The organism is Streptomyces tauricus (assembly GCF_014650955.1).
In the GTDB taxonomy this organism is placed as follows: domain Bacteria; phylum Actinomycetota; class Actinomycetes; order Streptomycetales; family Streptomycetaceae; genus Streptomyces; species Streptomyces tauricus.
Genome location: NZ_BMVY01000028.1, coordinates 1 through 56,906, shown reverse-complemented (window position 1 = coordinate 56,906; position 56,906 = coordinate 1). Strand labels below are relative to the sequence as shown.

Annotated in this window: 52 protein-coding genes (1 of these 52 running past the window's edge); 19 read left to right on the top strand and 33 right to left on the bottom strand. The window is 69.0% G+C overall.

What is annotated here, in order from left to right; translation table 11 throughout:
• The 4 genes from IE278_RS31440 to IE278_RS31425 form a co-directional block, all read right to left on the bottom strand.
• A protein-coding gene (locus tag IE278_RS31440) for a demethylmenaquinone methyltransferase (RefSeq protein ID WP_189776981.1) crosses the window boundary here: on the bottom strand, positions 1 to 130 show its 5' portion. Its footprint begins 566 nt before the window's first position; only the first 130 of its 696 coding nucleotides appear in the window; its start codon is at positions 128 to 130; its stop codon lies off the left edge, out of view.
• Between the two features lie 107 nt (positions 131 to 237).
• Positions 238 to 1,476, bottom strand: coding sequence for an acyltransferase family protein (locus tag IE278_RS31435; protein ID WP_246570925.1), 1,239 nt, complete (start codon positions 1,474 to 1,476; stop codon positions 238 to 240).
• Positions 1,476 to 3,785, bottom strand: a complete 2,310-nt coding sequence (locus tag IE278_RS31430; RefSeq protein WP_189776979.1) for a bifunctional polysaccharide deacetylase/glycosyltransferase family 2 protein — start codon at positions 3,783 to 3,785, stop codon at positions 1,476 to 1,478. The genes IE278_RS31435 and IE278_RS31430 overlap by 1 nt, the downstream gene beginning before the upstream one ends.
• 19 nt (positions 3,786 to 3,804) lie before the next feature.
• Positions 3,805 to 4,233, bottom strand: coding sequence for a hypothetical protein (locus IE278_RS31425; protein ID WP_189776977.1), 429 nt, complete (start codon positions 4,231 to 4,233; stop codon positions 3,805 to 3,807).
• A 318-nt stretch (positions 4,234 to 4,551) separates the two neighbouring features.
• On the opposite strand from IE278_RS31425, the gene IE278_RS31420 reads away from it, so the two are divergent.
• Positions 4,552 to 5,601, top strand: a complete 1,050-nt coding sequence (locus IE278_RS31420; RefSeq protein WP_189776975.1) for a chitinase — start codon at positions 4,552 to 4,554, stop codon at positions 5,599 to 5,601.
• Between the two features lie 157 nt (positions 5,602 to 5,758).
• Here IE278_RS31420 and IE278_RS31415 read toward each other — a convergent pair whose 3' ends face one another.
• Positions 5,759 to 6,760, bottom strand: coding sequence for a helix-turn-helix transcriptional regulator (locus IE278_RS31415; RefSeq protein WP_189776973.1), 1,002 nt, complete (start codon positions 6,758 to 6,760; stop codon positions 5,759 to 5,761).
• 105 nt (positions 6,761 to 6,865) lie between these two features.
• On the opposite strand from IE278_RS31415, the gene IE278_RS31410 reads away from it, so the two are divergent.
• Positions 6,866 to 7,246 carry a VOC family protein gene (locus IE278_RS31410; protein WP_189776971.1) on the top strand — a complete coding sequence of 127 codons (381 nt, stop codon included), beginning with the start codon at positions 6,866 to 6,868 and terminating at the stop codon, positions 7,244 to 7,246.
• A gap of 89 nt (positions 7,247 to 7,335) precedes the next feature.
• Here IE278_RS31410 and IE278_RS31405 read toward each other — a convergent pair whose 3' ends face one another.
• The 4 genes from IE278_RS31405 to IE278_RS31390 form a co-directional block, all read right to left on the bottom strand.
• Entirely contained in the window at positions 7,336 to 7,785 is a 450-nt protein-coding gene (locus IE278_RS31405; protein WP_189776969.1) for an imidazolonepropionase-like domain-containing protein, read from the bottom strand.
• A gap of 17 nt (positions 7,786 to 7,802) precedes the next feature.
• Positions 7,803 to 9,002, bottom strand: a complete 1,200-nt coding sequence (gene mqnC / locus IE278_RS31400) for a cyclic dehypoxanthinyl futalosine synthase (RefSeq protein ID WP_189776967.1) — start codon at positions 9,000 to 9,002, stop codon at positions 7,803 to 7,805.
• Positions 9,003 to 9,167: 165 nt separating this feature from the next.
• Entirely contained in the window at positions 9,168 to 9,920 is a 753-nt protein-coding gene (locus tag IE278_RS31395) for a prepilin peptidase (protein ID WP_189776965.1), read from the bottom strand.
• A gap of 7 nt (positions 9,921 to 9,927) precedes the next feature.
• On the bottom strand, positions 9,928 to 12,900 hold the full coding sequence (locus IE278_RS31390; protein ID WP_189776963.1) for a BTAD domain-containing putative transcriptional regulator: 2,973 nt from the start codon (positions 12,898 to 12,900) through the stop codon (positions 9,928 to 9,930).
• Positions 12,901 to 13,222: 322 nt separating this feature from the next.
• Here IE278_RS31390 and IE278_RS31385 point away from each other — a divergent pair, with 322 nt between their 5' ends.
• Together IE278_RS31385 and IE278_RS31380 are read left to right on the top strand one after the other, a co-directional pair.
• Positions 13,223 to 13,867: a hypothetical protein gene (locus tag IE278_RS31385; RefSeq protein ID WP_189776961.1), complete on the top strand. Its 645-nt coding sequence runs from the start codon at positions 13,223 to 13,225 to the stop codon at positions 13,865 to 13,867.
• On the top strand, positions 13,864 to 14,916 hold the full coding sequence (locus tag IE278_RS31380; RefSeq protein ID WP_189776959.1) for a hypothetical protein: 1,053 nt from the start codon (positions 13,864 to 13,866) through the stop codon (positions 14,914 to 14,916). The genes IE278_RS31385 and IE278_RS31380 overlap by 4 nt, the downstream gene beginning before the upstream one ends.
• 42 nt (positions 14,917 to 14,958) lie before the next feature.
• Here IE278_RS31380 and IE278_RS31375 read toward each other — a convergent pair whose 3' ends face one another.
• From IE278_RS31375 to IE278_RS31320, 12 genes are all read right to left on the bottom strand, one after another.
• Complete coding sequence (locus IE278_RS31375; protein WP_189776957.1) at positions 14,959 to 16,017, bottom strand: hypothetical protein; 1,059 nt, start codon at positions 16,015 to 16,017, stop codon at positions 14,959 to 14,961.
• Between the two features lie 36 nt (positions 16,018 to 16,053).
• Entirely contained in the window at positions 16,054 to 16,548 is a 495-nt protein-coding gene (locus tag IE278_RS31370; RefSeq protein ID WP_189776955.1) for a pilus assembly protein TadG-related protein, read from the bottom strand.
• Complete coding sequence (locus IE278_RS31365) at positions 16,548 to 16,982, bottom strand: TadE/TadG family type IV pilus assembly protein (protein ID WP_189776953.1); 435 nt, start codon at positions 16,980 to 16,982, stop codon at positions 16,548 to 16,550. The genes IE278_RS31370 and IE278_RS31365 overlap by 1 nt, the downstream gene beginning before the upstream one ends.
• Positions 16,983 to 17,363: a TadE family protein gene (locus tag IE278_RS31360; RefSeq protein ID WP_189777073.1), complete on the bottom strand. Its 381-nt coding sequence runs from the start codon at positions 17,361 to 17,363 to the stop codon at positions 16,983 to 16,985.
• Between the two features lie 112 nt (positions 17,364 to 17,475).
• Entirely contained in the window at positions 17,476 to 17,727 is a 252-nt protein-coding gene (locus IE278_RS31355) for a hypothetical protein (RefSeq protein WP_055509289.1), read from the bottom strand.
• Between the two features lie 75 nt (positions 17,728 to 17,802).
• Complete coding sequence (locus tag IE278_RS31350) at positions 17,803 to 18,735, bottom strand: type II secretion system F family protein (RefSeq protein ID WP_189776951.1); 933 nt, start codon at positions 18,733 to 18,735, stop codon at positions 17,803 to 17,805.
• On the bottom strand, positions 18,732 to 19,706 hold the full coding sequence (locus IE278_RS31345; RefSeq protein ID WP_189777071.1) for a type II secretion system F family protein: 975 nt from the start codon (positions 19,704 to 19,706) through the stop codon (positions 18,732 to 18,734). Before IE278_RS31345 ends, IE278_RS31350 begins: the two co-directional genes overlap by 4 nt.
• A gap of 76 nt (positions 19,707 to 19,782) precedes the next feature.
• Complete coding sequence (locus tag IE278_RS31340) at positions 19,783 to 21,093, bottom strand: TadA family conjugal transfer-associated ATPase (protein WP_189776949.1); 1,311 nt, start codon at positions 21,091 to 21,093, stop codon at positions 19,783 to 19,785.
• 37 nt (positions 21,094 to 21,130) lie between these two features.
• On the bottom strand, positions 21,131 to 22,027 hold the full coding sequence (locus IE278_RS31335; protein ID WP_189776947.1) for a hypothetical protein: 897 nt from the start codon (positions 22,025 to 22,027) through the stop codon (positions 21,131 to 21,133).
• A 21-nt stretch (positions 22,028 to 22,048) separates the two neighbouring features.
• Positions 22,049 to 22,780: a hypothetical protein gene (locus IE278_RS31330; protein ID WP_189776945.1), complete on the bottom strand. Its 732-nt coding sequence runs from the start codon at positions 22,778 to 22,780 to the stop codon at positions 22,049 to 22,051.
• Between the two features lie 527 nt (positions 22,781 to 23,307).
• Positions 23,308 to 24,837, bottom strand: coding sequence for a purple acid phosphatase family protein (locus IE278_RS31325; RefSeq protein ID WP_189776943.1), 1,530 nt, complete (start codon positions 24,835 to 24,837; stop codon positions 23,308 to 23,310).
• Between the two features lie 46 nt (positions 24,838 to 24,883).
• The gene (locus IE278_RS31320; RefSeq protein ID WP_189776940.1) at positions 24,884 to 25,165 is read right to left on the bottom strand and encodes a winged helix-turn-helix domain-containing protein; all 282 of its coding nucleotides are present in this window, start codon (positions 25,163 to 25,165) and stop codon (positions 24,884 to 24,886) included.
• 351 nt (positions 25,166 to 25,516) lie between these two features.
• Between IE278_RS31320 and IE278_RS31315 the strand changes: the two genes are divergently transcribed.
• The 11 genes from IE278_RS31315 to IE278_RS31260 all read left to right on the top strand — a co-directional run bounded on the left by IE278_RS31315 (position 25,517) and on the right by IE278_RS31260 (position 35,600).
• Positions 25,517 to 25,888, top strand: coding sequence for a hypothetical protein (locus tag IE278_RS31315; protein ID WP_189777098.1), 372 nt, complete (start codon positions 25,517 to 25,519; stop codon positions 25,886 to 25,888).
• Positions 25,889 to 26,153: 265 nt separating this feature from the next.
• Positions 26,154 to 26,822 carry a hypothetical protein gene (locus IE278_RS31310; RefSeq protein ID WP_189776938.1) on the top strand — a complete coding sequence of 223 codons (669 nt, stop codon included), beginning with the start codon at positions 26,154 to 26,156 and terminating at the stop codon, positions 26,820 to 26,822.
• Positions 26,819 to 27,904, top strand: coding sequence for a hypothetical protein (locus IE278_RS31305; RefSeq protein WP_189776935.1), 1,086 nt, complete (start codon positions 26,819 to 26,821; stop codon positions 27,902 to 27,904). Before IE278_RS31310 ends, IE278_RS31305 begins: the two co-directional genes overlap by 4 nt.
• 15 nt (positions 27,905 to 27,919) lie before the next feature.
• Positions 27,920 to 28,252, top strand: a complete 333-nt coding sequence (locus IE278_RS31300; protein ID WP_189776933.1) for a hypothetical protein — start codon at positions 27,920 to 27,922, stop codon at positions 28,250 to 28,252.
• Positions 28,253 to 28,301: 49 nt separating this feature from the next.
• Entirely contained in the window at positions 28,302 to 30,302 is a 2,001-nt protein-coding gene (locus IE278_RS31295; protein WP_189776931.1) for a hypothetical protein, read from the top strand.
• A 10-nt stretch (positions 30,303 to 30,312) separates the two neighbouring features.
• Positions 30,313 to 30,942 (top strand): hypothetical protein, encoded by a 630-nt coding sequence (locus tag IE278_RS31290; protein ID WP_189776929.1) that lies wholly within the window; start codon positions 30,313 to 30,315, stop codon positions 30,940 to 30,942.
• A gap of 959 nt (positions 30,943 to 31,901) precedes the next feature.
• The gene (locus IE278_RS31280) at positions 31,902 to 32,939 is read left to right on the top strand and encodes a hypothetical protein (protein WP_189776927.1); all 1,038 of its coding nucleotides are present in this window, start codon (positions 31,902 to 31,904) and stop codon (positions 32,937 to 32,939) included.
• Between the two features lie 21 nt (positions 32,940 to 32,960).
• Entirely contained in the window at positions 32,961 to 33,851 is an 891-nt protein-coding gene (locus tag IE278_RS31275) for a hypothetical protein (protein ID WP_189776925.1), read from the top strand.
• A 10-nt stretch (positions 33,852 to 33,861) separates the two neighbouring features.
• Positions 33,862 to 34,128: a hypothetical protein gene (locus tag IE278_RS31270; protein ID WP_189776922.1), complete on the top strand. Its 267-nt coding sequence runs from the start codon at positions 33,862 to 33,864 to the stop codon at positions 34,126 to 34,128.
• Between the two features lie 4 nt (positions 34,129 to 34,132).
• Positions 34,133 to 34,582 carry an RDD family protein gene (locus IE278_RS31265; RefSeq protein WP_189776920.1) on the top strand — a complete coding sequence of 150 codons (450 nt, stop codon included), beginning with the start codon at positions 34,133 to 34,135 and terminating at the stop codon, positions 34,580 to 34,582.
• Positions 34,583 to 34,652: 70 nt separating this feature from the next.
• Positions 34,653 to 35,600, top strand: a complete 948-nt coding sequence (locus tag IE278_RS31260; RefSeq protein ID WP_189776918.1) for a hypothetical protein — start codon at positions 34,653 to 34,655, stop codon at positions 35,598 to 35,600.
• Positions 35,601 to 35,620: 20 nt separating this feature from the next.
• On the opposite strand, the gene IE278_RS31255 is transcribed toward IE278_RS31260, so the two are convergent.
• The 3 genes from IE278_RS31255 to IE278_RS31245 form a co-directional block, all read right to left on the bottom strand.
• A complete protein-coding gene (locus IE278_RS31255) occupies positions 35,621 to 36,343 on the bottom strand; it encodes a hypothetical protein (protein WP_189776917.1) in 723 nt (240 codons plus the stop codon).
• 55 nt (positions 36,344 to 36,398) lie between these two features.
• Positions 36,399 to 38,477, bottom strand: a complete 2,079-nt coding sequence (locus tag IE278_RS31250) for a hypothetical protein (protein ID WP_189776915.1) — start codon at positions 38,475 to 38,477, stop codon at positions 36,399 to 36,401.
• Between the two features lie 61 nt (positions 38,478 to 38,538).
• Positions 38,539 to 38,853, bottom strand: a complete 315-nt coding sequence (locus IE278_RS31245) for a hypothetical protein (RefSeq protein WP_189776913.1) — start codon at positions 38,851 to 38,853, stop codon at positions 38,539 to 38,541.
• A 188-nt stretch (positions 38,854 to 39,041) separates the two neighbouring features.
• On the opposite strand from IE278_RS31245, the gene IE278_RS31240 reads away from it, so the two are divergent.
• The gene (locus tag IE278_RS31240) at positions 39,042 to 39,308 is read left to right on the top strand and encodes a WXG100 family type VII secretion target (RefSeq protein WP_107020882.1); all 267 of its coding nucleotides are present in this window, start codon (positions 39,042 to 39,044) and stop codon (positions 39,306 to 39,308) included.
• 151 nt (positions 39,309 to 39,459) lie between these two features.
• Here IE278_RS31240 and IE278_RS31235 read toward each other — a convergent pair whose 3' ends face one another.
• From IE278_RS31235 to IE278_RS31220, 4 genes are all read right to left on the bottom strand, one after another.
• Positions 39,460 to 43,914 carry an FtsK/SpoIIIE domain-containing protein gene (locus IE278_RS31235; RefSeq protein WP_189776911.1) on the bottom strand — a complete coding sequence of 1,485 codons (4,455 nt, stop codon included), beginning with the start codon at positions 43,912 to 43,914 and terminating at the stop codon, positions 39,460 to 39,462.
• A gap of 119 nt (positions 43,915 to 44,033) precedes the next feature.
• Entirely contained in the window at positions 44,034 to 44,372 is a 339-nt protein-coding gene (locus tag IE278_RS31230; RefSeq protein WP_246570922.1) for a hypothetical protein, read from the bottom strand.
• A gap of 467 nt (positions 44,373 to 44,839) precedes the next feature.
• The gene (locus IE278_RS31225) at positions 44,840 to 46,831 is read right to left on the bottom strand and encodes a serine/threonine-protein kinase (protein ID WP_189776906.1); all 1,992 of its coding nucleotides are present in this window, start codon (positions 46,829 to 46,831) and stop codon (positions 44,840 to 44,842) included.
• 172 nt (positions 46,832 to 47,003) lie between these two features.
• The gene (locus tag IE278_RS31220; RefSeq protein ID WP_189776904.1) at positions 47,004 to 47,885 is read right to left on the bottom strand and encodes a menaquinone biosynthetic enzyme MqnA/MqnD family protein; all 882 of its coding nucleotides are present in this window, start codon (positions 47,883 to 47,885) and stop codon (positions 47,004 to 47,006) included.
• A gap of 371 nt (positions 47,886 to 48,256) precedes the next feature.
• Here IE278_RS31220 and IE278_RS31215 point away from each other — a divergent pair, with 371 nt between their 5' ends.
• Complete coding sequence (locus IE278_RS31215; protein WP_033319512.1) at positions 48,257 to 48,460, top strand: cold-shock protein; 204 nt, start codon at positions 48,257 to 48,259, stop codon at positions 48,458 to 48,460.
• A gap of 148 nt (positions 48,461 to 48,608) precedes the next feature.
• On the opposite strand, the gene IE278_RS31210 is transcribed toward IE278_RS31215, so the two are convergent.
• Positions 48,609 to 50,525 carry an AMP-dependent synthetase/ligase gene (locus IE278_RS31210; protein WP_189776902.1) on the bottom strand — a complete coding sequence of 639 codons (1,917 nt, stop codon included), beginning with the start codon at positions 50,523 to 50,525 and terminating at the stop codon, positions 48,609 to 48,611.
• Positions 50,526 to 50,698: 173 nt separating this feature from the next.
• A complete protein-coding gene (locus tag IE278_RS31205) occupies positions 50,699 to 52,105 on the bottom strand; it encodes an acetyl-CoA C-acetyltransferase (RefSeq protein ID WP_189776899.1) in 1,407 nt (468 codons plus the stop codon).
• A gap of 123 nt (positions 52,106 to 52,228) precedes the next feature.
• Here IE278_RS31205 and IE278_RS31200 point away from each other — a divergent pair, with 123 nt between their 5' ends.
• Positions 52,229 to 53,590, top strand: coding sequence for a 3-oxoacyl-ACP reductase (locus IE278_RS31200; RefSeq protein WP_189776897.1), 1,362 nt, complete (start codon positions 52,229 to 52,231; stop codon positions 53,588 to 53,590).
• Between the two features lie 278 nt (positions 53,591 to 53,868).
• On the top strand, positions 53,869 to 54,792 hold the full coding sequence (locus IE278_RS31195) for a MaoC/PaaZ C-terminal domain-containing protein (RefSeq protein ID WP_189776895.1): 924 nt from the start codon (positions 53,869 to 53,871) through the stop codon (positions 54,790 to 54,792).
• A gap of 71 nt (positions 54,793 to 54,863) precedes the next feature.
• On the opposite strand, the gene IE278_RS31190 is transcribed toward IE278_RS31195, so the two are convergent.
• The 3 genes from IE278_RS31190 to IE278_RS31180 all read right to left on the bottom strand — a co-directional run bounded on the left by IE278_RS31190 (position 54,864) and on the right by IE278_RS31180 (position 56,673).
• Positions 54,864 to 55,541, bottom strand: a complete 678-nt coding sequence (locus IE278_RS31190) for a TetR/AcrR family transcriptional regulator (RefSeq protein ID WP_189776893.1) — start codon at positions 55,539 to 55,541, stop codon at positions 54,864 to 54,866.
• Positions 55,542 to 55,649: 108 nt separating this feature from the next.
• Positions 55,650 to 56,012, bottom strand: a complete 363-nt coding sequence (locus IE278_RS31185) for a DUF4229 domain-containing protein (RefSeq protein ID WP_189776891.1) — start codon at positions 56,010 to 56,012, stop codon at positions 55,650 to 55,652.
• A gap of 127 nt (positions 56,013 to 56,139) precedes the next feature.
• The gene (locus IE278_RS31180; RefSeq protein ID WP_189776889.1) at positions 56,140 to 56,673 is read right to left on the bottom strand and encodes a GNAT family N-acetyltransferase; all 534 of its coding nucleotides are present in this window, start codon (positions 56,671 to 56,673) and stop codon (positions 56,140 to 56,142) included.
• Between the last annotated feature and the right edge of the window lie 233 nt (positions 56,674 to 56,906).

Sequence of the window (56,906 nt, the reverse complement as noted above, 5' to 3'; positions counted from 1 at the left end):
CGACCTCCTTGCGCCACACCCGGTCCTGGCCCAGCGACAGCACGTCGTTCGTCAGGTCGTAGCGTTCCGCGACGTCGTCGAACATCGAGGCGACTTCGTGCGGCTGTTTGTTCAGGGATGCGCGGGTCACGGTCCCCATTGTGGCAGTACGGGCCGGGCGACTCTCCGGCGCCCGGCCCGTACGCCGGTCTCTGCGAAAGAACCCGAGGGGCCTCTCAGGAACCCCGGAGGGGTCCCTCAGGGCAGCAGTCTCGGTTTCGCCTTCGCCGCCACGTCCTCCACCCAGCCGCACAGCAGGATGAACACGCCGATGAGGATCCAGCCGACGCCGAACATGAACCACTGGCTCTCCAGCGGCAGATACGTCTCGAAGGCCGGGACGTTCCAGAACTGGTCGATCAGCGGGATGGCGAGGATCAGCGCCAGCTCGTGCCAGAGGTAGATCGTCACCGCGCGGGCGTTGAAGATCCGCACGATCCGGTCGAGGCGCCTGAACCGGGCCAGCCACGCGAAGTCGATCCCGAAGCGCGCCTTCGCGTACATCAGCAGGGTCACGAACCCCGCCGACCAGAACGCCTGCGCGTACGGGATGTCGTCGAGGTCGTACGAGCCCGACTCGGCCTGGTGCGTGAAGGCGTACCAGCCGCCGTACCCGATCGCGGCGAGCGACAGGACGACGACGGCGAACGGTTTCAGCCGCTGCAGGACGCCGTCGCGGTGCGCGAAGCCGAGGATCCAGCAGAAGAGGTACGTGGCCAGGTCGAGGAGGCCGACGCCGAAGCGGCCGTCCGGCGGCTGCCAGAAGAACTGGAAGACCACGATCGGGGCGAGCGAGAGGACCAGGACCGCGACCGGGGCCAGCCGGAAGACCCTCAGCAGCAGAGGCGACAGCAGGACGAACCAGAGGTACGTCCGCAGGTACCAGAGGATCTCCCAGGCCTGCTCGCCCCACGCGTTGCCCGGCGGGTCGCCGAGCGGCACGATCCAGTAGACGATCCGCCAGTCCGGCATCCAGCCGTGGATCAGCATCGCGACGACGACGAAGAAGCCCCAGAACCAGAAGGGCGGCAGGAGCCGGCGGATCCGGCTCCTGATCACCGTGAGGGCGGGCCGCTCCAAGGACTTCGCCATCAGGGTCCCGGCGAGCGCGAACATGATCCCCATGGAGGGGAGGACCATGCCCGCCCAGGCCCAGCCGAAGGTGTGGTAGGTCACGACGCGGACGAGGGCGACGGCCCGGAGGGTGTCGAAGTACCGGTCGCGGCCACCGGCCCGGCGCGCCTGCGGCGCGGCATCCGTGGCGCCCACCGGCCCCGGCTCATGCCTCAGCCCCGGCCCCGGCTCCACCCGTGGCAGGCGGGCCGTGTCCGAGAGCACGCCCGGCTCGGCGGCCGGCGGGGTGCCCGGCGAGGTGGCCACCGGGGTGGGCGCCGGACCGGTCACCGGCAGGGGCCCGCCCCGGCGGTGGGAGCCCATCAGCTCACCCCCGCCGGCGTGCCGACCTCTCCCGTGCGCTTCAGCTTCTGCCAGCGCAGCCGGCCGCCCGTGAGGGCCGTGATGCAGGAGTGGATGAGGACGAGATACATCATCTGCCGGTACGCGAGCTGCTGCAGCGGCATCATCAGCAGATACCGGTACTTCTCCTTGTCGAGCCGGAACGCGTACGCCGCGCAGACGAGCTGGACACACAGCACGGCCAGCCACGCCAGCAGCGAGGCCTTGAAGTCGATGAAGATCATCGAGTAGACGGTGAACACGTCGATCAGCGGGGCGAAGACCGGCGTGACGATCTGGAAGATCACCACCAGCGGCATACCGACCCGGCCGAAGCGGCCCGAGGGCCCCTTGTCCGTGAGGGACTTGCGGTGCTTCCACAGCGCCTGCATGGTCCCGTACGACCAGCGGTAGCGCTGGGACCACAGCTGCTTGAGGGAGGCCGGTGCCTCGGTCCAGGCCTTGGCGTGCTCCTGATAGACGACCCGCCAGCCCTGCCGGTGCATGGCGATGGTGATGTCGGTGTCCTCGGCGAGGGTGTCCTCGCTCATCCCGCCGACCGCGAGCACGGCCTCCCGGCGGAACGCGCCGATCGCGCCCGGGATGGTCGGCATGCAGCGCAGCAGGTCGTACATACGGCGGTCGAGGTTGAAGCCCATCACGTACTCGATGTGCTGCCAGGCGCCGATGATGGTGTTCCGGTTGCCGACCTTGGCGTTGCCCGCGACCGCGCCGACGTCCGGGTCGGCGAAGGGCTGGACCAGCTGCCGTACGGTGTCCGCCTCGAAGACGGTGTCGCCGTCCATCATCACGACGATGTCGTGACTGGCGTTGCGCACCCCGTTGTTGAGGGCGGCCGGTTTGCCCGCGTTCTCCTGGCGGATGACGCGTACGTTCGGCATGCCGAGCGCCTCGGCGATCTCCTTGGTGCCGTCCGTGGAACCGTCGTCCACGACGATGATCTCGATCGGATGGGTGCTCTGCGCCAGCGACTTCAGGGTGTTGGCGATGCACTCCTTCTCGTTGTACGCGGGCACGACGACGCTGACGGGACCGGTGACCGGCGGCCCCCAGCTGAACCGGCGTCTGTTGCGTATCCGGTAGTGCCTGCGGGCGAGGATCAGCATCATCCCGAAGCGGCCCATCACGGCGACGCCCACGACGGCGAGCCCGGTCGCGAGCCCCGGTACGGTCCACTCGGCGACGGCGACCGCCGCGACGAGCGCCTTGCCTTCGTAGAGGGTGGTGCCGGTGGCGGTGCGGTGGGCGGCCTGGAGACTGCTGCCCCCCTGACCCGCTTGACCTCCCTGACTCCCCTGGCCCTGCTGACCGCCGGGAGCCTGGCCACCGGGGGCCTGACCGGCCTCCTGCCCGGCCGCCTGGCCGCCGTTCGCCTCCTGCTCCTCGGCGTCCGCCTGCTGGATGGCACCACTGATGGTGGTGAAGGTGTAGCCCTTCGCCTTCATCTTCTTGATGTACGTGCCGAGCGCCTCGACCGTCTGCGAACGCTCGCCGCCCGCGTCGTGGAAGAGCACCGAGGCGCCCTTGTTCTTCGACGGCGTGGCCCACTTGATGATCTTCGAGACGCCGGGCCGCTTCCAGTCGTCGCTGTCGGTGTCGACGAAGACGCTGGTGTACCCCTCGGCGCCGAGCTTCTTGTAGACGGGCCAGCTGTAGTTGTCGATGGCGTCCGTCTCCGAGGAGTACGGGGCACGGAACAGCGTCGTCGTGATGCCCGCCGCGCCCGCCAGGGCGAGCTGCGTCTGGGCCATCTCCCGCTGGATACGGGCATCGCTCTGGTACGAGAGGTCGACGTGCGTGAAGGTGTGGATCCCCACCTCGTTGCCGTCGTCGACCAGGTCGTTCACGATCGACGGGTAGCGCGAGACCATCGAGCCGACCAGGAAGAACGTACCCGGGACGTCGTTCTCCTCAAGGATCTTCAGGATCTGGGGCGTCCACGTGGGGTTGGGTCCGTCGTCGAAGGTGAGCGCGATGGTCTTCTCCGGGACGGACCGGCTCCTCGCCTCACCGTTCCTGAAGGAGAGGATCGGGCCGCCGTCGATGACGGAGTCCGGGACCTTGCTGGAACTGGCGTTGCTGCGTACGCGCTCGTCGCCGCCGACCTCGGAGCGCAGATAGCCGTCGAGCAGCATCACGCTGGTGAGCGCGAGAAGGAGCAGCAGGGCGAGGATGACACGCGGCTTCTGCAGCGCGGCGGCCTTGCCCGCGGCCCGTGTCATCCGGGAGGGCGCGCGTCGGCGGCCGCGCGAGGGCGTCGTGGTAGCCATGAGTGTGGGTTCGTTCCGGTCAGTTGGCGGCCGCGGAGGCGGACGCGGACGGGGCGGAGACGGACGCCGACGGGGCGGCGGTGGGCGCGGCGCCGGTGGGAACGCCCGAGGGCGGTGTGCCGGTGGGCCGGGCGGGCGGGCTGCCGGTACCGCCCTGCGGCTGGAGACCGCCGCCGGGCCCGGAGTTCTGGCCGGCGTTCGGGCCGCCGGCCCCGAAGGGCAGCAGCGACGACGGGGTGAGCGAGGTGCCCCAGCCCATGAACGCCATGCCGAGCACGACCGCGTACCCGATACAGACGATGCCGAGGAGAGTGCCGATCCGGCGCAGGAGCTTGGCCCTGCGCCCGGAGTTGTCAACGAACACGGGACCGTCCTCAGGCCCGTTGCCGCGTTTGCGGCGGCGGCCGCGCACAGCGGCGTGGGATTCGATGGCAGGCTCGGAATGCATTCCCCGGATATTAGGGAGCCTTTATGTGTCCGAAACTCTGATTCTCTTGTGAGACGGCCATGAGAAACAGCCGAGTCTGTCTTTTCCCTGAGAGAATCCTTGATCACCGCACGAGCCGGTGACCGCCGAGAAAGTGCCCGATGTCCGTATATTCAGGTCCGGTTGGCCCCACTTGTCGGGCTGTCGTCGTGTGTTTCCTCTGCATTTGCTGTCTTCGTGCAGCGGGACCACCCGTGAGACATTTCCACTTCGGAAACACACTTTGTTTCCATCCTGAGACAGGTTGAGACAGAAATCACGAGAGTGGGAGCATGCGCGATGAGGACTTTTCTGAGGCCTGCTGCCGGGCTCACCTGTGTGATCGCCCTGGCCGCGGCGGGGTGTTCCTCGGGGACGGACGACTCCTCCGGATCGGGGTCCACGAGTCTTCCGCGGAGCAGCGCGTCACCGTCCGAGAGCTCGTCCGGCGACGCGTCGGACGGTTCGTCGGGCACCGCTTACGCCCCGTACGTCAGCGCCACCACCGCCTCCGGCAACGACTCGGCCGGCTCCCCGTCGACGTACAACCTGGCCTTCGTCATCGCGGACGGCAGCGACTGCGCTCCGGCGTGGAACGGCACGACGGCGATCGGCGACTCGGCGGTGAAATCCCGGATCTCGGCGCTGACCGAGTCGGGTTCCACCGTGCGGGTCTCCTTCGGCGGGGCGTCCGGGAAGGAGCTCGCCTCGACGTGCGACAGCGCGTCGGAGCTGGCCGCCGTGTACGGGAAGGCGCTCGACGCCGCCGGGGCGACGGAGGCCGACTTCGACGTCGAGGGCACGCAGTTGACCGACTCCGCCTCGGTCGCGCTGCGCTCCGAGGCGATCGCGCTGCTGCAGAAGGAGCGCGAGGACCTGTCGGTCACCTTCACGCTGCCCGTCATGCCGTCCGGCCTGGACGACGACAGTGTCGCGCTGCTGGAGTCCGCCAACGACAAGGGTGTCGAGGTCTCCACGGTGAACATCATGACCATGAACTACGGCAGTACGTACGACGAGGACATGGGCGACTACGCGAAGACGTCGGCGCGGGCCGCGCACGACCAGTTGGAGGAGATCTTCGGGCTCTCCGACGCCGGGGCGTGGAAAGGGCTCGCGCTGACCTCGATGCTCGGTGTCAACGACGTGGACAACGAGACGTTCTCCTTGGCGGACGCGGCGGAGGTGCGGGCGTTCGCGGAGGAGAAGGGGGTCGCGTGGGTGTCGATGTGGTCGACGTTCCGGGACCAGCCGTGTGAAGGGGACGACGCGGATTCGGATGACGCGGCGACCAACTGCAGTGGGGTCGAGCAGGGGGCGGGGGACTTCGCCGAGGCGTTCACGGGGTGAGTCTGCGGGTGCGGGTGCGGGTGCGCTGTGGCTGGTCGCGCAGTTCCCCGCGCCCCTGAAAGCGAAAAGATTGCGCCGTTCCCCGCGCCCCCAAAGGCAAAAGACTGCGCCGTTCCCCGCGCCCCTAGAGGCGGAAGACTGTCGTTCCCCGCGCCCCTCAGGGGTGGCGGGCGTAGGACGTCAGGCGTTCTGCGAATGCTGCGAGCAGGTCGCGGAGTTCGTCGGGGTGCTCGATGGCGAACGGGCGGTTCAGGGAGGCCAGTAGCGGGGGGAGCCAGTCGAGTCGTTCCGCTCGGATCCGGGCACGCAGCCAGCCCTCCTCGTCGCTCTCCTCCAGGAGCGCGACGGAGGCGGGGAGGTGGGCGCGGATCTGGTCGGTCGTTCCCTGGATCCGCAGAAGCACCTCGTGCCGGTACTCGGCCGTCGCGAACCCCGTCACCACCCGCTGGGCCGGGTCCACGTCCGCGGGCGGTTCGAACGAGCCCGGCAGGGTCCGCGCGTCCGCGATGCGGTCGAGCCGGAACGTACGGTCCTCGCCGCTCCCCACGTCCTTGCCGCTCCCTGCGTCCTCACCGTCCCCCACGTCCTTGCCCGTGACGTACCACCGGCCCGCGTGGGCGACGATCCCGTAGGCGTGCAGGGTGCGTTCGCTGCGGCGGCCGTCGCCGCCGGTGTATCGCATCGCCACCGGGCGGCGGTGGCTCACCGCGTCGGCGATGGTGAGCAGGACGTCCGCGTCCGGGGTGGCGGACTCCCCCGGCCGGTCCGTGAAGGCCAGCGAGTCCAGGAGTACGTCGAGCCGGCGGGCCACCCGCCGGGGCAGTACCCGGCGGATCTTCGCCGACGCCGTCTCGCTCGCCGTGTGCCCCGCCGTCACCAGCCCTGTCCGGCGGCCGGCCACCAGGCCGAGCAGTACGGCCAGTGCCTCGTCGTCGCTGAGCATGAGCGGCGGGAGGCGGTAGCCGGGGCCCAGCCGGTAGCCGCCGTAACGGCCGCGCACCGACTCCACGGGCACGTCGAGGTCGATCAGCTGACCCACGTACCGCCGCACGGTCCGTCCGTCGACCTCCAGCCGCTCGGCCAGTTCGGCCACGGTCCGGGTGCCGCCGGACTGCAGCAGTTCCAGGAGGGTCAGTACGCGGCCGGCGGGTTTGGGCATGTGCGCAGCCTAGGACGGATACCGGGCCGATTCTGTCCTCTATCGGTCCTAGTCTGCGGAGCACAGCAGCCGGGCACCGCAGTTCCGGCGCATGAGGAGAGCACCATGGACTTCGTCTCGATCCGCGTCATCACCGGCGATGTGGCCCGTCTCGTCGCGTTCTACGAGCGGGTGACGGGGGTGGCGGCGACCTGGGCCAACGACGACTTCGCCGAGCTGCGCACCGCCACCGCCACCCTCGCGATCGCGAGCACCCGCACGGTTCCGCTGTTCGCCCCGGGCAGCGCCCGCCCGGCGGCGAACCACAGTGTGATCACCGAGTTCCTGGTCGCCGACGTGGACGCGGTTCACAAGAACCTGACCGGGTTCGTCACCGACTTCGTATCCGAACCCACCACGATGCCCTGGGGCAACCGCTCACTCCTGCTCCGCGACCCCGACGGCAACCTGGTCAACTTCTTCACCCCACCGACCAAGCCCCTTTAGGGGCGCGGGGAACTGCGCGACCAGCCACGACGCACCGCACCCGCACCCGAAACCCCACCAGCCCGGCGGAGCCAAGCGCACCGGCCGTGCTAACGGCGCCGATGCACAAGCCGCCCCGCGCACACCGTGGCCACGCACACGCCGTCCTCGCCGAACACGGCAAGATCGGCCCGGCCCGTAAGCCGGATCACGGGCGGCGCGGCACCGGCCAGCACGACCACGTCCGTACGCTCGGCGGCAGCCCGCAGTTCGGGCGTATCGGCGTACTCCGCCAGCACTGCCACCGCCCCCAGCTTCAGCAGAGCGTGGATGCGCTCGCGGGGTGTGGGCGCGTCCGGCACGGGCCCGCGGTGGACCAGGCCGGGCCCGAGCACCCCGGGCCACCGCCGCACCCGGGCGTCCGGAAAGCGCTCGCGGATCTCCGCGAACGTCCCGACGGCACCGATCCGGTCCCGCCCCACGACGACCGCGCCGTCCTTGACCGGCTCTCCGCCGTCCCAGGCGACGCGCACCTCGTCGGCGGCGTGGATCGTCTCCAACCGGTCCTCCTACGGGCTCAGTTGGAGGCGAGCAGCTTCAGCTCGGGGTGAGCGGTCCCGCCCTCGATCGCGGTCGACGAGATGTGCGACTGGACCCGGTCGTCGACGGGGTCGTTCGCCGGGTCGTCGTGGACGACGAGGTGCTCGTACGTCGTGGCCCGCTGCGCCGGCACCCGCCCGGCCTTGCGGATCAGGTCGATGATCTCCATACGGTTCGAGCGGTGCTTGGCACCGGCCGAGGAGACGACGTTCTCCTCCAGCATGATCGAACCGAGGTCGTCCGCGCCGTAGTGCAGCGACAGCTGGCCGACCTCCTTGCCGGTCGTGAGCCACGAGCCCTGGATGTGGGCGACGTTGTCCATGAACAGCCGCGCGATGGCGATCATCCGCAGGTACTCGAAGAGCGTGGCCTGCGTACGCCCCTTGAGGTGGTTGTTCTCGGGCTGGTACGTGTACGGGATGAACGCGCGGAAGCCGCCCGTGCGGTCCTGTACGTCACGGATCATCCGCAGGTGCTCGATGCGCTCGGCGTTGGTCTCGCCGGTGCCCATCAGCATGGTCGACGTGGACTCCACGCCCAGGTTGTGCGCGATCTCCATGATCTCCAGCCAGCGCTCGCCGCTCTCCTTGAGCGGGGCGATGGCCTTGCGGGGCCGCGCGGGCAGCAGTTCGGCACCGGCGCCGGCGAAGGAGTCGAGCCCGGCGGCGTGAATGCGCCGGATCGCCTCCTCCGCGGAGACCTTGGAGATCCGGGCCATGTGCTCGACCTCGCTCGCCCCCAGGCTGTGGATGACGAGCTGCGGGTACGCGGCCTTGATCGCGGAGAAGTGCTTCTCGTAGTACTCGACGCCGAAGTCCGGGTGGTGTCCGCCCTGGAACATGATCTGCGTGCCGCCCAGCTCGACGGTCTCCGCGCAGCGGCGCAGGATGTCGTCGAGGTCGCGCGTCCAGCCCTTGTCGGTGGCCTTCGGCGGGGCGTAGAACGCGCAGAACTTGCACGCCGTGACGCAGACGTTCGTGTAGTTGATGTTCCGCTCGATGATGTACGTCGCGATGTGCTCCGTACCGGCGTACCGGCGGCGGCGTACGGCGTCGGCGGCGGAGCCGAGCGCGTGCAGCGGGGCGTCGCGGTAGAGGTCGAGCGCCTCTTCCGGGGTGATCCGCCCACCCTCGGCGGCACGGTCGAGGACGGACTGGAGGTCGGCCTTCTCGGTCACCGGAGCGGTCCCTTTCATAGGGGGAATCAGGAAAGGCGCGCAGCGCTTCAAAATAAGGGTGATGGTGGGAGACGGGTGGACGGACTGATCCAGCGTACGCCAGGCGATTCGATCACCCGACGTCAGGCGGCGTACGCCCCGGGTCGGCCGGTATCACGCCCCGCCTCAGGCGGCGAATGCCCCGATGAGCAGACCCACGAACCCGCCCGCGATCAGGAACGGGCCGAACGGGATGGACGTCTTGCGGCCGGCCTTGCGGGCCACGACCAGCCCCATCCCGTACAGGCCGCCGAACAGGAACCCCGCGAACGTGCCGAGCAGCAGCGTCCCCCAGCCGTACCAGCCGAGGACTGCGCCGAGGCCGAGGGCGAGTTTCACGTCGCCGAAGCCCATGCCGTTGGGGCTGATGAGGAAGAGGACGAAGTAGCCGCCGCCGAGGGCGAGGCATCCGTACAGCGCGGTCGGCCAGTAACCGGCGTGCTCGGGCGCGGCCCAGGCGCCCGCGAGCAGGACCAGGGCGGCTCCCGCGAGGGACAACGTCAGCACGTCCGGCAGGCGCTGGACACGGAAGTCCACGACGGCGAGGAGTACGCCGAGGGGGGCGAGCAGCAGCCAGACGGCCAGCTCGGGCCGGGTGCCGGTGGCCGCGGCGAGGGCACCGCAGACGAGAGCGGTGGCGAGGGAGACGAGGAGGGTGCTCGGCCCGTACGCGCGCCCGCGCCGCCCGCCGCACTCCCGGCAGCGGGCGAGGCCGATCCACCCGCCTAGGGGATGCCCCTCGGGACACCGGTCCGTCCACGGCTCGTCGGGGTCGACACAGAAGCGGTACGCGGGCCGGGGCACGAACAGACCGGCGACGCCGCCCCACAGGACGGCGCCGACGACGGTCAACCAGTCGATCAGCTGAAGGTCATTCATCGGCCGTTCATCCCGCGGCGGCGACGCCGCTGCGCCAGGTCGGCAGCAGCTCGTCGAGGAGCGCCTCGGTCCGCGGCGGCAGCCCGCGCGCGCCGCTGCGAGCGACGAGGTCCGCCGCGAGCCGCTTCAGCCGGTCGCTGTCGCCGGTCGCGTGCGTGGCCCGCAGCAGTTCGTGCCACAGCCGCTCGTCGCCGGGCGCGGAGCCGAGGGCCGCGTCCAGCGCCTCGATCGCCTTCTCGGCCCGGTCCTTCTCCAGATGGAACGCGGAGAGGGCGAGTCCGATGTCCGCGACGAGGAGCGGCAGTTGGGCGTCGATGATCTCGTGGGTCAGCCAGCCGTAACGCCCCTCGGGCCGCTCGGCCAGCAGCGGACCCCGTACCAGTACCAGCGCGTCGGTCAGCAGACGGCCGCGTACCGCGCGGCTGCCGGCGCCCCGGCCCTGGGTGGCCTCGTGGTAGAGCGAGCGCAGGACGTCCAGGTCGGACACCACGGACTTGGCGAGCTTGAGCCGCCCGGTCGCGTCGGCGGCGAGCCGCGGTGTGCCGTCCGGGTCGGCGCCGAGCCAGGCGCGCAGCCGCTCGACGAGCGCGTCCCGTACGTCGTCGGTGACCCCGCGCGGCCAGAGCGCGGAGGACAGCACGCGCGGGTGCACGCCCTCGCGGTGCAGGAGCAGCAGCGCCAGCGCCTCGTGGAGCAGCGGGCTGCGCTCGCCGTCCGGCGTCTCCAGTCCGATGATCTCGTACGGGCCGACGAGCCGCGCGTACACCGCGGGGCGGCCCTGCTCGCTGATGTCGACGAGGAACGGCGGGGTCGGGGTGGGCCGGTCGTCGTCGTGGTCGGGGTCGGCGGCGGTGAACAGCTCGACGACGGCCCGCTGCTGGGACACCGGCAGGAGCTGCGCGTCGAGTTCGAGGCCGAGGAGCGGCGCGAGGAGCTTGCCCTCGCTGGTGATCTCCATCTCCCAGGCGGCGCCGGGCAGGTCGCCCGACTGCGTGCCGACGAGGTATCCGATGCCCAGCCGACTTGCGTCGGCGGCCAGTTCGGCGAGCTTGGCGGCGTCCTCGGGGGACGGCTCGGCGGCGAGCAGTACGAGATGCGGGGCCCAGCGGGTGTGCTGGGCGGGCCCCGTGCGCCCGGTGAGGACGGAGTCGTGCCCGGCCGCTCCCAGCGCCCCGCGCCGCTGCCGCGTCTCCGCCTCCATGGTCTCCACGAGCGCCTCGACGTCGTCGAGGTGGCGGAGCCGGTTGGGGGCGAGGGGCGTCAGGTCCTCGCCGAAGCCGACGAGGGTGATGGTCATGCGGTCGGACCACCCGTTGGTGGCCAACTCGGCGGCCACGGAGGCGAAGACGCCCGCCCGGTCCTGCGCGCGGCCGCTCAGCGAGACGATGCCGGGCACCGACTCCAGGTTGAGCAGCAGCCGCGAGTCGTCCATCGTGCCGAGGCTGACGAGCCCGGGGTACGGGGCGGCGGTGTCCACGTCCTCGTACCGCTCGGCGTCGGCGCGGGCCAGCAGCCAGAACGTCTGGTCCTGCCCGAGCTGCCACGGCGCGGGCGGCCGGCCTGCGGGCTGGGCGAGCTGGAGGTGCAGGTCGCCGTTGCCGCCCATCCAGGCCGCGTACACGGTCGGCAGCGGACGGGACTCCCCCGCGAGCGACGCGGCGAGCCCGCGCAACGACCGGTCCAGCAGGCGTACGCCCTCGGGGTCGGCGCCCACCAGCAGCGCGTCCTGCGCGTCGGCGGCGGCGCCGGTCGGCGTCGGCGGTTCCATGCCGCGGCGCCCGCCGACAGCACCGAGCGCGGACTGCCACAGCGCCTGGCGGCGGCGCCGGCCGAGGGCGCCGAGGAGACCGGCGGCGAGGAGAGGCGCGCCGAGGAGGGCCTGCGGCAGCCCGAACCCGCTGCCCTCGCCCGCGGCGGGCGCGACATGCTCCTGCCCGTCGCCCCGCTGTCCCTGCTGGTGCCCCTGCTCGGCGCCGGGCCGCTGCTCGGGAAGGCTGATGTGCGCGGTGTCGCGGTCGCGGGACCCGGCCCCTTGCTGCCCGCCACCTTGCTGGTGCGCGCCGCCGGTCCTGGCGTAGTCGGAGATCTGCCGCTGGACGTCCTTCGAGACCTTCGGGGCCTCGTCGGGCATCTCGACGAGTTCGCCGCCGCGGGCGTCGCCGGGCATCTCCATGATCCAGCCGGGCCGGATGAGGCTGGCCTCGGAGAGCTTCGAACCGTCGGGCTGCGCACGGTCCTTGTTGAGCTGGTAGATCTCCTTGTACCGGCGTCCGTCACCGAGGTGGCGCTCGGCGACCTCCCAGAGGGAGTCGTGGTGGCGGCCCTCGGGCGGCTGGATCCGGTAGAACTTCGTGGCGCCCTCGGTCTCCGCGTGCGCGGCGCGGTCGGCGGCCTGCTCGGCCAGCGCGGCGGCGCTCGCGGCGGTCTGCTCCTGCTGCTGCGCCAGCAGCCCGCCCGGGGCCTGCTGGGCCGCCGCGGCCACGGCGGGCCGCTGGTTCCCCTCCAGCTGCTGGCCCAGCTGCGACAGCCCCGGAGTGAAGCTCGCCGCGGCGGCGCCGACCAGCAGCAGCGCGGCGACGAGCTGCCGTGCGAGCAACTGGCTCGGGCCGGCGCCGGGTACGCGGTTGGGCAGGCCGACACCGGACAGCGCGGCCTTCATCTCGACGAGCACGCAGGCGGTGAACTGGGCCCAGGCGAGCCAGACGACCACGGTCAGCACGTTGATGAACGTGTGGACGGTGATCTCCTGCTGCAGCCACTCCATGTCCGGCGCCCCGGAGGGCAGCGGCCAGCCGATCTGGACGGCGAGCGCGCCGGGCACACCGACGAGCAGCACGAGCAGGGCGACGAAGGCGAGGAACGCCTTGACGAAGTCCCCCACCGTGCGGCTGCGCCCGGGCAGGGGCTGCGGCGTCCGATTCCTCGGACCCGGCGAGCCCGGCGAGCTTCCCGACGAGTTGGAAGTGGTACGTCGCGCCATGGCGGGTGTCCTGAAGTCGTGTGGGGCGGGAGGGAGAGCGGGGGTGTGCTGAGCCTACTTAGATCGTATTGAGCCTGTCGAAGGGTGGGGAGAACGAGCGCGCCTCGACCGCGGCGACTTCGTCACCATCCGCCCCCTACGCCCGATTCACCCGGTCAACCGCCTGCGCCCCGCCACTCGAATCGGTACGGCTTCGCAACTGCCACGGGTGCGGCCGCCATGATCCGGCACACAATCCTCCAGCGCTGCCCCGATGTCCTTTGCGGACCCCTGATAGCTACGTTCTCTGCTGCACACACGTCTTGACCGGGGGAGTACAACCGTGGCCCGCCACACCGTGACCACCGCCGCGCTCGCCACCACGACGGCACTCCTGCTCACCGCATGCGGAGGACCCGACGACGGGCCGTCGGACGCCATCAAGGGGGCGGACAACGCCCCGAGCGCAAGCCAGCCACCTTCGACGCCCGCGCCGGCCGCCGCGGACCGTCCGACGGTCACCCTTCCGAAGGACTTCCAGTTGACCTTCGAGAAGTGGACCAGCAGCGACTCGGAGACCCAGGCGCTACTCACCGACGCCAAGGAGCAATTGCGCGCGGGGTACGCGGCGATCATCGCGAACGAGGCCGACGGCGACGACGCCCTCGCCTTCTACGACACCGAGTCGAGCCTGTCCCAGGACCGGCAGTGGATCAAGAGCTACACAGGCGAGAACCTCACGGTGTTCGGCACGTTGCCCGCGTTCGACCCCAAGGTCTCCTTCACCGGCGGCAAGAAGGCGGCGTCTCTCACCTACTGCACGGACGAGAGCAAGGCGTATTCGAGAAACCGCAAGACCGGCGAGGTCGCGGGGAATCCGACGGGCGAGGATCCCCAGATCTTCTACACCGTCAGCCTCGCCAGGAACGCGCAGGGCGTCTGGCAGAACCTGTCGACCCGCTCCGAAAGGGGAGCCTGCTCGCGATGAGGTCTCCTCGCGGACGGGTCGCTCTGACACTGACGTCGCTCACCTCGGTCCTTCTCACATCGGCACCGGCGCACGCCGTCGGGAACGGCGGTGTCAACGGGTCGGCCGACAACGACCGTACGATCGCCGCTTCGGCAGACCGGTCCCGGGTCCAGGTCAACCGGGTGAGCGGCCCCATCGGCGGCAAGCGGGGCAATCTCTCGCCGGCGGACGTGAACTGGAAGCCACCGCCGTGCTGGTACGAGCCCGTCTTCTCCCCCGCCCAGCTCAAGGACTTCTCGGAGACCGACGGCAACGGTGATGTCGCCCTCCGCCAGGGCTGGAGCGGAACGCGCCTGTGGACCGAGCACTTCAAGGACGGGAAGGACGCCCGCAACTACTTCGGTACGCCCTCGACCGCGCGGGGCTACAAGAACTACAACCTCGGCGAGGACGGCTACTTCTGGCGCGGAGTGGCTCCGGACGTCAACGCGGTCGAGGACACCACACTGTGCAGCCGGCTCATGTTCTGGCAGAACGCCGGTGACATCCCCGCCGTGCCGAACGCCCCCACGGCCGAGACCCTCGCCGAGTACGCCTACGACAAGGTCGAAGTGCCCGGTACCGACATCGAGTTGAAGCCGGCCGCCAGGTCGACGGTGAACGCGCCGACCTGGGTGTGGCTGGACAAGGGCACGTTCCAGGAGGTCAAGGTCCGCGCAGAGCTGCCGCACACCGGCCTGTGGGCGGAGACGACCGCGAAGCCGGTCGCGCTGCACCTGGAACCGGGCACCCAGGACGCGGACACCTTCCCCGCCTCCGGTGACTGCGAGATCGACGACGACGGCTCGATCGGCACCCCGTACCGCACGGGCGACGCCGGTACGACCCCGCCGTGCGGCATCTCCTACCGCCGTGCGACAGCCGGCGCCCCGTACGAGCTGACGGCCTCCGTCACCTGGCAGATCACCTGGCAAGGCACCGCCGGCGCGGGCGGCACCCTCCCGAACGGCACGTTCGAGACCACCCAGCAAATGAACGTCCAGGAAATCCAGTCGGTCAACCGCTGACGCACAACCGCCGCTTCCGCCGGGGCACCTCCGCCCGGGACGTCAGCCGGGTAGCCGGAGGTCCGTGCAGTGGTGGCGTTCCGCCGAGGCTCGGGCGAAACCGGTGAGCAGGTCCTCGGCCAGGTTCCGCCGCACGACAGTGTCAATGCTCTCTGTCCCGTCGAGCGTGAACAGCGCCCGAGCGCTGAAACCGGGGCACTTGGCACTCGCCCACACGCCGAAGGAATCGCTTCCTGCCGTGCGGCTGTACTGCTGGCCGTCCTTCTCCTCATCCGATGCCGAACGAAGCCTCTGGGCGAACGGACCGAACGAGCCATAGAGCCTATAGCGGGGCTCACCCCGCACCCCGTCCGGCACCTCGCTCGCACCCAGCAGGCAGCCTTCCACCGGGGCCGTACCGGACGTCTTCGTTTCCATGATCGGCCGGACAAGGTCACCACGGCCACGCAGCGGAACACCCTGGCAGGTCCCCTCCGCCGCGCCTGATCGCGACGGCTTTGGCGTCGCCGGAAGATCCGGGATCCGACCGCCGGGGTCCGCTTCACAGGACCACCGGCGGGCTGCGTTCACCGCGGTGGCGGTGACCAGTTCGGCAATCTTTCGGGCTCTGTCGGGAGACGGGTCATCAGCGGCGATCTCCTGCGCGGAGACGGCCACAGAGACGTCTTTGTTGCGGCAGGGGAGCACCACGGAGGTGACGCCCGCACTTGTGAAACCGTGCCAGCCACCACCGAGGGGGGTGGGTGGCACATCCCACTCCCGCAGCTGGATCTCGGTGAAGATGCTCTGGCCGTTCTCGCTGGCACCGAGGGCCCGGCCCGGGATTCGACCAAGGGCGAGGACGAAATTGGCGACACGGCAGATGTCGTAGTCGAGACCGGCGCCAAAGCTCGGGTTGGTGTAATCGAGGGCGGCCGTGTCCAAGTCGGTGAAGAACGCCGACTCGTCGTACGGGATCACTCCCTTGCAGTAGCCGGCGAGCTTGTCCTCGTACCGCCACCCCCGCGCGGTGTCACTCAGGCGGTACCACGCGAAGCCCGCCAAGCAGGCGAGCACCAGTGGCAACGCCACATACAGCGCCACCCGTCGCATCCCGCGCATCAGTTCTCCTGCCTCTCCTCGTGGCTGCCCTCCGGCTCAACCCACCTCGTTCTCCGCCACGGCCCGCCCCCGCACCGTCACGTCGCCGCCGTAGAACATGCCTGTGAAGACCGGTGAGTAGGTGAGTTGGACCTCCACCTCCACCTGGTCGGCGTTGGCGGCGACGCAGTTCGTGGCGGCTATGTCGGGGCCCGTCATGCCCATCTCCTGGGCGAAGGCCTTGACCCGGGCGCCGCAGTTCTCGAAGAGGATCGGGGCGCCGCCGCCCTCGTTCTCGTACAGGGCGTCGAGGTCGACGTCCTGGGCCGCGTAACGGGCGGCCTGTTCCGCGATGTCGGCGGCCCGTTCGCGCTTGGAGATGGACAGGCCGCCGTCGATGACGAAGGCCGACAGGGACAGGAACACGAGCGCGAAGATGATCACCGCGCCGGCGCCCGACCCCCGGTCGTCGAGGCGTTCGCGGCGTGCCGCCGCCCACCCGCGCACCCGGTCCGCCGTACGTCCGCTGAAAGCCGCCCTCACGCCCGCCATCACGCCTTCCTCTTGAAGGGGTCCAGCGGTGACGTGAACGACGCCTCCAGGCGGGTCGGTACGTCCAGACCCAGCATCGCCAGACCCCGCACCTCGCAGCTGACCTCCACGGTGAAGAGGTCGGCGTCCTCGAAACCGGCGCTGGTCTTGTTCACCGTCACCGGGCCGGCGCAGACGTCCGCGAGGTCGGCGTCCGCGGCCTTCTGCGCCTCCGCCATCGCGGAACCCTCGTCCCGTTGCAGCGAACCGGAGCGGGCCGCGTCCCGGGCGGCCCCGTCGAGCGCCCCTCGTCCGTCGACCAGTTGCCCGAAGGCCACCAGCACCAGGATGAAGAGGATCATCACCGGGGCGAGGATCACCACCTCGACGGTGGACAGCCCCCGGTCACCGAGGGCGGCGCTGCGCGAGAGCAGTCGCCTCACAACTGGGCGCATCTAGTTCCCGTCATCCTCGACGAACCGCTCCACCGGCCCCACCGACCGCGCGTGCACGGTCAGATCCAGTCCCGGGAACACCGACGGCACCTTCGCCGTGATCTCCACCCCGACCGTGTTCTGGTCCGGCTGGAGCACATTCACGTCGGGCCCGAGGACCAGCTGCGGCCCGAGCTGCGCGATGTAGCTGTCCACGACGTCCCGCGCCTCGCCGCGCCACGCGCCCGGGGACTCGTCGGCCGTGGCACGGGCCTTGCGCGCACCGGCCTGGGCCGCCGCCTGTGCCACGTGGTCGGCGAAGAAGTACAGCGCGAACTGCACCGTCGCGAAGATCATGAAGAAGAGGACCGGTGTGAGCAGCACGAACTCGATCGCGGTCATGCCGGAGTCGCCGCGGGCGGAGGCGGCCTCCACCCGGCGGCGTACCCAGCGGACCAGGCGTCGTGCGCTCACCAGTAACCCCGTGTACGAGAGAGAAGGGACAGTCGCGGAATCAGCAGGTGCTGCCCGCGTCCGCGCCCTTGATGCAGTCGCCGACCTTGTTGGCGCCGTCGCTGAGCGCGGCGTTGATGATCGCGGCGACCACGCCGACGATCGCCACGACGACCGCCGAGATGATGACCCACTCCACCGCGGACGCACCGCGGTCGAGTTCGCCGGAGCGGGCGCGCTGCACCCGGCCCTGGAGGAAGGTGATCAGGAAGTCCACCCCCGGGATCCCGGTGCTGTAGTTCCGTCCGTTCATGGTGAGTTGTCCTCTCGAAACAGTTCAGGGCAGTTCAGGGCAGTTCGCAGAAGCAGTTGTCGGTTGTCGTCGGGCTCAGACCTGGAACACGCGCATCGCCGCCGGGAAGATCAGGAAGACCAGGAAACCGGCGCAGAGCAGCAGCTGCGCCACGAGCATGGACTGCGACTTCTCGCCCGCGCTGCCCTCGATCTCGGCGAGTTCGCGGTGCCGCATCGTCTCGGCGCGCGAGGCGAGCGACTCACGCACCTTCGCCCCGTCGTCCGCGACGAGCGCGAGTGAGGCCGACAGGTCCTTCAGCTCCTCGACGCCGATCTCCTCCCCCAGCGTGCCGAGGGCCTGCCACTGGCTGATGCCGGTGATCCGGGCGTCCGCGAGCGCGTTGCGGATGCGCTGCGTGGCCCAGCCGTCGGAGACCTCGGCGGCGGCCATCAGCGCCTCGGGCAGACCCCGGCCGCCCGCCAGGCTCATGGACACCAGGTCGAGGTACGCCCCGATGACGCGCCGCAGGTCGCGCCGCTTCTCGGCCGCGTCCCGCCGCACTTCGAGGTCCGGCAGGAAGAAGAAGACGATCGCGAAGAGCAGGGCCAGCCAGACCGGGATGGCGGGGCTGCGGCCGAAGCCGAGCGTCCAGACCACCGCGAACATCAGCGGCCCGAAGAACACTCCCGCGGCGCCCAGCAGCACCTTCGTCGCGAGGAAGTTCTCCCAGCTGCGGTCGAGCACCGCCAGGTCGGCCCGCAGCGAGCGCTGTTCCCAGCCCTGCTGCAGGTACAGCTCGGCGACGCGCTGACCCACCCGGGCCCGTACGCTGCCGAGCCGTCCGCCGTCGGCGTCGGAGGTGCGGTGCGCGGACTCGTACGCCGCTCCCCGTGCCCGCATCGCGTCGATGCGGGCGACCTGGGCGACCGCGCTGCGCTTGGCCGGCATCAGGGCGCGGACTAGGACGTAGATGCCCAGGCCGAGGACGGCGCCGACCAGGACGGGCAGGGTCAGGGTCGAGTTCATCGGCGTACCCCCTCCTCCGGTGACAGCGGCAGGGACTGCTGCGGGGACGAGGACGGCGGCTGGGACCCGGGCGACGTACGGGGGCGGACGAACTGGACCGCCGACTCGTCCCGCACCAGGAACCGCTCCGGCGTCTCGATGGTCGACAGTTTGCGCAGCCACCAGAAGCCGAGCGCGAACAGCCCGCAGACACAGGCGAGTACGAGCTGGCCGACGGCCGTTCCGTACGGTTCGACGAACTCGCGGTTGAAGATGGACAGGCCGAGCACGAAGGCGATCGACACCGCGACCACGATCTGCACCGAGCGGCGGGTCGAGGCGCGCTGGGCCATCACGCGCTGGCGCATGTCGACCTCTTCGCGGGCCGACTTGGCGAGCGCGCCGAGCACCTGGCGCAGACCCGGGCCGCGCAGGCGCGCGTTGAGGATGAGCGCGGCCACGATGATGTCGGCGGAGGCGTCGTCGATCTCGTCGGCGAGCTGCTGCAGGGCTTCCGGCAGCGGCGTACGGGAGCGCAGGCGGTCGACGAGGGCGTCGAGGTGCGGGCGCAGGACCGGCGCGGAGGCGCGGGCGGAGGCGGGGATGGCCTGTTCGAGGCCGACCGCGCCCGCGATGGTGTCGCGCAGCGACTCGGTCCAGGAGGCCAGCGCCTCCACGCGCTTCATGGCGGCCTTCTCCTCGGAGGCGCCGCCGAAGAGCTTGTCCCAGAAGAAGACGAGGACGGCGGTGGCGATACCGGCGACGGCCCACCGGGTGAGCAGCAGGACGACGATGCCGGCGAGGGCCGCGACGGACCCGCGGCGGCCGGCGAACCGTACGAGCTCGGAGGCCCGTTCGCTCGCCTTCTGCTTCTCGTGGTCGGGCTTGGCGGGCAGGCCGCGGACCGCGACGGCGAACAGGGCGAGGCCGCCGCCCACCGCGATGCCGCACGCGAGGGCGTACAGGACCGTCGTGGAGAACAGTCCGCCCATGGAGCCGAGCGAGTCGAGAGCGGCCAGAGTCACGCCTGACTGCCCCATGGTCATGGTCGGTGCATGCATGATCAGTTCACCCCCAGTTCCCGCCGGGCAGGCGATAGCCGTACTGGATCAGGTCTTCGAGGCAGGAGATCGGGGCGTGCGGCAGGACCCGGCCGTCCGGTGTCTCGGCGAACACCTCGCTGGACAGGACGCGTCCGTCGACGCCGTTGACCTCGCGGATCGAGGTGACCACGCGCTGGAGCCGGCCGCCCGACTCGAAGTTGTTGCGGCGCTGGACGAAGACGACGAAGTTGACCGCGCCCGCGACGAGCATCTGGCTGGCCTCGATGGGCAGGCGTTCGGTGGCCTGGAGCGCGTAGGTGGAGATGCGGTTGAACACCTCGTGGGAGCTGTTGGCGTGAATCGTGGACAGTGAGCCGTCGTTGCCCTGCGACATCGCGTTCAGCATGGTCACGATCTCGTCGCCGAGTACCTCGCCGACGATGACGCGCGAGGGGTTCATACGCAGCGACCGCCGGACCAGTTCGGCCATCGAGATCATGCCCTGGCCCTCGGAGTTGGGCAGCCGCTCCTCGAACGCCACGACGTTCGGGTGCAGGTCGGGGAACGTGTCGAGACCCAGCTCCAGGGCGCGTTCGACGGTGATGAGGCGTTCCTGCGGCGGGATCTCGTTGGCGAGCGCGCGCAGGAGCGTCGTCTTACCGGCGTTGGTCGCGCCCGCGATCATGATGTTCTTACGGGCCCGGACCGCGCAGGCCAGGAAGTGGCCGACCTCGGGGGTGAGCGTGCCGTTGCCGACGAGGTCCGACATGAAGACCTTGCCCATGCGGGCGCGACGGATGGACAGCGCGGGTCTGCGGGTCACGTCCATGACGGCCGACAGTCGCGAACCGTCCGGCAGCCGCAGGTCGAGCTGCGGGTTCGCGGAGTCGAAGGGCCGGGAGGAGAGCCCCGAGTACGCGCCGAGGATCTGGATCAGCTCGATGAGCTCCTCGTCGGTCTCGGCGACCGGATCGGCCCTGACCTCCTCGCCGTTGGCGTAGCCGACGAAGACCTGGTCGTACCCGTTGATGTCGATGTTCTCGACCTCGGGGTTGTCGAGCAGCGGCTGCAGGCGTCCGACGCCGAAGAGTGCGGCGTGCACGGCTGCCGCGTACTGCTCCTCGGTCTCCGCGTCCAGGGGCGTACGGCCGGAGTTGATCTCCGTGCGCGCGTAGTCCTCCAGGATCTGGGCGATGACCGCGCGGGCGTACTGGCGCTCGTCCTCGTTGGACATCGGCGTGACGCCGGAGACCTGGTCGAGGCGGCGCTGCTCGGCGATACGGTCACCGGCCTCCTGCCGGAACCGCTTGACGAGCTGATGGTCGACAGCGGTCATCGGCCGGCCCCCGTCGCCCTCTGCGTGTCGGCCACGGTCATCGGCCGGCTCCGGCGGTCGGCCGGCCACCCGGACCGCCACCCGGACCGCCCGGACCGCCGCCCGGTCCACCCGGACCGCCGGCCGTCGGTACGGACCAGGCCGCGCCGAACTGCTGGTAGAGGTCCGAGGTCACCTTGCGCGCCGAGCGGATGAGCAGCGACTTGTCGAGCCGGCCGCGCTTGCGGCCGGCCAACTGGTCTGCGCCCGTGGGGTCTTCGGCGATCGTGCCGACGACGCGGGCGCCGGTCTGCGAGGCCATCAGCATGTCGTTGACCTGGTGGACGATCTTCGCGGAGTCGCCCGGGTCGGTTATCAGTACGACGCCTATGAGGGGCGTGCCGAGCGCCGCCGCGCCACGCGGTCCGCCGTGCAGCTTGGCGGTGAGCGCGGCGGCCCGGTCGCGTACCCGCGCGATGGCCTCCGGCTCGGTGCGCGACACCAGCAGGACGAGCGCGGCCTGCGCGAACATCTCCACGGCCGGGGAGTCCCCGCTGATGCGTCCGCAGTCCGCTATGACGTCGGCGGGCGCGTGCTCGGAGTCGGCGAGCTGCGCGAAGGCACGGCCGAGGGTGGGCCACAGTCCCGCGAGCCCGGCCGCCTGCTCGGCGTGCGCGAGCCCGACGAGCACGTCGAGCCCACCGCTCAACGGCTGTACGTGGTCCCAGATCTGGTCCGGTACGAGACCGCGGCGGGCCGTGGCCGCTATGGACAGCATGCCGGTGTTGGGGTTCAGCGGGCCGCCGTGCGCCGCGGCACTGCGGTACACGAGGTCTCCGCCGGCCGGGTCGGTCTCGGCGAGCAGCACGCGGCGCGGCCAGACCGCCGCGAGGGCGACGGCCGTCGTGGTGACGCCGGGGGAGCCTTTGTCCGCGGCGAGGGCGATGAGGGCCATGGTGTGTGTGACTCTCCGCCGCTAGTTGCCGGGGACCTTGACGAGGGCGACCGCGTTCGCCGCGGCGGCGCGGGTCAGCGCGGCGGCATCGCTCTCGTCGACGATCACGGTGACGCGCTGGTTGGTGCTGCTGATGGTGCTGTCGCTGCCGTTCGGCACCTTGGTGACGCGGGCGTCGTCGACGATCGGGGTGTCGGCGGAGCCGGTGGAACCAGTGGCTCCGGACCCCGTCTTGTCGTCCGCGCCAGCGTTGTTACCGGCGTTGTTGCCGACCTGGTAGGCGGCCACGAGGTCGCCCGGCGCGATGCCCTGCGGGTACTGGCCCTCCTTGAGGGAGAGACCGACGATCGCCTTGCCGGCCGGGACGCTCGCCTCGGTGCCGAACATCTCGCCGATGACGAGGGTGCCCGCGTAGATCGTGGACTTGGCCTTGAGCTTCTTCAGGGTGTCGACCTGGGTCCACGGGATGTAGTTGACCCCGGCGTCGTCGGCCACCAGCACCGATGCGACCTTGCCGGCGACGGACTCACCGGCCTGGACGTCGCTGGTCACCTTCACGACCTCGACGCGGTCCCCGGCGCGCAGTACGAGCATGGTCGCGCCGAGCGCACCCACGAGGATCAGCAGCACCGCGAGCGCGGCCAGTGCGGGTTTGCGCTCGCGGGGCGGCGAGGGAAGACGCTCCCCCATCGTCGGCTGAACCGGCGCGGAGGAACGGTTGTTGCCCGCCCCCGTACGCTCTTGGATCTTCACGCAACCGCTCCCCGTACACCCAAGAAAGTTTTCGTCATTCAGGACACTTGACACACTTGACGCACTCCGGGCACTGGGCCCTCACCGGGCGTACCGCCCGACCTGGTCGCACATCCGCCGCAAAGCTGCCGAACAACCACGGCCGGAACGAGTGTCAAGCCACCGCACCGTATCAGCAGCACATAAGCCCCTCAAGGCGCGACCACGCCCGCGAACCCCACCCACCACGACGGTATCCACGCGCAACGCGGGCCGTCCGGTTCCACGCCACAAAAGCTGCCGCACACGGAATCACGCACGGGATGGCTGCTGTGCACCAGCGAATCCCCCACTGCCGACCCGTCGAGTGCCGGTCACGCTGCGTCCACCATCCCTGCACGACACGCTCACGGGAGGCGTGGGGGCGTGGGGGCGGCGGGAAGATCTCCGGCCACGGGTGGCTGCCGGTGACGGGGCTGTCGGTGACGGGGGTGTGGCGGCGACGGGGCACGTCTGCCGGCGAACTGCCCTAAGGGGGGAAGTCGGTATCAGCGGCGACCGCTCCCCCGGCCGTGCACGGCGGAGAGCCCCGCCTCGGCCGGCGTGATGCCCGAAAGATCGCGTACGACGACGCTGTTGCGGTCGCGGACCGAGCGGCCGAGGGCGTACTGCGGCCACAGGCCCGCCGCCACCCGCCTGCTGCGTTCGCTCCACTCCCGCGCCGGACCGCTGCCGGTCTTGTAGTAGTTGAGGGCGTAGCCGCCCGTGTGGATCCGCAGCAGACAGAAACCGCCGGGGTACTCCTTCACGGCGCCCACCTCCTGCAAGGTGACGTGCCGCGCCTGCGGGAGGACCGTGCGCTTGTTGCGGTGGGTGTGGCCCGCGTGGTGGAGGAAGACGCCGGGGGCGGCGGCGTACGTGCCGAGGATCGCGCGGGCCTGGCGGCGGTTGAGGCGTTGGCCGCTCGTCACGGGGAACGGCGAGTTGCGTACGGTCAGCGGGTGGTGGCCGAAGACCAGGGTGGGCTGGTCCTTGTGGGCCCGCACATCGGCCCGGAACCAGGCGAGTTGCTCGTCGGAGAGCCCGCCTGAACCGGCCCCGCTCCCCTTCTTCTCGTACGTGTCCAGCCCGAGGATCCGCAGCCCGCCGAGGTCCCGCGCGAAGTACGCGGACCCGCCACCCGGGCCGCCACCACCCGGGCCACCGCCGGCCGGGAAGGCGTCCAGGAAGGTGTCCCCGCGCTCTTCGTGCAGGCCGGGTCCGTGCAGGCCGGGCCGGCCGCGCCGGTCATGGTTTCCGCGTACGACGAAGTAGTCCTGCCCGTACGTGCCGAACCCGTCGAGCAGGCGTCTGGCCTCCGCCAGGTCCCGCGGCGCCCCGCCGGCGGATATGTCCCCGGCCGCCAGCAGATGACCGGCTCCACGCCGGTGCGCCTCCTCCACCAGCGCCCGCCCCATGATCTCCGGGTACGGGCCGAGGCCGAGCTGCTGGGAGATGCCCCGCATCAACGGCATGCCCGTCACCAGTCCGGCGGTGGTCTCGCCGAGGTGGAGGTCGTTGCAGAGGGCGATCGACAACAGGTGGCGTCCGGGCGGCGGTTGGGGCGTGGTGAAGGAGTACGGGCCGCCGCGGGAGCCGAACCCGTGGAGAGAGGTTCCGACGGCGTTGCCGCTCACCAGGTGCAGGGGGGTGGGTGTGGCCGCCGAACCTCGGGAACGGGCCTGGTAGTAGTACGTCTGCCCCGGCTCCAGGCCGGTCAGCTCCACATAGTGGTGGGCGGTGTGGCGACCCTCGGAGGCGGTCTGGTTCAGGTGGGCGGGGTGGGTGCCGTAGACGACCTCGCCCTCGGTCGACGCGGGGACCATCCGCCCGAGCCCGTCGTCGCTGCCCTCCACACCGGTGTGCCAGGTGATGACGGCCCGGTCCTCGGTGAGAGTCACCAGTTCCAGATTGACGGCCGACACGGCGTCGGGGTCGCGATCGGGGTCGTACGGCGGACGGACCTGCGCCGTACCGCGACGGGCGGCGGAGTGGAGGACTCGGAGGAGGGCGTGCGGAGCGGCGAAGCAGCATGGCATGCCTGTTTTGTGCCCGCGTGTGGTGAACGCGAACTCCTCCGCGGTCCTACTCCTCCTGACCGTCGCCTGTCGTCTCGGGGTACGCGACGAAGGTGCCCTTGGCGGGGAGGGTGACGACTAGTCCGCGTTCGCGGAGTTCGCGCGTCGCCCGGCGGGCGGTCAGATGCGCGACCCCGTACTCCTCCGCCAGGTCACGCTCACCCGGCAGGCGCGCCCCGGGTGACAGTTCCCCGGAACGGATGCGGGCCTCGATGTGGTCCGCCATCTGCATATAGACGTAAGCAATCTTCGTCGGGTCGATCGGCGACTGCCCTGACTCTGGTGTCATATCGAACAACGTACGACAGCACGGAACTGCATGACTCCTTGGAGCACTGCAAACCGCTATACACCTCCCATGTGCACCCTGTAGCGTGCTTGTCACGTGAAACACCCCGGCGACGGCGCGAACCGTCCCGGGGCATGGCCAACGCTTGCTTAGGAGCGTCAACGTGCTGGACCTTACTCTCCGCCTCCTCGCCTGGGTGCTGAACGTGTGCACCCCGCGCCCGAGCGGCCGTCACCGGCTGGGGTCACTCCCACCCCTCCGGTTCATCCCGGTCCCCCCGCCCCGTTTCAGCTCTGTCCGCGGCCGCCGCGCGGCGGAACACGGCATTCACGGCGTCCCGGTGGCCGCCCGATGACGCGCCCCGCGGTACGGATGTGCGCGCGCTGCCACCGCGTGACGGCCCAGCCGGTACTGGTCCACGAGGTACACGCGGCGACGGGCCCCGGCTTCAACGTCTACGCGTGCCCGGAGTGCGCGGACCAGTACCCGCCGATGACGGACGTACTGGAACTCACGCGACCCCCGCGTCAGGGCGCGCGCCTCACCCTGCGGGTGTACACGGTCGACGCGCGGGGCGCCGTGACCGGGGAACGGAGCAGGGTCGAGATCCGGACCGGCGGAGGAGCGGGCCCGCTGCCGCCGCCACTGCCGCAGACGTCGGCGTATCCGCCGTGCGGGTGCCCACGCTGCCGGACGCCGGAGCGCGGCGCGGTGGAGTGGTAGAGCGTTGGAACTGAGGCGCCTCGGGCCCCGGACGCCTGTCGACGTCCGGGGCCCGAGGCATGGGCGGGGCCATGCGTGGGTCATATCCGGGGGCATGTCCGGGTCCGCTGTGCACTCAGACACGATCGGGTCACTTGCGCCATCGGCTTGCCCTGATTCCTCCGGGTCCGCCCGTCCGCGAAGGGAAGTTCGCGGTAGCGAAAGCGTTCGCCCCACGGATACCGTCGTGGCTCTTGAATACATCTAAATCTCACGGGGGTTCACTGTGAAGCGCCGATCTTTGCCCGTTGCTGCCGCGCTGGCCGCGACCGCGGCCCTGCTGCTGACGGCGTGCGGCGGTGGGGACGACAAGTCCAGCGACAACGACAAGATCGCGGGCGCCGACCAGGGCTCGAAGAAGCCGACGAAGTCGGCGGAACCGGCGGGGGCGTCCGAGGACAGCCCCGACGGGGTGGACGTGTCCCTGCCCAAGGACATGAACCTGGTCTTCGACTGGGAGAAGCCGAAGGCTAAGAACGAGGCGGCGGCTATGGATGACGCCGCGAACTACGTTCGCGCGATCTACCGGGGTATCGACAAGCGCACGACGAAGGACGCGGCCATCACCACGTACGCCACCGGTGAGGGCGTGACCTACGCGAAGACGCAGATCGACAGGAGGGTCGACGGTGACTGGACAGCCACCGGCACCCGGCGTCATTACCAGGCTACGACCCGGTCCACCACGAACGGCAACTCCGTGGAAGTCGCGTTCTGCGTGGATTCCAACAAGTTCTACAGCAAAGAGGTCAAGACCGGGAAGGTCCTGAAGACCGAGCCCAGCATCGACGGCTTCGACTACTTCAAGATCATCATGGTCAAGTTCCCCACCGGTGACGGCCTGTGGCAGGCATCCAAGGTGTTCGTCGAGACGAAGGCGGCGAAGTGCCAGTGAACACATCACGGCGTACGCCCCTCAGAAGCGGCACAGTTGTCCTGGCGCTGACCCTCGGTGCGCTCACCCTCGGAGCACCGGCTCACGCGACGGAGACGCCGAGCAATAGCGGAGACACCAAGACCGACCAGAAGGGCGGCGGCGACGGCAAGGGCATCTACGCGGCGGCCAGCGTCCAATACTCCGGCGCCGTGACCAAAAGCGGTGGAGCCGGAAACGTAGCGTCCGCCGACGTCAACTGGACGCCCCCGCCCTGCTGGTACGCCCCCTACATGGGCGCCAAGGACTTCAAGAAGAAGATGTCCGGCGACATCGACAGGTGGCAGAACGACCCCGCCATCACAGGAACCGCGGGCTCAGCCATCGGCGAGATGCAACGCCACTACGAGGACGACTACGGCTGGACCGACACCCCCGGCTACAAGGACTACAACGTCGACAAGGACGGCGAGGGGATGTTCTGGGCCGGCGTCGAGAACCCGAACGAGCCGGACTACCTCAAGCGCACCGCGTGCAGCGACCTCCCCTTCTGGGTCGACAACGGTGAGGCCCCGCCGCCGCAGTACGAGCAGGCCATCACTCCGGAGATGCTGGCGGCGCTGGCGTACCAGCACATGGAACTGCCCGGCACCAAGGTGACGCTGGCCCCCGAGGCGATCACCAAGGTGAACCTGCCGACGTGGGCGTGGCTGGACGAGGCCGTGTTCGACGAGGTCCAGGCGACGGCGGCGATCAACGTCCCCGGCTTCAACATCCAGGCGACCACGACGGCGAAGCCGAAGTCCCTGACGCTGAGCCCGGGCACGGCGGACGCCACGACGATCCCCGCGGACGGCGGTTGCCCGATAGTCGACGGCAGGATCGGCGAGCCCTACGCCAAGGGCAAGGCCGGGGAGACACCGCCCTGCGGCATCATCTACCGCCGCTCCTCCGGCGGCGAAACCCTCCCCCTCAAGGCCGCGCTCACCTGGGAGATCAGCTGGACGGGCACGGGCCAGGCGGGCGCGATAGGCATGCCCGACGGCACGATCGAGGCCACGCAGAACATCACGGTGGAGGAGATCCAGTCGGTCAACCGCTGACTGACGGGGAGCGAAATGGCAGCCGACGAAGCCAAACCGAAGCAGGACAACCCGGAACGGGAACGACTGCAGAGGCTGAGGCGAGAGCTTGAGAAGGAACGGGCCGACCTGGTCAACGCCCTGAAGAGGGGGGCGGGGGACATCGGAAAGGGCGGCCCGAACTCCACGAAGTCATGGGTGGGCAAGACGGCCGACAAGTGGCACGGCGATGTCGTCGGCCACCGGAGGACCGTACGAGCACGCATCGACAAGGTGCTTACGGACATGCAGCGCGAGATCGACCGTATGCCGGAGAAGGTCACGCCCGAGGAAGCCAGCGCTATGAACCGCAACAGGCGAATGTACTGAAAGCGGCTGAAGGTCGGCAGCGGGTGCGCTGCGAACGGGGACGGCGGGCATGGACAAGGATGACAACGCAAGCGGCGGGATCGTCTTCTCGGGCATCGACCCGGACGCGCTCAAGAGCACGATCGATTCCGTGAGCCGGGACCAGGAGACACTCCAGACCCGAGCGTCCTACTACAAGACGGAACTCGCCTACTACGGTCTGGGCGCCGAGGAACTGCAGGACATTCTGCACGTGGCGAGCTGGGCCCGGGACGAACTGCCCATGCTGAAGAGGCGTTACCACCTGTCCATGAACATGGACAACAGCCCCTTCCCCGGCTTCAAAGGCATGGTGCAGATCAACGAGGCGCGGGTGACCCGGGCCGCCAACGCCGCGGCGGCCAAGGATGCCAAACGGGCCACGAACCTCGCGAAGAAGGACCCCGAGGACCTCACTCCCGAGGAACTCGACGAACTGACCACCCTCTTCGCTCTCAACCACGACCAATACCCTTTCGCCGAGAAGGTCGTAGGGGCCCTGGGAGCGGCGAAGACGCTGCAGCTCTGGTACGGGATCAGCAATCTCGGCAGCGCTCCCGGTTACGGCCGCCCCTCGGACTTCAAGAGCTCAGACGCCCTCGACGAGGTGCAGAGGAACCTGAGCCTGACCGTGGCCGCGGCGACCAACTCCGACGCGCCGGCGATGGTGCGGTGGAAGAAGGACATGGTCGCGCTCGGCGGCAACCCGATCGCAGAACCGGGCCCTCCCCCGTACGGCAGCTCCGGTGGCCCCAAAGGCTTCCTCGTCATGAGCAATCTCATGCGCTTCGGCGACTACGACGACAAGTTCCTCGAAGACTACGGAACAGCACTGATCAAGGAGGACAAGCAGGTCCTCAACGGCCCCGGCCCTGCATGGGGAGCCACGGGCAGGCTCAACCACGTGGGCAACGACAAGGGCAACGATCCCCTGACGGGCTACATGAAGGCCCTGTCGAACAGCCCGGCCGCGGCGACGGTGTTCTTCACAGCGAAGCACAAAAACGAGGCCGGCAAACCGGAATCGAACTTCAAGTACCTATTCGAATCACGCGAGTGGCCGAACGACAGCAAGCCGGGCGAAGAAAGCGTGACAGGCCGCAACAGCCTGGGCCACGCACTAGAAGCAGCAATGACGGGCCACCGCCCAGGCGAACAAGCAACAACAGAAACCGCAAAACACACAAAAGCCCAGGCCGACTTGTTCCGATCCTTGGTGACATCAGTATCAAAAGACCAGGACCTACTCCGTAATCACGAGTACATGTCGGACAGCTTCGCCAACATCTCGGCCGACTACATGCCGGATCTACATCAAGCACTAACTGACGACAAATCTAACGGGCACCTTCTTTACCCAACTGCGAACCCAAAAACCGCCGCCGGCGTACAGGAGCACGACGCAGTAAGATTCCTGCACGCACTAGCCCGAAATAAAGAGGGATACGACACCCTCAACATCTCTCAGCACGCGTATGCAGCCGCATTGACAGAGCGGCAGGTAAAGCATCCCGGTGCCTTCACCTACCCACCAGGCAGCGAAGATACTGTCAAAATGCTCGCCTACGACACCGGACGCTTTCAAGGTGTCATCGGGAGAGGCCGGTACTTCCAAGCCAATATGGACAACACCGAGGTAGCTGCACGTGACAATGCGTGGAAGGAACATGCGAGTACATGGGGAGGGTCCATCGTCGGCAGTGCGACAGCCATCGCAACGGCGCCGTTCACCGGCCCGGGCGGCATCGCACTCGGCGGATTGGCCGGCACCGCGGCAGACGAGGTCTTCAACGGAATCCTGGACGGCTTCGACAATGACCAAAAAGAGAAAGAACAAGTCTACCAGAACGTAAAAGGTTTGAGTGATATCAAGAGTTCTAGCATCCTGACCACTCAGAAATCCGTAATTTCGGCCACCGGCTCCAAAAATTACGAATCCCTGGCTGGCAGCGAGGCTGGCAGGGGCTTCCAATCCGCCAACAGCATGATACAAAACACCGATGCCGAGAACAGTGAACGCGCAAACGAATAGGTGATCTGCCTTGACGGTACCGAGCGACCGCAGACCCGTCCGGAAGTCATTCATCTATGGTGGCGTGGCCGCGACTGCCGCTGTCGCCCTACTCCTCGCCTACACCCTCGGAGCTTTCGAGAAACGCGGAGATATCCGGGCCGAGGACGTCTGCAGCAACGTACCTGATAGACAGAAAGCTACCGGCATCTTTAACTCCGTGCTTCCTGTAGCCTCTGCGTATCACTTCGAAGAAACACAGGACACGACAGCAGACTGGCACTTCAACAGCCGCTGCAATGTGAACGGAGACGATGACAAAATTCTCCTCATTCTGTCCGCAGAAATGGGATCCGCAAGGCCCTGGCGAGAGTGGGCGGCGAACGAAATTCCACCCAACTCCGGCGGCGACCGCACCTACTTCAACGCCGGGGTCAAGGGAATCTCCAACACGGAGGTCGCCGCGATCTGGGTCCCTTGCTACGCCAGTGAAAGATCCAGCAAGCAGCCCTGGAACATGACCGTGTTCGCCTTGGTCCACAAACCCCTCGAAGCCTCGGACAAGCAAGCCCGCCAAACCCTCATCGACCTGGCGACCGACTTCGCCCGTCAGGCCCACAAGGACGCCAAGTGTGACCTCCCGTCCAAGCTCCCGAGCTGAGGACGGGGCCCGCCGCTGGCCTACTTACCGTTGAACGTCCAGACGTACAGCTCCCCGTCCTCCTCCGACCAACGCGCCTCCACTGACTTCGAGTTCGCCGGGATCAGGTACGACTCGCACAGGACATGACTCTCTCCCCGCTTCCAGTTCTCGATGTCGTACGGGTCCTCTCAGCCGGCCGCGTCGTCGTAGGTGACCTCGATGTCACCCTCCTCGACCTTGCCCGTGGCGCTCTGGTCGGCTTCGAGAGCGCCGCCGGAGGCAGCCTCGGCCGGGGACTCGGACGCCGCGGCCGCCGACTGGGACCCCGCCTGCTACGGCTTGGCGTCCGTGTCGTCACCGCCACCGCACGCGCCACCGCACGCGGTCAGCGGAAGGGCGAGTACGGCGACGGGTACTGCAACGCGCACCGCGTCTTCCTGTGCAGCAAAGCAACTCCTGATAGCTGCGATCCCCCGATCACAGCAGGTTGGAAGGCCGCGTTGCTCTGCAGAGATGCAAAGAGCGTTTCGCCCACACAGCTTCACAGCATCTACATGCCATGCCGTGCCGCCACCTCTGTCGGCGGACCGCGACCCTGTGGACCCGGACACGATCGGACCGCGAGCACTCACCACTTGCCCTGATTCATCCAGATCCACCCGGCTGCGCAAGGAACTTCGCTGTAGCGAAACCGATCGCCCCACGGATACCGTCATTGCTCTTGACTGCATCTTTGTCTCACGGGGGTTCACTGTGAAGCGCCGTTCCTTGCCCGTTGCCGCCACGCTCGCCGCGACCGCGGCCCTCCCGTCGACAGCCCGCGGCGGCAGGAATGCCGAATCCGGCGACAAGGCAGCCGAGGCGGACTAGGCGGACGAGGCAACAGAAGTCGGCCAACTCGTGCTCTGAAGAGTCATGTCACCGGGTTTCGGCAGGGACTCATCGCGTCCTAGAGCAGAACAGAAAAGGATCAATCAGTGGGCTTCAAGGGAATGGACGACGTCCAGGCACCGAAACTGGCCGCCGCCGTCGACGTACTGGGAGGAACACTCTCCATCCAGGGCGGCCTGATCAGCAACATCCTCGCGAAATGGGATGCGAAGGCGGAAGGCGTCTCCGACTTCCCGAAGAAGGCGTCCTGGGCGCAGGACGAGGCCAAGGACATCCGTCGACGTCTGGGGCTGTCCCTGGACGACCCCGAGGCGGTTCTCACCTTCGCGGGTCTCGCCGGCGCACTGGAGACGTGGCAGGAGTTCAAAGAGGGCACCCTCAAGGACATCAAGACGCCCTTCAAGATCCTCAAGATCCCGACGGCCATCGAAGCGTCGATGCACCTCTACCAGAGGTGGGCCCAGGGGCAGAACGTCGCCGGCGCACGGGCCGTATGGGAACTCAACAAATACTTCGGATCACCGGCAGCGCGCACCGCGGCAAAGCGTGGCGAACTGCTGCAGGAGCTCCTCAAGGACCAGAGGATCCGCAACTGGTACAAGGAGCCGTGGAAGTGGCAGCAGGCGGTCCGGAACACCGCCATACGCCTGAAGATCCCCTTCGCCGCGAAGCTCTTCAGCAAGGCACCCGGCACCGGCTTCCTCGCCACGCGTGTCTTTCTTCCGCTGGCCGTGGTGAGCGGCGTCAAGGAGATGTTCCTCCCCACTCATGAAGGCGCTCAGGGCTGGGTCGACCGGGGCATGGGAGGCGTCCAGGCCGCGGGTGCCGTAGCCGTGCTGGGTGGCGCGGGCATGGCCACGGCGCTGGGGGCGTCCGCCGCCGTGGCCGCCGCGGTCCCCGTCGTAGGCTGGGTCGCTCTTGGCGTGGCCGGGGCCTACTTCCTGGGCAGTTGGGCCTGGGACAAGTGGGGTGACGACATTAAGGACGGCGCCAAGGAGGCCTGGAAAGCCACGAAGGAGTGGGGCAACGACATCAAGGACAAGGGTGCCGAGATCGTCGACGGAGCCAAGAGTGCCGTCACCAACCTAGTTCCCAACGCCATCCGCAAGTACAGCTTCTGGTAAGCGAGCATCGGACTAACAGTCATGAAAAGCCCTGAAATCGACATGGACCTCCAGGAGTTCCGCGGAATCCTGGCCGAGGCGCTTTCCGAAGGAGGAACGCAGCCCCTCCTGAGGCTCACCGATGAAGAGATCGCCATTCTCGATCCCGACTCGTTGACCGAATGCGTCGCCCCCACGCCGCGGATCAGTGCGCTGTCCGGCCAGGAGCGCGAATGGGTCTATGCCACGGCACTACGGTCCCTCGTATCGCGTGAGGCGGTGGAGGTCGCCAACATCGACGAACTCGACGCCGTGCTGCGAGCGGCGGACGCGAGCTCCCGGTCCGGCGACGCGGCATCCGGCGAGGGCACGGACCCCGGTTCCGTCCCTTCGGGCGTGGACCTCGACCTGCGCATCACCCCCGAGGTGAGCCTCGCCCTGACCCTGCGGCGAACTGCCGCCCGCGCACTGGCTGTTGAGCAGCACACGTCGAGCGGCGTCACGCACATGCTGGTCTACATACACGCCGAGGACCTCTACCTCGTGGAGCGGGTGACCGGCGGCGGCCTGCACATGTTCACCCTCGCCAGTTCCGCCAAGGACGCGGCGGACATGGTGCAGCTGTTCATCGACCCCTTCGAGGTCGCCGACAAGGACGGCCGCGTCCAGGAGATCACCCCCGAGCAGATCAGCGACGACAACGTCGGCCGCGCCCTCGGCGAGGCGATCAACAACGCGCTCGTGGTCGGCCAGACGGTGCTCCTCGCCGACGCCCCGGGCCCCCTCCTGACGACGTACGCCACCGACAAGGCCCTGTGGACGGTCTTCGTCGAGAAGCCGAACGCCCCGACCGGCATCGAGGCGCGCCCCGTAGGCAAGACATCCCTGCGCAAGATGATCACCGAGCTGATCACCCCGCCCGTCTCCGGCTGAGGAAGGAAACATGTCCAGAGAGAGCGACTGCCGAGAGGACGTACGTCTCCTCAAGAAGTACGCGGACGAACTTGAGCGTTCCGTCGACAACGTCCAGCACCTCTGTGGCACCGACACCTGGACGGGCCCCAAGGCTGAGCGCTTCCGCGGCGAGTGGTCCGGCCACAAGAAGCAGATCACCGACGCCGTGGCCAACGCTCGCGCCGCGATAGACAAGGCGCTCAAGCGCGTGGAGCAGGAAGAGGCGGACAAGAAGAAGACAGGAACCGGAAACTAGCGCCGTGGCCAACCAGCAACGCACCCCGACTCGTGCCCCGGCCCCCACCCAGGTACGCCGGATCACCGCGGCGACCATCGACGCGCTCACCGCCCTGGTGTGCGGCCTCGTCGCCGGGGCCGCGGCCGGCGTGAAGGTGATCGACGGAGTGGTCGAACTCCGGCCACAGTCCCCCATGGTGTGGGGTGCGGCGCTCGGCACGGCCCTGGGCCTCTCCTTCGTGAACCACGTCCTGCTCACGCTGGCGACCCGAGCGAGCCTGGGAAAGCTGATCACGGGCCTGCGTGTGGTCCGCGCCCTCGACGGCGGACGCCCCGGCCTCTTCCGCCTCACCGGCCGCTGGCTTTTCGGCTTCTACTGGACGGTCGTGTTCGTCCCCATCCACCTGGCAACGGACAGCGACGTCGAACAACAGGACGCGGTGGGCCTACGTATCGTGCACCGAAAGGCCTGACCGAGATCGCCAACGCGTTTGGCGTTCACATCGTCGAACGGATAGGACCGAGATGCGCCATACCCGAGCGATGGTCGCGGCACTGACGATCGCAACCCTTGCCTCTTGCACGAGTGAGGAGCCGCACGAGGGGGGTGAATCTTCTTCCACAAGTCCCGTATGGATGAAAATCCAGAGTCCGTCCGACTACGTGATCGGCGAAGCGGGACCATTGGCTCTCGAAGTGGAAAACAGCGAATCGAAACGAAGCGAAGTCGACGTCAATCTTTCTCTCAGTTTGAAACACGCACCCAAGGGTGACGTTTCCATCGAATATCAAGAAGTCGGAGCCTCCTCCTGGAAGGATCTTCGGCTCTCACCAAAGGATACCGGGGGTGCAGAAAGCCGCAGTGGCACCTTCCAGACCACACTGCCACCAGGCAGCAGCACGCTGAGACTTCGCCTGACCCCTGGAATGCGTCCCACGAACAGCGGCCAATCCATCGACATCACCGCCAAGATAAGCAGAGCACGCAAGTCGCTGGCCATCGCTCATGGATCAGCGCCATTGGCTATTTTTCAGGTCAAGGCGGAATCCGGATCCGAGTATGTGCAGAGAAGGGGAGGCTGGGCCGAGTACGAATTCTCGGTGAACAATCGCTCTGCGGTGGACTACCCTCAGATTCAGGTCCTGGCCTTCTTGTGTGAAGAAGCCGAAGGCGATTGCAAGGCAGATGAATCGACCTCTGCTCTGTCTGTTCAATGGAAGACACCGGACGGGTGGAAAGACTTGCGCATCCCTTCCCCCGACCCCACCCCCACCTCCGATGCGGCCCCGGACCTTGAGGACGACGCCGCACTCGTCTCCGACATCCCTCTGTCACGTGACGACAGCAAGCGCCTGAAGTTCCGGATCAAGGAGGCAGGAGATCTGCGCAAGGGTCCGTGGCGCGGAGAGATTCAACTCCTGGCACGCCATAAGGGCGACAAATCCACCACCGCACTGAGTTCCACAGGTATCGCGTTCCAAGTCAAGTGACGTAGGCCACGAGGATCTCTTTATTTCGCTACTTTTTCCAGCTTCCGAAATTGCTTGTCGATGATTTGCTTCGGCACGGCAACGAACTCATGCGCATTTTGAGTCGCAGCGGAGATTCTGATCAGGGTGGCACCCTGCCGCATCACGACGTATCGAATCTTCGCACCCATCTGATACTCGAACAGGATGTTCACCTCACTGTGACCGTATGAGGCTTTGTCGGCCGTGACCCGACGAACTTTACTCTTCTGACCGGAGTATGTGACATTGAATCCCGAACCACAGGCCGAGACAGCGCTCTTGAGGTCTGTCAACGCGTCCTCGGCTGCCGACTCCGACTCAACACTTGTCAAGATGAGCTGGTAACTCGCATCCGGCTTCTTGCTTTTCATAATGCTCTGCCGTGCCGAGCGTTTGTCATAAGCTGAGATCTCGGGTGCAATGGCGAGCGCCATAATGGGCTGGCAGGCCTTCCTGTCCGCTCGGGCCGAATGGTCTGTCTCGGCCCGTGATTCGTCGAAGAACTTGTACCCCGGCGCATCTCCCTGAGTCAGCACCACACGGGAGAGCTGCGATATACTCAATGGTTCTTCACCTGCGGCTTCTTCACTGCCGCATGCCGAAACCCCCAACAACACCGCGGCAATGGACGCCATCGCGACAGCCCTTCGCGCCTCGGCCGGCACCATTCCTTCGGGCTTCCCTGCAGGTTCCTCGAACACCCTGTCTCCGATCTTCGCCACCGCACTGCGGACTATATTTTGTACGTCACAAGCAACCCGCGCCTGCCGAACGCCGTCAGCCGTTCTGGCCGGGCCAGTCCCAGGCATTGCGGCCATCGGAGAAGGGTGTGTAGACCTTCTGAACCACGGCAGGGTCACGCAGCCATTCTCCGTAGGCTGTGCGCTGCGTGGGCGACATCTTTTCCGGATCCATCACGACTCCATCTTTCGTCAGGAAGTTTCGCGACGAGTCTCCCTTTATGTATTCTTTTGGGTTTCCGGTATACGTCTCATGGCTTCCGTCGACCTTCCACACCTCGACTTCCGGAATGTACCGCGCGTCGAACCCTCCGTTCTTCTCGCGAAGGAGGTCGTTCGCCTGATCCTGATAGGAGGTCTGCCAGCTCGTGTCGATGGTTGCTTTCTTGACTCCTTCGATCTGATGCCGAAGCTCGGCCGGTGCGTCCGATGCGTCGACATGGACTCCCTGCTTGATCCAACCCGTAAGGATGCCCGACCCCATCCCATAGGCAGCTCCGATCGCGGCACCCTTGGCTCCCGCCATCCCTGCTCCGCCTGTAGCGCCCATAGCCACGCCCGTCACCTGATCAATGAGGCCGTCACGGAAGGCGTTGGTGTCCGCAACCCATTTGTCACGCTCGGCGCCCAGTTGAGTGGAGACAGTGCGCATATTCTCGTAGTAGAAGCGCTGCATCATCCCCTTCTGAGCCGAGATGTATCGCACCGAGTCACCCGTACGATCCGGATTGATATCGTTCTCCTGCGCAATCATCTTCTGGTTGTATCCCTGGAAAAGTGCTCCGATGATTCCAGCACCCTTGGGGTCGCGACCGGCTTCCACCGTCAGCGCTCCCCACATGTCCTGGGAAAGCTCCAGCCCTGGACGCTTCCTGTCCTGACCGGCGAAGTAAGATTTGTCAGTCCATTCTTTGCCGCCACTCCACAGGTCATTACTCACAGGAGACGTCACACTGTGTTCGACGTCGTTCCAATAGGAGGTCATGATGCTGGTGTAAAGCGCGGACGTACCGTCGACGGGATGTACGCCCTTCATGTCGCCCTTGCTGTGCTTATAATTTTCATAGATCAGGTGTGCCGCGTTCTTTTCCGCCAAGGACGGATTGTCCTTCCTCAGCGTCACACTTCCCGCGTGCAGGATGTTCAGGAAGGCCACTCCACGCTCTTTGGGCTCATCGACCTTCCAAGGGCCAGTGGTGTACAGCATCGACTGAACGCTGCCCGCGTTGTGATCCATCCACTCGCCGGAAGCTCCCGCATTTCGCGAGATGGCGTCGAAGAGCTGCTCATAGCCGTCCTTCCCCCATTCGCCCTCACCGATTCCGCTGTTCCCTAGAAACTGGTTCTCGTTCGTCTTCGTGTCCTTGCTGAAGACACGATCACCAAACGCCACAAGGAAATCTTTGTCATGTGACCCACCGCGGAGGAGCGGAGACAGGCGGTCCGGCCGGAATCCAAAATGCTCATCGATCGCAGAATCATCGAACCACTTGTTCCAGGCTCGCTGCTTCTCCTTGGGCGTCTTGCCCTCGAAAGCTACCTTCGTGTACGTACCGAAGGTGTCGGCGATGGTTTTGCGATCCTTCTCCCTCTGATCCGCGTCATCTTTGTAGGCATCACTGTTGCGGTCCCCCATTTCCTGGGACATCCACAGCAGGCTTTTCGACCCGAGGACGTCGTAGAAAGACTTCACATAGTCGGCGTCTGCCTTGTTCGCACGGAGGTCCGCGAACATTTCGGGAGTGATTTCCTCTCCGTTCTCAAGCCGCCTCTTGAAGTCGTCTCCCAGCTTCTTTCCGTTCGCCACCGACTGTTTCGTCTGGCCGACCATGCTTTCCTTGATCCGTACCATTCCCTTGTAGCCGTGGCCGTACTTCTCGTCCTCGGCGATGGAGAGGTGGTGGCGGCGTCTGAGCATGGGGAGTTGGTTCTCCGACCAGCCGGCGATGGCGAGCAGTTCGGTCAGCGGGTCCGTTTCGACGCCGTAGCGTTCGAAGCTCGACTTGATCCACGTCGCGCTGGACCTCAGTTTCTCCTGGTCCTTCTGGAGTGACTGGATCGTCCTGGCCAGCTGATCCGGATCGATACCGGAGAAACCGCCCTCGTCGCCTGCCATGAAATTGTCCCCCGCGTGGTCGGTTGGTCAGCTTGTTCGGTGTCAGCGCTGCCTCGCGTCGTCAGCGCAAATCCATCCGCATCATCTTCGCCTCGGCGGGCGACACCTTCTCGGGCAGCGAGTCGATCCTCTTCTGCACCGCCGGGATGAGCTTGTCGATCTCTCTGATCATGCGGCCGCGGTTGCCCTCGATTTCGTCGTGCCACTTGTTGGCCGTCTTGCCGACCCAGGACTTCTTTTTGTCGCCAACGTCCTGAGATGCGGACTTCAGGCATTTTTTGAGCTCTTTGACCTCCTCCACGAGATTGCTCTTCAGAACCTCGAGCTGGGTTCGATAAGGGTTATCGACCTTCGGCTGCTCGTTCGTATCCCCCACTTGCGCCTCCAGTGCGGCATCACGTTGCAGTTCGGAAATATTTGCCGTCTACAGGGAACCAACAATAAGGAGCTTCCGGTACCGCGAGCAAGGAGCCTTGAGCCGATGACGCGGCTACACCCATTGCGATAGCATCGGGTCCGGCGGACGGAAGGTTCGTCTGGCTATCGATACACGGGGAGGCAGTCATGACGCTAAAGGGCGCAGATACCACACGACTCCGGAGTCTTTCCACCACCTTCAAGACTCAGCACGGCAACCTCGACGACCTGATTCGTGCCATCTCGACGGGCACGAGTCACAGTGAAGAGTTCTGGAAGGGCGGCCGAGCCAACCGATTCCGGGAGGAATGGGACAAGCTCAAGCCGCAGCTGCAGAACTTTGTCACGTCTCTTGAGAATGCCCGCAAGGAGACCAGCGACGCCGCCCAGGCGAACGACACCATCAACGACTAGTTGAGCGAAAGTCGTTGATGAGGGGGAGTCGACCCCACATCGAGCACAGCACAGCTCAGCGCAATACAGCACAGCGCGACACAGCTCAGTACACGCATGCGGGCCGGGCCACCCACAGGTGGCCCGGCCCGCATGCGTTGACCGTCGGCCGTCAGCCCGGCAGCACCGCCTGCGCCGGCATGGCCTCCCCGCTCCGGACGAACAGTCCACGCCCGGTCGGGCCGCCGCCGCTGTTCGACGAGACGCGGGTGTTGAACATCTCGCCGTCCGCCGTGCCCTGCGGAGAGAGCAGCAGGCCGTTGCGCGAACGCCGTGCCTGCACCACGGAACCGCGGTATTGGGAGGACAGCGTGTCGACCGCGCCTGCCATGATCAGGCCGAGACCGCCGTCCATGCCGCGGCGCAGTTCCTCCTCAAGGGCCTCGTCGAGCGGGGTGTCGTAGATCAACTCGGCGTCGTCCACCAGGATGACGTATGGCCCCCGCGCACTGCCCGTGAGCGCCTGCAAATCGTCCGCCGAACCCTCGCTGTCGAGCGTTCCGAGGACGCCGGGCTCCGAGGCCAGGTCCCGCAGGGGTGAGCGCCTGGGGGTGATCAGGACGACCTCGGTGCCCCGGCTCAGCAGGGACATCGCCGCCACCACCAGGGTGCTGGAGCGCCCGGACTTCGGCGGACCCGAGATGACGAAGCCGGGCCCCGCCTCCTCCAAGTCCATCCCGAGCGGCGAGAGTTCGTCCCCGCCGGCCGCGAAGAGGGCCCACAGGTCCGACGGCGGAACGAAGTCGGGCTGCAACGCCATGGCTTCGGACGCCTTGAGCCGCGCCGGCAGTACGTCGACCCGGATGGGCCTCTGGTGCTGGGCCGGGCGCGCCCAGGTCTGCGCGGCCACCCGGGCGATCTCCTGCAGTGCCGCCACCTGCGCCTGTCCGCTCGGGTTCTCCGCGAGCAGCGCGATCTGGCTCTCCTGCACCCCGTCGTCGGTCCCCTTGAGGGCCCTGCCGGACGGCACCTCCTTGGGTACGTCCTTCGGCGTGATGCCCGCGAACGAGTAGTCCTGCGGGTCGGCGAGCCGCAGCACGAGCCGTTCGGCGAAGGAGCTGGAGATCTCTCCCATCAGGCCGCTCCGGTCGGTGGCGAGGACCACCTTGACGCCGACGGCGGCGCCCTCGCGGAACAGCCGCTTCGCCGCTTCGACGAGCCGTCCGTAGTCGTAGTTCTCGAACGCCAGCCGGAAGGCGTCCCACCCGTCGATCAGGACGACCATCCACGGCAGACGGTCCTCGGGGCCGGCGGCGGCGCGCTGCTCGGCCGCACTCGACTGGCCCTTCTCCGCGAGGAACATCTGTCGTCGCGTGACCTCGTCGAGCAGGCGTCCCAGCAGCCGGTCGACCCGCGCCGTCTGGTCACGGGTGACGACCGCGCCGCAGTGCGGGAGGCTGGTCAGCGGGAGCAGCGCGTTGGCTCCGCAGTCGATTCCGTAGATGTGGACGTCGCTCGGCGCGCAGTTCTGCGCGAGTGCCCCCGCGACGGTCCGCAGGGCGGTCGACCGTCCGGAGCGCGGACCGCCCGCGATCATCAGGTGCTCCCCGTCGGCCAGGTCGAGCGCGAGTGCCTCGCGCGCCTGCTGGGCCGGCAGGTCGGTGAGCCCGAAGGCCACCGGACGGACCGTGTCGGCGCCGGGGCCGGCCTCGGGCGGAGCGGGCAGCTCGGATGTCAGTACCTGCGCGGGAATCGGCGGCAGCCACGGGCTGCGGGGTTGCGCGCAGCCGAGTTGCCGGGCCCCCGCGCTGATGGCCTCCACCAGCACGGCCAGGTCCGTCACCATCGTGCCGTCGTCGCCGTCCGCCTGTGCGGCTCGCGGCGGTGGATGCCCGTAGGCCACCCAGTCCAGGAAGTTCAACGTGACCTGGGGTGCCGTGTCGTGGCCCGGCCGCCGTCCGCCGATACGCGCGGACTGGACACCGATGAGCGACTGGGCGCCGGACCGTACGTAGCAGCGGCCCGGCGTGGCCTTCGAGATGTTGCCCGAGTCGGGGGCGTCGATGACGTCGCGTGACTCCTCGCCGTTGGTGACGCGCAGCGCGATACGCAGGTTGGTGTTGGCCCGGATGTCCTGGCTGACCACACCCGCCGGGCGCTGGGTGGCGAGCAGGAGGTGCACGCCGAGTGACCGGCCCCGCCGCGCGATGTCCACCAGGCCCGCGATGAAGTCGGGGAGCTCCGCGACCAGTGAGGCGAACTCGTCGATGACCAGCATGAGCCGCGGCATGGGTTCAAGGTCGGACCGCAGCCTGCGGGCGTCGTTGTAGTCCTCGATGTCCTTGGTCTCGGCGTGGAAGAGGATCTCCTCACGGCGTCTGAGTTCCGCCGCCAGCGAGGCGAGTGCGCGCTCCGTCAGATGGGCGTCGAGGTCGCTCACCATGCCGACGGTGTGCGGCAGTCGGGCGCAGTCCTGGAATGCGCTGCCGCCCTTGTAGTCGATGAGGACGAAGTTGAGGGCGTCCGGGGTGTTGCCCACGGCCAGCGAGGCGATGATGGTCTGCAGCAGCTCCGACTTACCGGCGCCGGTCGTGCCGGCGATCAGTGCGTGCGGTCCGTCCCGCCGGATGTCCAGGACGAAGGGTCCGTCGGCGGCCAGCCCGATCGGTGCCGCTGTCGTCGCCCCGCCGCGCTGCCAGATCGAGGCGATGTCGGCGCCTGTGGGGTTGGGCATCTCCAGCAGGTCGAGCAGCCGGGCGGCCGTGGGCAGTGCGCTGTCGGCGTCGTCCCGGCTCACGTCCACGACGGGTGCGAGAGCGCGGGCCATGCGTTCGCACCAGGCGATGGAGACCTGATCCGCCAGTACGTCACCGGCGGCCTCGTATCCGTACCCCCGGAGGTGGACCCGGGTGGCCGACTCCAGGGTCCAGCAGATCGCGGTGCGGCACTCCTCCGGCAGCAGCCGTTCGTCCTCGTCCACGCAGAGCGCGAAGATCCCGTGCGCCGGCCCCTCCTGGAGCAGCTGGGGAACACCGGGCACCCTGCGCAGCAGCCGGGCGCCGTCGAGAACGAGCAGCACCTGCGCGTCGGGACGCAGGACGTTCAGGCCGCCGTTCTCCTTGGCGACCGCCTGCCGTCTGGTGAGTTCCGCGAGGAGTTCGGTGACCCGGCGCGAGATGGACTCCGCGTCCGTACCCATCAGGGCGACGCAGTTCTGGCCCTGCTGCGGGCTCGTGTGCGGCAGCCACTGCGCCCAGCTCCAGTTCTGCGCCGCGTCCGCCGCCGAGGAGAGCACCACCAGGGAGAGGTCGCGGGGGCTGTGCAGGACGGCCGCCTGAGCGGTCATCCAACGCGCGCTGGCCACCGCCCGCGTCCTGTCCCCCGCGATGCCGACCACGCCCAGCTCCGCGAAAGGCAGGGTCAGCGGCACGTTGGTCACCACCGGAGGCTCCGGATCCTCGGCGTCCGAGCCGGCGTTGCGGGCGTTGGCGATGTCGATCTCCGCACGGAGATCGCTGAAGCCGACCCTCAGGTGCATCGCGTCCGGGTCGGTGATCCGCCGTTCCCACAGGCGCCGCCGGGGGCCGGTGGCGAACAGCAGGAGCTGGCCCGGATCCGGGTAGGCCTCACGCCTGCGGCGCTGGTCCAGTTCGCTCAGCCGCTCGACCTCGGCCTCGTGTTCGGCCTTGGCCTTCCGGTACTCCTTCATGGCGGCCCGGTACTTCTTCTTGCCGTGACGCCGGTCGCTGACCCACTGGCCGAAGATCATCAGGGGCGACAGCAGGCAGAACAGGAGCATGTAGATCATCTTGGTGACGAAGTACATGCCCACCCCGAAGAAGAGGGGGAGGATCGCCGAGATGAGCTGGAACCGCTGTGCCTCGTCCTTCTTCGGCGGCGCGGGAACCACAAGTCGTGGATTGGCTCTGGGCGAGGTCAGGCGCGGCGGTCGGTTGTAGGCGAGACCGCCCGCTCCCGCGGGTGAGAGGTGGGCATCGGGCTCGCCGACCTCGGAGAGGCTGAACAGTGATTCGCCGGACTTCAGCAGGACACCGGGCTGCCATTCCCGGGGAGCGGCCACCGGCTCGTCGTCCAGGACGAGTTCGGCGCCGCCGAGGGGAGCGATCTCCACGCGTCCCTTGACGTCGACGGTCACTCTCGCCGCCGTCTGCGCCAGATAGGGGTCCTCGACGGAGAGCGTGGCAGTGGGCGCGGAGCCGATCGTGCTGACCCCGGCGGAGAGCCGGGCCACCCGGCCGGCCCCGGCACCACCGCTGACGGTGACCTCATACCTGCCGATGGGTTCGCCGTTGACCATGAAGGGTCCGACGGACGGGTCGGTGGTGAGGCGCACGCCGTCCCTCAGCGCGCTGCCGATCTTCGCCTCGGGCGCACACAGCCTGCCGTCCACCCACAGCCCGGCCGCGACGGCGGCCCGCTGCCACGAGGGGGCCTGACCAGGGAGAGGTGTCACCACCCCTTGAGCCGCGAACGACGCGGGGCCGCCCCGCGTCTGGAGCCGTTCCACCGCCGCAGCGACTTCGGCCGCGGTCGTACCGTCGTCGACGTTGATGACCGCGTCCTGTGGTGCGACTCCCTCCCGGACCACGGTCGCCCGCACTCGCATCAGGACGTGTCCCCTCCCCTTAGGATCCTTCAGGTCATGATCTGAAAATACGCAGTCCAGAGCCTAGCTCGCACCGGTCAGCTGTTCGGGTGCTTCGCCTGTGCACATTCCGGGGAGGCCTAGCCCGGACGCCCGTTCTCCTCCACGGCGACCGTCGGAGCGAACGTGCGCAGGGCCTGGGCCAGGCGCTCGCGGTCGAGGGTCCACAGGTTGATGTGCCTGCTCGCCAGGAAGACCTCGTGATCGACATGGCCCGCCAGTCGGCCGGTCTGCTCCCGCGTCAGCGCGGAGTTGGGACCCGGCAGCGCGGGCGCGCCCGCTCGGCGCCGAAGGCCCACGTAACGCATCGGCGTCGGCGCGGAGGTCTCCTGCTGCCACAGCACCACCGCCTCGACATCTCCCCAGGGGACGAAGGCGGTCTGGCTCGCGTATCGGGCGGGCGCGCCCCCCAGGGTCACTCCTCTCTCATCGACGCGGAACGCGACGAGTCGCTTCGCCCACGCGCCGCTGAGAAGCTGAAAAGGCGTCCAGGTGTACTGGACCTCGTACGCTGACGTCGCATCTGCGGACATGCTCATCGCAATCGCTCGGGTTCGCCGGTCCTCCGGGGCTGCCTGTACTCCAGGACCGCCCGGAGGGCACGAACTGTCTGGTGTCCCTCATACCGCCGGCAGCGCATAGACCTCATACCCATGCGTGGCCGGCAGCCGGTTTGCGGAGATCGTGATCTGCCACGGTTCTCCCGGATCCTTGTTGCCGTTGCCTCCCCAGCAGCCGGTAGCTGCCCAACTCCCTTGGGTCGTCGGGCCGCAGTGTCTGCATGGTCGAGCCTTCCCCGTTGACGTTCGCTATCGCAGACACAGTAGTGATCGACGGGGTGGGCGGGGAGGCGGGGACGGGCGGTCGGTCGGCCCCGTGCCGCGCGCTATCCGACCTTCGACATCCGGGCCACCGGATCGCCCGCCTTCGCGTTGTCCGTCTCGTAGCGCAGGTCGTCGCCGACCGGGACCAGGCGGACCTCGTGACGGCCCGTCGTGCACTCGGACGTGGTGGACGGCTTGGCCACGCTCGTGGCGATCAGCTGTCCGGCCGTCACCTTCTTGAGGTAGAGGTCGGTGTCGCAGGTACCGCCGATGAGGTCGGTCTGGCGGAACGTGCCGAGCCGCTCGCCCGCCTCCGCCTGACCGACCGTCACTCGGAAGGTTCCCATGGGGAGTTTGCCGTCGAGGGCGAAGCCGTCGCCCTCCCAGGTGCCGAGGTACGACGCGGGCACCGCACTGTCCGCACCGCCGGTGGGGCCGGTGCTCGGGTCGGCGCTGGGGGTCGCGCTGCTCCCGGTCGAGGGGCCGGCGCTGGACGCGGGCGGTCGGGCTGCGGACCCCGAGTCGTTGTCGTCGTCCGAGCCGGTACCCGGCAGCAGGTCGAACACGAACACCGAGCCGAACGTCACCGCCGCCAGCGCCCCGGCCACCGCGAGGGCGACCGTGCAGCTCAGCTTGCGGCCACGGCCGCCGGCACCCGGCACGGAGGTCGCGGCCACACTGACGGACACCTTCCCCACGGCAGGCGGACCGTCGGAAGGCGAACCACCGGAGGAGGGACCGTCCGAGGGCGAACCCTGAGCGGGCGGACCGTCGGCGTCCCGTGGTTCCGGTACGTACGCGGGCGCGGGGGCGCCGGAGTACGGCGTGTGCGGCCCGTTGCGGGCGCCGGGAGCGTAGGGCGAGTACGGGGAGTAGGACGCGTAGGAGGGGTCAGGCGGACCGAAGACCCCGGGCACCCCCTCCCCCACCGAAGGACTCGTGCCCGCAGGGCTCCCCTCCGCAGGACTCGTCCCCGCAGGGCTCCCCTCCGCAGGACTCGCCCCCGCAGGGCTCCCCTCCGAACGGCCCCCCGCCGAGAGGCTGTCACCGGAACGGCTGCCTTCCGAGGGGCCGTCACCTGACGGACCCGTCTCGCTTCCCACCGAAGCGCTGCTGAACCCCACCACCCCCGACGGCGCCGCCTCCGCCGCCCCGTCCGCGACCTCCAGGTTCAGCAGCCGTACGGCGCTGCGGCTGACCTGTTCCACCAGGGGGCCCGGCAGCCAGCCCGCCGCCACCAGCCGTGCCGCGCCCTCCGGGGCCAGTGCGGTCGCGAGGGCCGCCGGGGACGGGCGCGCGGACGGGTCCTTGGCGAGGCACCCGGCCACCACCTCCCGCAACCCGCCGGAGAGCGAGCCCAGTTCGGGCTCCTCGTGGACCACCTTGTAGAGCAGGGCGGCCGAGGAGTCACCGGGGAACGGGGACGAGCCCGTCGCCGCGTACGCCAGTACCGCGCCGAGCGAGAAGACGTCGGCCGCGCCGGTGACGCCCTTGCCGAGGATCTGCTCGGGCGCCATGTAGCCGGGCGAGCCGACGGAGACACCCGTCGAGGTGAGGGACGCCGTGCCGTCGGTCGCGCGGGCGATGCCGAAGTCGATGAGCAGGGGTCCGTCGAGCGTCAGCAGCACGTTCGACGGCTTGACGTCCCGGTGGACCAGGCCCAGGCCGTGCACGGCGGTCAGCGCCTCGGCGAGACCGGCGCCCAGGACGCGTACGGAGTGTTCCGCGAGGGTGCCGGAGTCGGTGACCGCCGCGGTCAGCGTGGGGCCGGCGGCGTAGCCGGTCGCCACCCACGGGACCCGGGCGTCCGGGTCGGCGTCGAGGACCGGGGCCGTGTACGCGCCGCCCACCCGCCGCGCCGCCTCCACCTCGCGGCGGAACCGGGCGCGGAACTCCTCGTCGAGCGCGAAGTGCGGGTGCACGATCTTGACCGCGACGGTACGGCCGCCCGCGCTGCGGCCCAGGTAGACGCGGCCCATCCCGCCGGAGCCGAGCCGGCCGAGCAGCCGGTAGGGCCCCACGACCGTGGGTTCATCGACATCGAGTGGCCGCATGCGCCCGCACCTCCCCCGTAAGCCCTTGTGCCCATATGCCCGTACCCGTGCCCGTGTACGTGGGTCGGTCGTCCCCCGGACGGCCCGCACGCACTCCAGCAGGGTAGTGCCGCACGCCCCAGGGACTCAGGTGCCGGGAGGCCCGGGGCGAGGAAGCTCGGGGCCAGGAAGCTCAGGGCTCCAGCAGGTCGACCCGCACGTCCGACGCGAAGCCGGTCGTCGGACCCACCCGGCGGGCGAACTCCCTGACCGCCTCAAGCTGCGGCGCGCCGAAGCGGAAGTCGAGCGTCGTGAAGTAGCGCTCCAGGACCTTCTCGTCGAAGGCCTCCCAGCGGGCCGCCTGCTCGGCGACCTTGCCGACCTCCTCAAGGGACAGGTCACGGGAGGCGAGGAAGGCCTCGTGGACCTTGCGGGTGAGGACCGGCTCGCGTTCCAGGTAGTCGCGGCGGGCGGCCCAGACCGCGAAGACGAAGGGCAGGCCCGTCCATTCCTTCCACAGGGCGCCGAGGTCGTGCACCTGGAGGCCGTAGCGCGGGCCGTCCAGCAGATTGGCGCGCAGGGCGGCGTCGCCGATCAGCACCGCCGCGTCGGCCTCCTGCATCATCAGGCTGAGGTCGGGCGGGCAGGTGTAGTAGGACGGCTCGACGCCGAACCGCTCCGACAGCAGGAGCTGCGCGAGACGTACGGACGTACGCGAGGTCGAGCCGAGGGCGACCCGGGCGCCGTCCAGCTGGTCAAGCGGGACCTGGGAGACGATCACGCAGGACATCACCGGGCCGTCGCAGCCGACCGCGATGTCGGGGAAGGCGACCAGTTCGTCGGCGTGCTTGAGGAACTCGACGAGGGTGATGGGCCCGATGTCGAGATCACCCCGTACCAGCTGCTCGCTCAGCTTCTCCGGGGTGTCCTTCGTGAGCTCGAAGTCGAGCAGCGTGCCCGTTCTCGCGAGCCCCCAGTAGAGGGGCAGGCAGTTCAGGAACTGGATGTGGCCGACGCGCGGCCGTGAGCGGCGGGCGTCGGGACGCCCCTCGGGAGACTCAGGAGAATTGTCCACATCGCGAGGCTAGCCCCCATGCGGTACGGTGCAGGATCCAGGGTGCCCGAGTGGGGTACGCAACCGCTTCCGCCTCCCGTGTCAACCCCTGTGACACCGAGTGATACCGCTACGTCAGCCCCTCCGGCGGGCCCGCCAAACTTCCGGGTGACGTGATCTTGCCCTCTATTGCTTTCGGCTGCCCTCCTGGGTAAGGTCGTCCGCAAGTTGCAGTTTGGTTTCCCTTGCAGTACAGAGCCTGCGGAGCATGTGACCGCGGGCTCTCGTCGTTTTCAGACGAATGCAGTTGTTTACAAGGTTTTGTTTACAAGCTTTTGTTTACACCTTGCAGGTTCTGGAGCAGGGCAACCCTTTGGGCCCAAGGAGGGCTTATGGCTACCGGAACCGTGAAGTGGTTCAACGCCGAAAAGGGCTTTGGTTTCATCGCCCAGGAAGGCGGCGGCCCGGACGTCTTCGTCCACTACTCCGCGATCAACGCGAGCGGATTCCGCTCCCTCGAAGAGAACCAGGCGGTTACCTTCGACGTGACCCAGGGTCCGAAGGGCCCGCAGGCGGAGAACGTCACCCCCGTCTGATCCTTCGGCTGAGTCCGGGCTCCCCGAGCCCGACACTCTGATCCGGAACCTAGAAGCAAGACCCAAGGAGCCCCACACCGTCAGGTGAAGGGGCTCCTGCCTTTTCCCCGCGCTCCCTTTCCCCCGCCCCGGCCCCCTCCCCCGCTCGTCACTCGTCGCCGAGTGCGCCGTCGTACATCGTCTCGATCTCGCCGGCGAACTCCCGGGTCACCACCGCCCGCCGGAGTTTCATCGTCGGGGTGAGGTGGCCGGCCGTCTCCGTGAAGTTGAGGGGCAGGACGGTGAAGCGGCGGATCGATTCCGCGCGGGAGACGAGGCGGTTGGCGTCGTCGATCGCCCGCTGGAGGACGGTGAGCAGGTCCGGGTCGGTGACCAGCGTGGCCGCCGGGGCCTGCGCCCTGCCGGTCATCCGGCACCAGTGGGCCATCCCCTCGCCGTCCAGGGTGATCAGCGCGGTGACGTAGGGGCGGTTGTCGCCGATGACGACGCACTGGCTGACGAGGGGATGCGCGCGGAGCCAGTCCTCCAGCGGCGCGGGGGCGACGTTCTTGCCGCTGGTGGTGATCAGGATGTCCCGCTTGCGGCCGGTGATCGTGAGGTAGCCGTCGTCGTCCAGCTCGCCGATGTCGCCGGTGGCGAACCAGCCGTCCTGGGCGGCCGGGACGACCCCGCCCGCCTGCGGGTCCCAGTAACCGCGGAAGACCTGGTTGCCGTTCAGCAGGACCTCGCCGTCCTGGGCTATGCGCACCCGGGTGCCGGGCAGCGGCCAGCCGACCGTGCCCAGCCGCGGCCGGTGCGGGTAGGTGAGGGTCGCCGCGGCCGTCGACTCGGTGAGGCCGTAGCCCTCGTACACCTGGATGCCGGCGCCGGCGTAGAAGGAGGCGAGGCGGCGGCCGAGCGGGGAGCCGCCGCAGATCACCTGGCGGACCTTGCCGCCGAGGGCCGCGCGGATCCGGCGGTAGACGAGGGGGTCGTAGACGGCGCGGGCCGCTCTGAGTTTCGCGCTCGGCCCGGAGCCCGTGCCGTGCTGCTGGGCCTCCAGCGCCTCCCCGTAGCCGCGGGCCACCCGGGCGGCGCGGTCGAAGGAGGCGGCGCGGCCCATCCTCTCGGCGGTCGCGCGGCCGCTGTTGTAGACCTTCTCCAGCACGTACGGGATGGCCAGCAGGAAGGTCGGGCTGAAGCCCGCGAGGTCCGTCAGCAGTTCCTCCGTACGGATGCTCGGCGCGTGGCCCAGGCGTACCCGGGCGCGCATACAGGCGACGGCGACCATCCGGCCGAAGACGTGCGAGAGGGGCAGGTAGAGGAGCGTGGACGCGGGCTCCTTGAAGGTGGACTTGAAGACGGGGTGGAGCAGTTCGACGGCGTTGTCGACCTCGGCGAAGAAGTTGCCGTGGGTCAGCGCGCAGCCCTTGGGGCGCCCGGTGGTGCCGGAGGTGTACATGATCGTCGCGAGCGAGTCGGGGCCGAGGACTCCGCGGCGTACGGCGACCTCCTGGTCGGGGACGCTCCGGCCCAGCTCGGCGAGACGGTCCGTGTGCCCCTTCTCGAAGATCCACACGTGCTGGACGTCGGGCAGCCGGTCGCGCTCGGGGCCGAGCGCGGCGGCCTGCGACACATGCTCGACGGCGATCGCGACCGCGCCCGAGTCCTGGAGGATCCAGCGCGTCTGGAAGACGGACGAGGTCGGGTAGACGGGGACGGTCACCAGGCCCGCGGCCCACGCGGCGAAGTCCAGCAGCGTCCACTCGTATGTCGTACGCGCCATGATCGCGAGCCGGTCGCCGGGCATCAGGCCCTCGGCGATCAGCCCTTTGGCGACCGCGAGCACCTGGTCGGCGAACTCGGCCGCCGTGACGTCCTGCCAGCGGCCGTCGGGTCCCTTGCGGCTGAGCACCGCGTCGTCCGGCACCTGGTCCGCGTTGTCGAACGGGATGTCCGCGAGCGAGCCGTGGGTCACGGGCAGGATCAGCGGGGGGACCGAGACCTCTCGTACGACCCCGTCCAGGCGCCTGACCTCGGGTTCCGGTAGGGCGGGCTGGGGGCGGGAAGAGGGATCGCGGGACACGGGCGGCTCCTTACTCTCGTACTTCTCCCATTACGGACCCGGGAAAGGGCAGGTTCACCCGGGAAACCGGGGGGCTTGTGTGCGGAAGAGTGAGAAGTTGGTGCGCGTTCGGACGGCTGTTCATCTTTTGCCTGAGGTGTGGGCATAGAAGGTGGCCCGCATCGGGCCGCGCCTCACGGGCGTTCGAGGATCGCCGTCACGCCCTGGCCGCCCGCCGCGCAGATCGAGATGAGGCCGCGGCCGGGGCCCTCCCGCTCCGCGAGCAGTTTCGCCAGGGTCGCCACGATCCGCGCGCCGGTGGCCGCGAAGGGGTGGCCGGTCGCCAGTGACGAGCCCGCCACGTTGAGCCGGGCCCGGTCCACCTCGCCGAGCCCCCGCTTCTCCCAGGCCGCGAGGGTGGCGAGCACCTGCGACGCGAACGCCTCGTGCACCTCGACGAAGTCGAAGTCGTCGAGGCCGAGTCCGGCGCGTTCCAGCATGCGCGGGACCGCGTGGGCGGGTGCCATGAGCAGCCCGTCCTCCCCACCGGCCACGTCCCCCGCGACGAAGTCGACGGCGGCCGTCTCGTACGCCGTCAGATACGCGAGCGGGGTCAGGCCGCGGCCGGAGGCCCACTCCTCGCTCGCGAGGAGCACGGTGGCCGCGCCGTCGGTCAGCGGGGTCGAATTACCCGCGGTCATAGTGGGGTTGGGGCCGTTAACGCCGAACACGGGCTTGAGGGCGGCCAGTTTGTCGACCGTCGAGCCGGGGCGGAGGTTCTGGTCCCGCTCCAGCCCGCGGAAGGGCACGACCAGGTCCGCGAAGAAGCCGCGTTCATAGGCGGCGGCCAGCCGCTGGTGGCTCGCGGCGGCCAGTTCGTCCTGCGCCTCGCGGGTGACGGCCCACGTCCGGGCGGTGACCGCGGCGTGCTCGCCCATGGACAGGCCGGTACGCGGCTCCGCGTTGCGCGGGATCTCCGGGACGAGGTGGCCGGGGCGGACGCGGGAGAGCGCCTTCAGCCGGGCGCCCGCCGACTTCGCGCGCCGGGCCTCCAGCAGGATGCGCCGCAGGTGGTCGTTGACGCCGAGCGGGGCGTCGCTCGCCGTGTCCGCGCCGCCCGCGACGGCGGACTCGGTCTGCCCGAGGGTGATCTTGTTGGCCGCCGCGACGACGGCCTGGAGGCCGGTGCCGCAGGCCTGCTGGATGTCGTAGGCGGGGGTGCGGGCATCGAGCCGTGAACCGAGCACGGTCTCGCGCGCGAGGTTGAAGTCACGGCTGTGCTTGAGAACGGCGCCGGCCACCAACTCCCCGACCGCGCCCGGCTCTTCGAGGCCGAAACGGTCCACGAGGCCGTCGAGGGCCGCGGTCAGCATCTCCTGGTTCGAGGCGGTGGCGTACGGGCCGTCGGAGCGGGCGAAGGGGATGCGCGTACCGCCGATGACCGCGACGCGGCGCGGCTCCGGCAGCCGGAGGAGTCCGGCGGCGGCACGGAGGGGCTCCGCGGCGCGGACCGGTCCTGCGGCGCGGAGGGGTCCTGCGGCACGGCGGGGGCCCACGGCGCGGAGCGGCCGGGGTGGGCGGCTGGGTTCGTCGGGGCTCATCTCGACCTGCTCCCTCACGGTGACGTAGCATTACCTCGGGTAACCTTACTCCAGAGTAAGCAAGGAGTGGGCGCCCGCGCGAGCCTGCGCCCGAGCGCACCCGACCGAGCTGGGAGCTGAACCATGGCCGACCGCTATCTGAGCCTCACCGGCACCGCGCCCGGCCGCTTCCTGACCCGGCGGCTCGGCCTGCCCCAGCCGGCCCGGCTACGGCGGTGGAGCCCCGAACAGCCCTCCCTGCAGGGGCGGTTGCTGCACCTGACGGCGGGCAAGTCCGACCTCGACCTGGCGCCCGTCCTCACCTTCGCGGGGCTGGACCTGGACCTCGTACGGGCCGGCTCGGCACTGGACGTGGGCACCGAGAACCCGGTCGCCGTCGTCCTCGACGCCACCGGTGTCCGTGACGTCGACACGCTCGCCGAGGTCCACGCGGCGCTCCACCCCGTCGTCCGGTCGGTCGCCGGGAGCGGGCGGATCGTGGTGCTCGGCTCGCCCCCCGACCCCGCCGACCACCACCAGGCCGCCGTGCAGCAGGGCCTCGAAGGGTTCGTACGGTCCCTCGGCAAGGAGATCGGGCGGGGCAGGACCGTCAACCTCGTACGGCTCACGGACGCGCGTGCGGCGGAGTCGACGTTCCGCTTCCTGCTCTCGCCCCGGTCGGCGTACGTCAGCGGGCAGGTGATCGAGGTCGGTGACGGGGCCGGTGCCGGTACCGGTGCCGGCGGGACGGGGGCGCCCGCGGACTGGGGCAAGCCGCTCGCCGGGCGGACCGCCCTGGTCACCGGGGCCGCGCGCGGGATCGGCGAGGCCGTCGCCACGACGCTCGCGCGGGACGGGGCGCGGGTGGTGTGCCTCGACGTGCCCGCCGCCGAGGCCGACCTGGCCGCGGTCGCCGGACGGCTCGGCGGGGTCGCGCTCGCGCTGGACATCACGGCGGACGACGCGGGGGCGCGGATCGCCGGCGCGCTGCCGGAGGGCGGCCTGGACGTTCTCGTCCACAACGCGGGGATCACACGGGACCGGCGGCTGGTCAACATGCCCGCCGAGCGCTGGAGTCCGGTGCTCGACGTCAACCTCGCCAGTGTGCTGCGCACGACCGACGCGCTGCTGACCGGCGGCACGCTCCGCCCCGGCGGGCGCGTCGTGGCCACCGCGTCCATCGCCGGGATCGCGGGGAACGCCGGCCAGACCAACTACGCCGCGTCCAAGGCGGGGATCGTGGGGCTCGTACGGTCGCTCGGGCCGCGGGCGCTCTCGGAGTACGGGGTCACGGTGAACGCCGTCGCGCCCGGCTTCATCGAGACGCGGATGACGGCCGCGGTGCCGCTGTTCATCCGCGAGGCGGGGCGGCGCATGAACTCGCTCGCGCAGGGCGGGCTGCCGGTGGACGTCGCCGAAACGACGGCGTGGCTCGCGAGCCCGGGGTCGGGGGCGGTCAACGGGCAGGTGGTGCGGGTGTGCGGGCAGAGCATGTTGGGCGCGTGAGCGCTCCGCTGGGGTGACCCGGGGGGTGGGATTGCTTGGGGTGCGTTTACGGGTGCGGGTGGGTGAGGGCTGGCCGCGCAGTTCCCCGCGCCCCTTGGGGGGTGGGGGATGGCGTGGGCTTGCACCGTGCGGGTCTGTAAGGGCTGGGTGCGCAGTTCCCCGCGCCCCTTTAAGGGGCGCGGGGAACTGCGCAATCTTTTCGTCTTTTGGGGTGCGGGGAACTGTGCACCCGGTATCGGCCCCGAGCGCGGTCCTGTTGTGGAGGAGGAGAGTTGGAGATGGGTGAGCTCGTGGATGGTGTGAGCGGTCTGGACCGTACGCGTACGCTCGGTCGTTCGCCGTCCCTGTGGCCCCTGCTTGCCCGGGGAGCCGTGCTCTCCCCGTTCAAGCGGCCCAGGCCCGGCGTCACCGCACCCCGTACCCGGCTGGTCCTCCCCGGTGTCCGGGTGGACCTCGGCAGGCTCGCCGCGTACGAGCGGGCCTGCGGATTCGGCGTCGGGGCGGACGAGTTGCCGCCGACCTACCCGCATGTGCTCGGTTTCCCGGCGGCGATGCGGCTGATGAGCGCGCGGACGTTCCCACTGCCTCTGCTCGGGCTGGTGCACACGTCCATCGGGATCACCCAGCACAGGGCGCTCACGGCCACCGGCGAGTACGAACTCGCCGTCAGCGTCGACGACCTGGTACCCCACAGGCGCGGAACCGAGGCCGTCGTCACGACCGAGGTACGGTCGCGCGGCGAACTCGTGTGGGAGTCACGCAGTACGTATCTGGCACGGCACGCGGTCGAGTCGGCGGGGGCCCGAAGCGCTGTCGAGCAGGCCGTCGCCGGGCGGCTGCGCGGGCGGGCCGCGGCGGCGGAGCTCAAGCCGCTGCCCGTACTCGCCGAGTGGCACCTCGCGGAGGATGTCGGGCGGCGGTACGGCGCCGCGTCCGGCGACCGCAACCCGATCCATCTGTACCCCCTCACCGCCCGGATGTTCGGCTTCCCCCGGACCGTCGCGCACGGCATGTGGACCGTGGCGCGCTGCCTCGCCGAACACGGGACACCCCGAGCGGCGCGGGTGCGGGCGGAGTTCAAGGCACCGGTACTGCTGCCGGGAACGGTGTCGTACGGGGCGAGGAGCAGCCGTTTCGAGCTGCGCGGGGCCGACGGCGGCGGCCGGCTGCACCTGACGGGAGAAGTACTGCCGCTCGTCTGATCGGGCAGCAGTACTCCGCGCGGTCTGCGGGGCGGGGTGCGCGGTCTCCGCAGCGCCGGGGCTTTCCCGGCTTACGTGGCTTCCGGGGCCTCGGTGGTCTCCGAGGGCTCCGGGGTCTCCGCCCACGGCTGCCCCTTCATCAGGTCGCCCAGGCCCGCCCAGGCGAAGTTCATCAGGGTCGCGGCGGCCTGCCGGGCGGAGACCCCGGGGGTGGCGTTGGCCCAGGCGGCGAGGGACTCGGCGGCGCCGACGAGGGCCTCCGCGAGGCCCGCGACCTCGCGCTCGGGCAGCGAGGGGTTCCGGTGGGCCTCCCGCGCCGCGACCACGATCAGCTCGGTGACGAACGCCACGATCTCCTCGCGCATCGCCGCGATCTCGGCGGCGAACGGCTCCCCGTGCGTACGCGCCTGACGGTGCAGCACCGCCCAGCCGTCCGGGTTCTGCGCGGTGTGCGTGAAGAACGCCCGCAGCCCTTCCCAGAGTTGGCGGTCGGCGGGCAGGTCCGGCCGCACTCCGGCGCGTACCGCCGCGGTCAGGGCGGCGGCCTCACGCCGGATGCACGCGGTGAAGAGGTCTTCCTTGCTGTTGAGGTAGAGGTAGACCAACGGCTTGGACACGCCCGCCAGATCGGCGATCTCGTCCATCGAGGCGGCCCGGTAGCCCCGCTGCCCGAAGGTCCGCACGGCGGCGTCCAGCATCTGCTGTTCGCGCACGGCACGGGGCATCCGCTTGCTCTTCACTGCACCCATACAGGAAAGACTATGTTCTGCCGACGGTCACGCCGGGGCGAGGTGCGTTCGGACCGGGGCCCGGGTGGGGCCCCGCCGTCGTCGCCGCCGTAGTCCCCGCCGTCGTATTCAGGCCGTCCGGCTCTGGGCGCCGGACACGTCGCTCGGCACCTCGCCGGACGTCGTGGCGGACGTCTTGCTGGACGTCTTGGCCGAGGCCGCGTCCGCCGCCTCGTCCTCCTGGTTGCGGTTCGCCTCCAGGTTGGACTTCATACGGTCGACGCGCTCGACAACCTGGATCGAGGCGCGGTCGCGCTCCTTGCGGAGGACCACGAAGCTGATGGGCGCCGAGACGACCAGGGCGAGCATGACGACCCACATGCCGTTCGAGTCGCCGAGGCCGCGCGGAGCGACGCCGGAGTAGACGAGGCCCCAGACGACCACGAGGCAGCCCACGAAGATCCCCAGGCGCATCAGCGTGTAGCGGAGCATCTCAATCCACTCTTCCCGTTCCGGACTTCCCAAAGGGCACCGTCCAGTGAAGCACGGGCGTGCCGCGATCTTGTAGGGGGGTGCGCGGGGCGTGGGATGGTCCTGGGCGGACGGAGGGCGGGGGCTCTCAGTCGACGCGGCCGAGCGAGAGCAGCATCGTGATGTCGTCCCGGTCGTCGCCCGGCGCCACCCTGATCGCGTCCGGTACGCGGCCGACCTCCTTGTAGCCGCACGATCCGTAGAACCGTTCCAGGCCCTCGCCGCCCCGGCAGGTGAGGCGTATCGCCTCTATGCCGTCGAGACCGCGGGCGGCGTCGGCGGCGGCCGTGAGCAGGTCGCGGCCGTAGCCCTTGCCCTGGTGCCTCGGGTGCACCATCACCGTGTACAGCCACAGCCAGTGCGTCATCAGGCGGTGGGTGTTGTGGGTGAGGAAGGCGGTCGCCGCGACGGTTCCGTCCTCGTCGCGGCCGATCAGGAGCCGGGTGCGGCCCTCGGCCATCGCGACGAAGTGCTTCACGAGTTCCGGTCGTATCGTCTCGGGCGACACGGGGGGTACGAAGCCGACGGAGCCGCCTGCGTTGGATACGTCGGCCCATAGGTCGGCTATGCCGTTCCTCAGGGCGGGGCCGACGGAGGGGTCGAGCTCGAACGTAAGGGCCATGTGGGGAGATTACTTATTACCCAGCGTGTGGCTCAAGTGGGTACTGGGGTTGCGCGGCGGGTGTGGGGCCGTGGGCGCCGAGTGCGCCGTTCCCCGCGCCCTTAGGTGAGTGAGGGCGAGGCCCGGATGGCGGGTGCGGGCCGTGACGGTTGGCCGCGCCGTTCCCCGCGCCCCTAGGCAGTGTCTTCAAATGATCACCGTGATGGATCATGGTGTCGTGATACGTCGCCATG

What these genes read in the sequence shown, in the direction of transcription:
- IE278_RS31435 (WP_246570925.1), bottom strand. Translation starts at nt 1,476, where the DNA reads ATGGGCTCCCACCGCCGGGGCGGGCCCCTGCCGGTGACCGGTCCGGCG.
- IE278_RS31430 (WP_189776979.1), bottom strand. Translation starts at nt 3,785, where the DNA reads ATGGCTACCACGACGCCCTCGCGCGGCCGCCGACGCGCGCCCTCCCGG.
- IE278_RS31425 (WP_189776977.1), bottom strand. Translation starts at nt 4,233, where the DNA reads ATGCATTCCGAGCCTGCCATCGAATCCCACGCCGCTGTGCGCGGCCGC.
- IE278_RS31420 (WP_189776975.1), top strand. Translation starts at nt 4,552, where the DNA reads ATGAGGACTTTTCTGAGGCCTGCTGCCGGGCTCACCTGTGTGATCGCC.
- IE278_RS31415 (WP_189776973.1), bottom strand. Translation starts at nt 6,760, where the DNA reads ATGCCCAAACCCGCCGGCCGCGTACTGACCCTCCTGGAACTGCTGCAG.
- IE278_RS31410 (WP_189776971.1), top strand. Translation starts at nt 6,866, where the DNA reads ATGGACTTCGTCTCGATCCGCGTCATCACCGGCGATGTGGCCCGTCTC.
- IE278_RS31395 (WP_189776965.1), bottom strand. Translation starts at nt 9,920, where the DNA reads ATGAATGACCTTCAGCTGATCGACTGGTTGACCGTCGTCGGCGCCGTC.
- IE278_RS31390 (WP_189776963.1), bottom strand. Translation starts at nt 12,900, where the DNA reads ATGGCGCGACGTACCACTTCCAACTCGTCGGGAAGCTCGCCGGGCTCG.
- IE278_RS31380 (WP_189776959.1), top strand. Translation starts at nt 13,864, where the DNA reads ATGAGGTCTCCTCGCGGACGGGTCGCTCTGACACTGACGTCGCTCACC.
- IE278_RS31375 (WP_189776957.1), bottom strand. Translation starts at nt 16,017, where the DNA reads ATGCGCGGGATGCGACGGGTGGCGCTGTATGTGGCGTTGCCACTGGTG.
- IE278_RS31370 (WP_189776955.1), bottom strand. Translation starts at nt 16,548, where the DNA reads ATGGCGGGCGTGAGGGCGGCTTTCAGCGGACGTACGGCGGACCGGGTG.
- IE278_RS31365 (WP_189776953.1), bottom strand. Translation starts at nt 16,982, where the DNA reads ATGCGCCCAGTTGTGAGGCGACTGCTCTCGCGCAGCGCCGCCCTCGGT.
- IE278_RS31360 (WP_189777073.1), bottom strand. Translation starts at nt 17,363, where the DNA reads ATGACCGCGATCGAGTTCGTGCTGCTCACACCGGTCCTCTTCTTCATG.
- IE278_RS31355 (WP_055509289.1), bottom strand. Translation starts at nt 17,727, where the DNA reads ATGAACGGACGGAACTACAGCACCGGGATCCCGGGGGTGGACTTCCTG.
- IE278_RS31350 (WP_189776951.1), bottom strand. Translation starts at nt 18,735, where the DNA reads ATGAACTCGACCCTGACCCTGCCCGTCCTGGTCGGCGCCGTCCTCGGC.
- IE278_RS31345 (WP_189777071.1), bottom strand. Translation starts at nt 19,706, where the DNA reads ATGGGCGGACTGTTCTCCACGACGGTCCTGTACGCCCTCGCGTGCGGC.
- IE278_RS31340 (WP_189776949.1), bottom strand. Translation starts at nt 21,093, where the DNA reads ATGACCGCTGTCGACCATCAGCTCGTCAAGCGGTTCCGGCAGGAGGCC.
- IE278_RS31335 (WP_189776947.1), bottom strand. Translation starts at nt 22,027, where the DNA reads ATGGCCCTCATCGCCCTCGCCGCGGACAAAGGCTCCCCCGGCGTCACC.
- IE278_RS31325 (WP_189776943.1), bottom strand. Translation starts at nt 24,837, where the DNA reads ATGCCATGCTGCTTCGCCGCTCCGCACGCCCTCCTCCGAGTCCTCCAC.
- IE278_RS31320 (WP_189776940.1), bottom strand. Translation starts at nt 25,165, where the DNA reads ATGACACCAGAGTCAGGGCAGTCGCCGATCGACCCGACGAAGATTGCT.
- IE278_RS31315 (WP_189777098.1), top strand. Translation starts at nt 25,517, where the DNA reads ATGACGCGCCCCGCGGTACGGATGTGCGCGCGCTGCCACCGCGTGACG.
- IE278_RS31300 (WP_189776933.1), top strand. Translation starts at nt 27,920, where the DNA reads ATGGCAGCCGACGAAGCCAAACCGAAGCAGGACAACCCGGAACGGGAA.
- IE278_RS31295 (WP_189776931.1), top strand. Translation starts at nt 28,302, where the DNA reads ATGGACAAGGATGACAACGCAAGCGGCGGGATCGTCTTCTCGGGCATC.
- IE278_RS31275 (WP_189776925.1), top strand. Translation starts at nt 32,961, where the DNA reads ATGAAAAGCCCTGAAATCGACATGGACCTCCAGGAGTTCCGCGGAATC.
- IE278_RS31270 (WP_189776922.1), top strand. Translation starts at nt 33,862, where the DNA reads ATGTCCAGAGAGAGCGACTGCCGAGAGGACGTACGTCTCCTCAAGAAG.
- IE278_RS31260 (WP_189776918.1), top strand. Translation starts at nt 34,653, where the DNA reads ATGGTCGCGGCACTGACGATCGCAACCCTTGCCTCTTGCACGAGTGAG.
- IE278_RS31250 (WP_189776915.1), bottom strand. Translation starts at nt 38,477, where the DNA reads ATGGCAGGCGACGAGGGCGGTTTCTCCGGTATCGATCCGGATCAGCTG.
- IE278_RS31240 (WP_107020882.1), top strand. Translation starts at nt 39,042, where the DNA reads ATGACGCTAAAGGGCGCAGATACCACACGACTCCGGAGTCTTTCCACC.
- IE278_RS31235 (WP_189776911.1), bottom strand. Translation starts at nt 43,914, where the DNA reads ATGCGAGTGCGGGCGACCGTGGTCCGGGAGGGAGTCGCACCACAGGAC.
- IE278_RS31225 (WP_189776906.1), bottom strand. Translation starts at nt 46,831, where the DNA reads ATGCGGCCACTCGATGTCGATGAACCCACGGTCGTGGGGCCCTACCGG.
- IE278_RS31215 (WP_033319512.1), top strand. Translation starts at nt 48,257, where the DNA reads ATGGCTACCGGAACCGTGAAGTGGTTCAACGCCGAAAAGGGCTTTGGT.
- IE278_RS31205 (WP_189776899.1), bottom strand. Translation starts at nt 52,105, where the DNA reads ATGAGCCCCGACGAACCCAGCCGCCCACCCCGGCCGCTCCGCGCCGTG.
- IE278_RS31200 (WP_189776897.1), top strand. Translation starts at nt 52,229, where the DNA reads ATGGCCGACCGCTATCTGAGCCTCACCGGCACCGCGCCCGGCCGCTTC.
- IE278_RS31195 (WP_189776895.1), top strand. Translation starts at nt 53,869, where the DNA reads ATGGGTGAGCTCGTGGATGGTGTGAGCGGTCTGGACCGTACGCGTACG.
- IE278_RS31190 (WP_189776893.1), bottom strand. Translation starts at nt 55,541, where the DNA reads ATGGGTGCAGTGAAGAGCAAGCGGATGCCCCGTGCCGTGCGCGAACAG.
- IE278_RS31185 (WP_189776891.1), bottom strand. Translation starts at nt 56,012, where the DNA reads ATGCTCCGCTACACGCTGATGCGCCTGGGGATCTTCGTGGGCTGCCTC.
- IE278_RS31180 (WP_189776889.1), bottom strand. Translation starts at nt 56,673, where the DNA reads ATGGCCCTTACGTTCGAGCTCGACCCCTCCGTCGGCCCCGCCCTGAGG.